The 44,887-nt window shown below is 72.2% G+C and carries 31 protein-coding genes, 2 tRNA genes and 4 pseudogenes; 6 read left to right on the top strand and 31 right to left on the bottom strand.

What is annotated here, in order from left to right; all coding sequences use genetic code 11:
* Positions 1-162: 162 nt before the first annotated feature.
* The 8 genes and pseudogenes from ABT381_RS16255 to ABT381_RS16225 all read right to left on the bottom strand — a co-directional run.
* A pseudogene (locus ABT381_RS16255) lies at positions 163-921 on the bottom strand (arylamine N-acetyltransferase family protein); the annotation flags it as partial.
* 122 nt (positions 922-1,043) lie between these two features.
* Positions 1,044-1,517: pseudogene (locus ABT381_RS35880) on the bottom strand (RrF2 family transcriptional regulator); the annotation flags it as partial.
* A 384-nt stretch (positions 1,518-1,901) separates the two neighbouring features.
* Positions 1,902-4,745 (bottom strand): annotated as a pseudogene (locus ABT381_RS16250) (ComEC/Rec2 family competence protein); the annotation flags it as partial.
* The gene (locus tag ABT381_RS16245) at positions 4,742-5,497 is read right to left on the bottom strand and encodes a ComEA family DNA-binding protein (RefSeq protein ID WP_351593801.1); all 756 of its coding nucleotides are present in this window, start codon (positions 5,495-5,497) and stop codon (positions 4,742-4,744) included. The pseudogene ABT381_RS16250 and the gene ABT381_RS16245, both read right to left, overlap by 4 nt.
* Positions 5,498-5,839: 342 nt before the next feature.
* Positions 5,840-6,685, bottom strand: a complete 846-nt coding sequence (locus tag ABT381_RS16240) for a DegV family protein (protein WP_351593798.1) — start codon at positions 6,683-6,685, stop codon at positions 5,840-5,842.
* 179 nt (positions 6,686-6,864) lie between these two features.
* Positions 6,865-7,605: a TraB/GumN family protein gene (locus ABT381_RS16235; protein ID WP_351593795.1), complete on the bottom strand. Its 741-nt coding sequence runs from the start codon at positions 7,603-7,605 to the stop codon at positions 6,865-6,867.
* A 162-nt stretch (positions 7,606-7,767) separates the two neighbouring features.
* Positions 7,768-10,647, bottom strand: coding sequence for a leucine--tRNA ligase (gene leuS / locus ABT381_RS16230; protein WP_351593792.1), 2,880 nt, complete (start codon positions 10,645-10,647; stop codon positions 7,768-7,770).
* A gap of 303 nt (positions 10,648-10,950) precedes the next feature.
* A complete protein-coding gene (locus ABT381_RS16225; RefSeq protein ID WP_351593789.1) occupies positions 10,951-12,903 on the bottom strand; it encodes a S53 family peptidase in 1,953 nt (650 codons plus the stop codon).
* Between the two features lie 342 nt (positions 12,904-13,245).
* On the opposite strand from ABT381_RS16225, the gene ABT381_RS16220 reads away from it, so the two are divergent.
* Both ABT381_RS16220 and ABT381_RS16215 read left to right on the top strand, forming a co-directional pair.
* Positions 13,246-14,385: a ferric reductase-like transmembrane domain-containing protein gene (locus tag ABT381_RS16220; protein WP_351593786.1), complete on the top strand. Its 1,140-nt coding sequence runs from the start codon at positions 13,246-13,248 to the stop codon at positions 14,383-14,385.
* Positions 14,382-15,953 (top strand): NADH-ubiquinone oxidoreductase-F iron-sulfur binding region domain-containing protein, encoded by a 1,572-nt coding sequence (locus ABT381_RS16215; protein ID WP_351593783.1) that lies wholly within the window; start codon positions 14,382-14,384, stop codon positions 15,951-15,953. The genes ABT381_RS16220 and ABT381_RS16215 overlap by 4 nt, the downstream gene beginning before the upstream one ends.
* Before the next feature lie 60 nt (positions 15,954-16,013).
* On the opposite strand, the gene ABT381_RS16210 is transcribed toward ABT381_RS16215, so the two are convergent.
* Positions 16,014-16,086 (bottom strand) — tRNA-Ala (locus ABT381_RS16210).
* A gap of 254 nt (positions 16,087-16,340) precedes the next feature.
* Between ABT381_RS16210 and ABT381_RS16205 the strand changes: the two genes are divergently transcribed.
* A complete protein-coding gene (locus ABT381_RS16205; protein ID WP_351593780.1) occupies positions 16,341-17,798 on the top strand; it encodes a glycosyltransferase 87 family protein in 1,458 nt (485 codons plus the stop codon).
* Here the strand turns inward: ABT381_RS16205 and phsA are convergent.
* From phsA to ABT381_RS16155, 10 genes and pseudogenes are all read right to left on the bottom strand, one after another.
* Positions 17,764-19,392: pseudogene (gene phsA, locus ABT381_RS16200) on the bottom strand (O-aminophenol oxidase PhsA); the annotation flags it as partial. The gene ABT381_RS16205 and the pseudogene phsA overlap by 35 nt on opposite strands.
* Positions 19,393-19,812: 420 nt before the next feature.
* Positions 19,813-20,046: a hypothetical protein gene (locus tag ABT381_RS16195; protein WP_351593777.1), complete on the bottom strand. Its 234-nt coding sequence runs from the start codon at positions 20,044-20,046 to the stop codon at positions 19,813-19,815.
* Between the two features lie 3 nt (positions 20,047-20,049).
* Positions 20,050-20,208: a hypothetical protein gene (locus ABT381_RS16190; protein ID WP_351593775.1), complete on the bottom strand. Its 159-nt coding sequence runs from the start codon at positions 20,206-20,208 to the stop codon at positions 20,050-20,052.
* Positions 20,209-20,465: 257 nt separating this feature from the next.
* Positions 20,466-20,538: transfer RNA gene (locus ABT381_RS16185), tRNA-Ala, on the bottom strand.
* 145 nt (positions 20,539-20,683) lie between these two features.
* Positions 20,684-21,337, bottom strand: coding sequence for a histidine phosphatase family protein (locus ABT381_RS16180; RefSeq protein ID WP_351593810.1), 654 nt, complete (start codon positions 21,335-21,337; stop codon positions 20,684-20,686).
* Positions 21,334-21,768, bottom strand: coding sequence for a ribosome silencing factor (gene rsfS / locus ABT381_RS16175; protein ID WP_351593772.1), 435 nt, complete (start codon positions 21,766-21,768; stop codon positions 21,334-21,336). The genes ABT381_RS16180 and rsfS overlap by 4 nt, the downstream gene beginning before the upstream one ends.
* 272 nt (positions 21,769-22,040) lie before the next feature.
* Entirely contained in the window at positions 22,041-23,825 is a 1,785-nt protein-coding gene (locus ABT381_RS16170) for an LCP family protein (protein ID WP_351593769.1), read from the bottom strand.
* 38 nt (positions 23,826-23,863) lie between these two features.
* Complete coding sequence (gene nadD, locus ABT381_RS16165) at positions 23,864-24,508, bottom strand: nicotinate-nucleotide adenylyltransferase (protein WP_351593766.1); 645 nt, start codon at positions 24,506-24,508, stop codon at positions 23,864-23,866.
* A gap of 52 nt (positions 24,509-24,560) precedes the next feature.
* The gene (locus ABT381_RS16160; protein ID WP_351593763.1) at positions 24,561-24,725 is read right to left on the bottom strand and encodes a hypothetical protein; all 165 of its coding nucleotides are present in this window, start codon (positions 24,723-24,725) and stop codon (positions 24,561-24,563) included.
* A 264-nt stretch (positions 24,726-24,989) separates the two neighbouring features.
* Entirely contained in the window at positions 24,990-25,139 is a 150-nt protein-coding gene (locus tag ABT381_RS16155; RefSeq protein WP_169749902.1) for a hypothetical protein, read from the bottom strand.
* A 239-nt stretch (positions 25,140-25,378) separates the two neighbouring features.
* On the opposite strand from ABT381_RS16155, the gene ABT381_RS16150 reads away from it, so the two are divergent.
* Complete coding sequence (locus ABT381_RS16150; protein ID WP_351593760.1) at positions 25,379-26,482, top strand: M48 family metallopeptidase; 1,104 nt, start codon at positions 25,379-25,381, stop codon at positions 26,480-26,482.
* A 40-nt stretch (positions 26,483-26,522) separates the two neighbouring features.
* On the opposite strand, the gene ABT381_RS16145 is transcribed toward ABT381_RS16150, so the two are convergent.
* The 5 genes from ABT381_RS16145 to proB all read right to left on the bottom strand — a co-directional run bounded on the left by ABT381_RS16145 (position 26,523) and on the right by proB (position 32,782).
* Positions 26,523-27,755 carry an SCO2583 family membrane protein gene (locus ABT381_RS16145; protein ID WP_351593757.1) on the bottom strand — a complete coding sequence of 411 codons (1,233 nt, stop codon included), beginning with the start codon at positions 27,753-27,755 and terminating at the stop codon, positions 26,523-26,525.
* 180 nt (positions 27,756-27,935) lie between these two features.
* Positions 27,936-28,643 (bottom strand): SCO2584 family spore wall biosynthesis protein, encoded by a 708-nt coding sequence (locus tag ABT381_RS16140; protein ID WP_351593754.1) that lies wholly within the window; start codon positions 28,641-28,643, stop codon positions 27,936-27,938.
* 187 nt (positions 28,644-28,830) lie between these two features.
* A complete protein-coding gene (locus tag ABT381_RS16135) occupies positions 28,831-30,135 on the bottom strand; it encodes a glutamate-5-semialdehyde dehydrogenase (RefSeq protein WP_351593751.1) in 1,305 nt (434 codons plus the stop codon).
* Positions 30,136-30,566: 431 nt separating this feature from the next.
* A complete protein-coding gene (locus tag ABT381_RS16130; protein ID WP_351593748.1) occupies positions 30,567-31,112 on the bottom strand; it encodes a DUF8830 family protein in 546 nt (181 codons plus the stop codon).
* Between the two features lie 554 nt (positions 31,113-31,666).
* Entirely contained in the window at positions 31,667-32,782 is a 1,116-nt protein-coding gene (gene proB / locus ABT381_RS16125) for a glutamate 5-kinase (protein WP_467754403.1), read from the bottom strand.
* Between the two features lie 929 nt (positions 32,783-33,711).
* Between proB and ABT381_RS16120 the strand changes: the two genes are divergently transcribed.
* Positions 33,712-35,907, top strand: coding sequence for a CDP-glycerol glycerophosphotransferase family protein (locus ABT381_RS16120; protein WP_351593745.1), 2,196 nt, complete (start codon positions 33,712-33,714; stop codon positions 35,905-35,907).
* Positions 35,908-36,025: 118 nt separating this feature from the next.
* Here the strand turns inward: ABT381_RS16120 and ABT381_RS16115 are convergent, their stop codons facing one another.
* The 3 genes from ABT381_RS16115 to ABT381_RS16105 form a co-directional block, all read right to left on the bottom strand.
* The gene (locus tag ABT381_RS16115) at positions 36,026-40,363 is read right to left on the bottom strand and encodes an nSTAND1 domain-containing NTPase (protein WP_351593742.1); all 4,338 of its coding nucleotides are present in this window, start codon (positions 40,361-40,363) and stop codon (positions 36,026-36,028) included.
* A 73-nt stretch (positions 40,364-40,436) separates the two neighbouring features.
* The gene (locus ABT381_RS16110) at positions 40,437-40,610 is read right to left on the bottom strand and encodes a DUF397 domain-containing protein (protein ID WP_351593739.1); all 174 of its coding nucleotides are present in this window, start codon (positions 40,608-40,610) and stop codon (positions 40,437-40,439) included.
* Positions 40,582-41,418 (bottom strand): helix-turn-helix domain-containing protein, encoded by an 837-nt coding sequence (locus tag ABT381_RS16105; RefSeq protein ID WP_351593736.1) that lies wholly within the window; start codon positions 41,416-41,418, stop codon positions 40,582-40,584. Before ABT381_RS16105 ends, ABT381_RS16110 begins: the two co-directional genes overlap by 29 nt.
* An 89-nt stretch (positions 41,419-41,507) precedes the next feature.
* Here ABT381_RS16105 and ABT381_RS16100 point away from each other — a divergent pair, with 89 nt between their 5' ends.
* Positions 41,508-41,960: an ATP-binding protein gene (locus ABT381_RS16100; protein ID WP_351593733.1), complete on the top strand. Its 453-nt coding sequence runs from the start codon at positions 41,508-41,510 to the stop codon at positions 41,958-41,960.
* 25 nt (positions 41,961-41,985) lie between these two features.
* Here the strand turns inward: ABT381_RS16100 and obgE are convergent, their stop codons facing one another.
* From obgE to ABT381_RS16080, 4 genes are all read right to left on the bottom strand, one after another.
* Entirely contained in the window at positions 41,986-43,425 is a 1,440-nt protein-coding gene (obgE, locus tag ABT381_RS16095; protein ID WP_351593730.1) for a GTPase ObgE, read from the bottom strand.
* A 173-nt stretch (positions 43,426-43,598) separates the two neighbouring features.
* Positions 43,599-43,853: a 50S ribosomal protein L27 gene (gene rpmA / locus ABT381_RS16090; protein ID WP_031062251.1), complete on the bottom strand. Its 255-nt coding sequence runs from the start codon at positions 43,851-43,853 to the stop codon at positions 43,599-43,601.
* A gap of 14 nt (positions 43,854-43,867) precedes the next feature.
* Positions 43,868-44,188, bottom strand: coding sequence for a 50S ribosomal protein L21 (gene rplU / locus ABT381_RS16085; RefSeq protein WP_031062249.1), 321 nt, complete (start codon positions 44,186-44,188; stop codon positions 43,868-43,870).
* Between the two features lie 253 nt (positions 44,189-44,441).
* The coding region (locus tag ABT381_RS16080; protein ID WP_351593726.1) for a histone H1-like repetitive region-containing protein at positions 44,442-44,887 on the bottom strand (446 nt) is incomplete at its 5' end.

The raw sequence follows: 44,887 nt of genomic DNA, 5'->3' as shown, positions 1-44,887 counted from the left end.
TTTTTGTACTTGCCCCCCGCGCCCCGGCCGGGGCGCCCCCGCCCCCGCCCCGGCCGCTGGCGGGCGCGGCGCCGCCGCGCCTTCCCCCCCCCCCCCCCCCGCCGCCCCGCCCCCCCCCCCCGCGGCCGGGGCGCTCGACGCGCTCGGGGCGGCGCTCGGGGCGCTCGGAGCGCGGTCGAGGGTGATGCCGAAGTGCGTACGGTAGGCCGCGAGCACCTCCGCCTCGGGGATCTCGCGCTCCGTCCGGCCCCCGTCGGGCGCGGTGATCACGAGCGTCCGGCCGGAGAGCGTGATCCGGCCGCCGTCATCGGTGAGCCGCGAACAGACCAGCGACTGCGTGAAGTGCGACTTCGGAGACGTGGTCTGCCACCAGCAGCCCGCCTCGAAGTCGGCGAGCACGCGCGGCCGCAGTTCGAGGCGGTACTGCGGTGCCCCGTCCCGCAGCACGTCGAGATCGCCCTCGGCCGTTTCCACGACCCGGAAGACCCCGCCCGGCTCGGCCTGCTCCTCGGCCGTGTCCAACCGCAGCGGATAGTGACTGTGCCGCCCGAACCCGACGTCGGCCAGCAACGGCCCATCGGGCGTACGAACACGCACGGCCGCGTGGTCGTACGGGATGCCCAGCCGCCCGTCCTCCCCGTAGACCCGCCCGGACAGCAGCTCGGCGTCGTACCCGAGCGCCGTCAGCAGGAACGCGAACGAGCCGTTGAGTTCATAGCAGAACCCGCCACGGCGGTCCCGTACGACCTTGTCCAGCAACGCCTGCTCGGTAAGGACGATCTCCTCCCCGAGATGGACGGAAAGGTTCTCGAACGGAACCGTACGCAGATGCTGAAGGTGCAACGTCCGCAACGCGGCGACATCGGACACGGCGGGCCGCCCAACACCGATCCGCCCGAGGTAGGCGTCAACGGCGTCAATTGCCCCGCCGTACGCACCACCGGAGCCACGATCACCACGCTCACAGCCCGTACGACCCTCGCGATCACTGCCCTCGGGCTCGCGGCCCTCGCGGTCACTGCCCGCGGAGTTCGCGGTGGCCATCAGCTCCCCGTCCTCTCCATCGCGAACCACCGGCGCGTACGGTCCGCCGACGTGGCCGGGGCCGCGGCGAGCACGTCGGCGAGGGTCTGCGCGGCCAGCTCGCGGCGCCAGGCCAGCTCGGCTCGGCGCATGGCCGTAGCGATGCCGCACGGCCCCCTGAAGTCGCGCCCCGCCCCCTCGGCGCCCGCGCCCTGCTGCCGGATCTCCATACAGCGGAACGCCTCCTCCGGCCCCTCGATCGCGGTGACCACGTCCATCAGCGTGATCGCCTCCGGCGGCCGGGCGAGCCGGAAACCACCGCGGGCACCCGGCGTCGAGCTGAGGATTCCGGCCCGTACGAGCGCCTGGAGCCGCTTGTTGAGGTACGCGGCCGGCAGGTCGAAGAAGGCGGCCAGCCTCGCCGTGGACACCGGCCGCTCGTCCCCGAGCCAGGCCAGCGTCACGCAACAGTGCAGCCCCCACTCGACGCCTTCACTCATCCTCATATTCTGGAGTTTACAGATCCGGGTTCCACCGGCCCTCCCCTCTCCTCCGTCTCCACAGGCTCCACCGCCCGGTACCGACGGCTGAACCTCTGCTGAAGGCTTGCCGAAGCGTGCTCGCCCACGACGACGGCTCCCTGGATTGCGGCCATCACCCCAAGAGCAAGCAGCGCATGCTGGTACTGCACAAACGCGTGCCCTGCGCCGACGACCGGAGCCTGTCGGCCTCCGTATGCCGTCCCTGACAGCTGCCCGCCTGCGCCCCGGACGCCTGCGAGCCGGGCTCCTGCCGCCCGGGTTTCTGCGGGCCGGGCTTCTGCGGACCGGCTGCCGTCGTCGGCCGTTGCTGGTGGCCGCTGCGAGCCCGGTGGTGGCGCTGCCCGTCACGGCGATCGCGCCATCGGTGTCCGTACGCAGCACCCTCGCCCCCTGTACGCGCAGCGCGGCGACCGTGCTGGGAGCGGGGTGTCCGTACGGATTCCCGGCACCGCAGCTGATCAGGGCGAGCCGCGGCGCCAGCGCGCGGAGGAGCGCCGGGTCCTGGTAGGCGGAGCCGTGGTGGGCGACCTTGAGGACGTCGATCGCCCGCAGGCCGGGGTGGGCGGCCAACAGTTCCTGCTGAGCGGGCGGTTCGAGGTCGCCGAGGAGGAGGACGGTCAGCCCTGCCGTATGTACGAGGAGGGTGACGCTGGCGTTGTTGGGGCCCTCGGGCATCGGTCCGGTGGAGGGAACAGGGGGCGACGGACCGATCGCCGTGCGTGCGGCCGGGCCGGAAGCCGGGAGCTGGGGCGGCCACGGTGTCGGTTGCGGGGGCCAGAGGACTTCCCAGGACACCGGACCCGTACGGCGTCGCTCGCCCGGCGCCGCCCGGACCACCGGTACCTCATGGGCGGCCGCCTCCTTGCGTACGAACGCCGCCTGGTCCGGCGGATCGTCGCGCGTCGTGGTCTCCAGCGCGCCGACGCTGCGGCCCCGGAGCGCGCCGGGAAGGCCGTCCACATGATCGGCGTGGAAATGGGTCAGGACGAGGAGCGGGATGCGGCGTACGCCCAGTTCCTGCAGGCAGCGGTCCATGGCACGCGGGTCGGGTCCGGTGTCCACGACCAGCGCGCTGCCGGGGCCGGTGGCCACTACGAGGCCGTCTCCCTGGCCGACGTCGCACACGGCCAGCCGCCAGCCGGGCGGCGGCCAGCCGGTGATGATCCGGGTCAGGGGCACGGGCCGGACGACGAGAACGACCAGCAACAGGGCGCAGACGACGCACAACCAGCGGTACCGCAGCACGGCCCGGGCGACCGGTACCAGGGCGGCGACGGCCGCGGCCAGCAGGAGACCCCCTGACCAGCCGCCGGGCCAGCCGAACTCGGCGCCGGGCAGCGCGGCTCCCGTCCGGGCGATGGCCGCGATCCACTCGGCCGGCCACCCCGCGCACCAGGCGAACGCGATGGCGAGCGGCGGGAGGAGAGGCGCGGTGGCCAGGGCCGCGAACCCGAGCACGGTCGCGGGGGCCACGGCCAGCTCCGCGAGCAGGTTGCAGGGGATGGCCACCAGGCCGACGCGGGCGGCGAGCACCGCGATGACCGGCGCACACACGGCCTGCGCGGCGGCGGCCGCGGCGATCACCTCGGCGAGCCGGGGCGGCACGCGCCGCCGCTGGAGGGCGGCGCTCCAGCGCGGGGTGAGCGTGAGCAGCGCCCCGGTGGCCAGTACGGAGAGCAGGAAGCCGTAACTACGGGCCAGCCAGGGGTCGTAGAGGACCAGCAGCAGAACGGCGGCGGCGAGCGCGGGGAGCAGCGTACGGCAGCGGCCCGAACCGATGGCCAGCAGCGTGATCAGGCCGCAGGCGGCGGCGCGCAGCACGCTGGGGTCGGGGCGGCACACGACGACGAAGGCGATCGCGACCGCGCCGCCGATCACCGCCGTGGTCCGCAGGGACAGGCCCAGGCGGGGCGCGATGCCCCGGCGTTCGGCACGTACGGCGAGGTGCGGTGGGCCGATGAGCAGGGCCAGCACGATGGTGAGGTTGCTGCCGGAGACGGCGAGCAGGTGCGTCAGGTCGGTGGCCCGGAAGGCGTCGTCGAGCTCGGGCGTCAGGCGGGAGGTGTCGCCGACGACGAGCCCGGGCAGCAGCGCGCGGGCGTCGGGCCGCAGCCCGTCGGACGCCTCGCGCAGCCCTTCCCGGAGGGAGCCCGCGAGCCGCTGGAGAGGGGTGGGGCCACCGACGCGCCGCGGCGACGCATCGGCCGCATCTGCCGCTACGCGCAGTACGGCGGCCATACGGCCGGTGGGCGGCAGCGGGGGTGCGAACCGCGCTTCGACCCGGATGCGCGTGGAAGGGAGCAGCGCCCGCCAGGGGCCGGTGGCGGCATTGTCGGAGGCTTGCGCGGTCGAGGGGGCGCGCTCTCGCTCGTCCTGCCCGTCTCCTGCACCGGGCGTGCGCTCCGGCTGCGGCCGGTACAGGCGCTGGTGCTGGTGCTGGTGCTGGTGCTGGTGCTGGTGTTGGTGCTGGGGAACGATGACCAGGACGGGGGTGCGGAGGGCGGTCACCGTACCGTCCGGCGCGGTGATGCGGCGTACATCGGCGGCGAACACGACGGCGGCCGGCATACGTTGTGCGCCGCGCACCCGCTGCCGGGCGACGTGCGGGTCCTCGGTCACCTCCAACTCGACGGTGGCCTGCGCGTACTGATGCGCCAGCCGGGGCACCGGTCCGCGCCGCAGGTCCGCTCCCTGGAGCGCCGCCGAGGCCGCACCGCCCACCGCGCACAGCAGCACAGCGGCCGCCGCGACGAGCGTCCCCGCCTCCCATGCCGTACGCCGTCGGCGCCACCCGCCGCGGGGAAGACCGATGCGGGGGTGCGGGCCAGGGTCAAGGTCAGGGTCAGCGGAGGCCGCTGGTCCGGCCGTGCGGCGGCGTACGGCCCGGAGGACAGCGAGGCCGGCCAGCACCAAGGCGGCGGCACAGGACAGGAGCAGCGGGCGTACGGGGGCGTCCAGGGCCAGCGCCGCGGCTCCCCAGGCGGCGAGCGCGGGCGCAACCAGCCGCAGATCGGCCGGTCCCTCTCCCTGCGGAGTCTGCGCCTGCTGGGCGCCAGGCCCTGCCGACGACTGTGATGCGCCAGGCATCGGCCGCGAGTCGGCCCGCCCTCCCTCGGCGTCGCTCGTCGACTGCACAACAGCCGAGCCGTACGAGGAGGCCGGAGCGTGTGGGGTGGTCATGGCTGCACCAGAGGGCGCAAGTCGGCGAAGCGGCGATCGCCGATTCCGTTCACTTGCTGCAACTGGTCGACCGAGGAAAAGCCGCCGTGCTGGGTGCGGAAGTCGATGATGTGCTGGGCGAGGACGGGCCCGACGCCCGGGAGGGTGTCGAGTTGGTCGGCGGTGGCGGAGTTCAGGCTGATCGGACCGGCCGGGGCGCCACCGGCCGCTGCGGAGCCTCCCGCGGTACCCCCGCCACCTGCGGTACCCGTCGCACCGGCAGCGGCGCCGCCTGATGCCGCAAGGGCGGCGGCCGGAGCGCCGACGACGACCTGCTCGCCGTCCGCCAGGAGGCGGGCGCGGTTCAGCGTGCGGGTGTTCGTCCCGGGCAGCACCCCGCCCGCGGCCCGCAGTGCATCGGCGACGCGGGCGCCCGGAGCGAGGCGGTGGATGCCGGGGTGGCGCACCTTGCCCGCGACGTCCACGACGATGCGGCGGTCCGAGGCGCCGGACATCGCACCGGCTGCGGCGCCACTCGGGCCGGAGAGTCCGGCCGGCCCCGTCCGCTCGGCCGCGGTGGGGCCGCTGCCCGCTGCGGCCGCAGAGGCGTGCTGTGCGGTCGGCGCCCGTACGGTCTGGGGCCGCGCGGTCCAGAAATGGTGGACCGCGAAGGCCACGGCGATCAGCAGCACGACGGCGAGCGCGCCGAGCGCCTTCGGGTCCGTGCCGCACCGCAGTTGGATCCACAACGGCAGTCGTTCCTGCAGCGCCACCCGCCAACGCGCCGACGACAACGGGCCGGTACCCCATGAAGCAGAAGAATCAGATGGACCTAATGGATCAGGTGGACCATGCGGATCAGGTGGATGCGACGGTGGCCGGCCGGTGTGGGAAGCAGAGGAAGAGGCAGCGGAATAGGCGGAGTTGCGAGATCGCGGAGTCATGTCGACGACGCTAGAGCGATTTCGCGAATCCCGCCGATCACCACCAAATTCCGTGGATAACCGCCGTGTTGTGGATATCCCGGCCACCCGGACGAGGGAATCAGCGCGGCGACAACGCCGTCACGGCGACCTCTGCACCACCGTCCCCACCACCCCCACCGCCCTACCGCCCTACCGCGGCGACAGCACAACCCCCAGCAGCCCCGGCCCCGTGTGCGCGCCGATCACCGCGCCCACCTCGCTGACGTGCAGGTCCATCAGGCCCGGCACGCGGGCGCGGAGGCGATCGGCCAGGGCGTCGGCGCGCTCCGTCGCCGCCAGGTGATGCACCGCGACATCGACCGGGTCCGTGCCCGCCCGCTCCGCGACGATCTCTTCCAGGCGCGCGATGGCCTTGGAGGCCGTACGGACCTTTTCCCGCAGTTCGATGCGTCCGTCGGCGAGTTGGAGCAGGGGCTTGACCGCGAGCGCGGAGCCCAGCAGGGCCTGTGCCGCGCCGATCCGGCCGCCGCGGCGCAGATACTCCAGGGTGTCGACGTAGAAGTACGCGGAGGTGCCCTCGGCGCGCTTCTCGGCCGCGGCCACCGCCTCGTCGACGTCCCCGCCGGCCTGTGCGACCTCCGCGGCCGCGAGGGCGCAGAAGCCCAGCGCCATCGCGACCATGCCGGTGTCCACCACCCGCACGGGGACCGGTGCCTCCTTGGCCGCCAGTACGGCCGCGTCGTACGTCCCGGAGAACTCCGAGGAGAGATGGAGCGAGACGATGCCGTCGGCGCCCGCGGCCGCGACCTCGCGGTAGGTCTCGGCGAACGCCTCGGGAGCGGGCCGGGAGGTGGTGACGTACTTGCGTTTCTGCAGCGCCTGGGCGACCGACCTGGCCGAGATCTCCGTTCCCTCTTCCAGGGCCTCGTCGCCGAGGACCACGGTCAGCGGCACCGCCGTGATGCCGTGGCGCTCCAGCGCCGCCCGCGGCAGGTAGGCCGTTGAATCGGTGACGATCGCGACATGGCGGGACATGACTGGGAGGTTATCCAGAGAACCCGGTGCCCGACAGTGCGGCCCCCGTCTCAAGATCTTCTCCGATTACCCGGCGATGCGCTACAGCCAACTTCGCGCGGTCGGCGAGCTCGCCCGCCGACGCTCCGGCAGGTCCCCGGCCGGCAGCCGGCCGTATCGAGCACCGCTCTCCGCCCACGTCAGCCCGCGCTCTCCGGACGGGCCGCCTTCTCCCACGGGTACGGCCTCCGCATGCGCGGGGCCGGGGCGTCGATCGCCTGCGGGCCCTCGGGAGCAGCGGCGGTACCGGGCTCCTCCGACGGCGGCGGCCAGCTGGCGAGCGGGTCCGGCGCGGCACCCGCACCCGGCCGGGACGTGGTGTCGCACTCGTCCGGCGCCGGCGTCCAGTGCCGCAGCGCGCCCGCCTCCACGTCGATCTGTCCGGCCAGCGCCGAGAGATCGTCCTCGGCGAACTTCTGGGCGCGGTCCTGGGCCGCCCAGCGCAGCGAGTCCGCGGAGTGCGTGATCCGCTCCAGGCGTTCTCGCAGCTCAGGGAGGCAGTCGGTGATCCGCGCCCGGTCCGGCTCGCGCTCCAGGCGCTTCAGGTCGGCGTCCAGCTCGTGGCCGTGCGCGCTGAGCCGTGCGAACAAGTTCAGCGCCTCGCTCAGCGACTGGTCCTCGGGGGCGGCCTCCTGCAGCGCTTCCTGGGTGGCGCGCATCGAGGCGCGCAGGGAGAGCCGCATCTGGGCCAGCTGACCGGCCGAGCCGGACTGGGTGTACTGCCGGGCGCGCAGGGTGGTGTCCTCGACCGTGCGGCGGGCCTGGGCAACCGTACGGTCCACGCCGCGCTTGGTCGCCGAGACGACTTTGACCGTCGCGATGACCCCGGCCGCGACGAACAGCACGAAGAGCAGGGCGAGGATCGCGATCACAGCGATCATGGGCTTACCTCATGTGGGCTCGGTCGGACCGACGGACGGAAGTACTTCCTTCTCCCACCGTAAACGCCTCGGGCAGGTCGGCGGTTCCCCGAGAACCCCCAACCTGCCCGTAATGGTCATCCCCCACGCGCGCCTGCCGGGCAGGCGCGCGGGGGAACCGGATCATGCCGGAACGATGTTGACCAGCTTCGGCGCCCGCACGATCACCTTGCGGATGCCCGCGCCGCCCAGCGCCGTCACGACCGCCGGCTCGGCCAGCGCCGCCGCCTCCAGGTCCGCGTCCGAGATGGCCGGCGAGACCTCCAGGCGGGCCTTGACCTTGCCCTTGATCTGCACGACGCAGGTCACGGTCTCGTCGACGACGTACGCCGGGTCGGCCACCGGGAAGTCCGCGTGCACCACGGAGTCGGTGTGGCCCAGCTTGCGCCACAGCTCCTCACCGATGTGCGGGGCCAGCGGCGCGACCAGCAGCACCAGCTGCTCGGCGACCGCGCGCGGCACGTTGCCGCCGGCCTTCGTCAGGTGGTTGTTCAGCTCCGTGACCTTGGCGATCGCGGTGTTGAAGCGCAGCCCGGCCATGTCCTGGCCGACGCCGTCGATGGCCTTGTGCAGGGCACGCAGGGTGTCCTCGTCCGGCTCCGCGTCCGTGACGGTGACCTCGCCGGTGGCCTCGTCCACGATGTTGCGCCACAGGCGCTGCAGCAGGCGGTACTGGCCGACGACGGCGCGGGTGTCCCACGGGCGCGAGACGTCCAGCGGGCCCATCGCCATCTCGTACAGCCGCAGCGTGTCCGCGCCGTACTCCTGGCAGATCTCGTCCGGCGTGACGGCGTTCTTCAGGGACTTGCCCATCTTGCCGAGGACGCGGCTGACCTTCTCGCCCTGGTAGAAGTACCCGCCGTCGCGCTCCTCGACCTCGGCCGCCGGGACGGCGATGCCGCGCTTGTCCCGGTAGACGAACGCCTGGATCATGCCCTGGTTGTACAGCTTGTGGAACGGCTCGGCCGAGGCGATGTGCCCCAGGTCGTGCAGCACCTTGGACCAGAAGCGGGCGTACAGCAGGTGCAGCACGGCGTGCTCGGCGCCGCCCACGTACAGGTCGACACCGCCGTGCGGCTGACCGTCGCGCGGGCCCATCCAGTACTGCTCGACGGCCGGGTCGACCAGCTTCTCGTCGTTGTTCGGGTCCAGGTAGCGCAGCTCGTACCAGCAGGAACCGGCCCAGTTGGGCATGGTGTTGGTCTCGCGGCGGTAGCGCCGCACGCCCCGGCCGTCGCCCAGGTCCAGCTCGACGTTGACCCAGTCCTCGTTGCGGGACAGCGGGGTCTCCGGGGAGGTGTCCGCGTCGTCCGCGTCGAAGGTGCGCGGCGAGTAGTCCTCGACCTCGGGCAGCTCCAGCGGCAGCATCGACTCGGGCAGCGCGTGCGCCACGCCGTCCTCGTCGTACACGATCGGGAAGGGCTCGCCCCAGTAGCGCTGCCGGCTGAACAGCCAGTCGCGCAGCCGGAAGTTCACGGTGCCCTCGCCGATCCCCTGCGCGGCCAGCCACTCGGTGATCTTCGCCTTGGCCTCGGTGACGCCCAGGCCGTCCAGCGAGATGGTGTCGTCCGAGGAGTTGACGATCTTCGCGTCGTACGAGGAGAAGGCCTCGTCCCAGGTGGACGGGTCGGTGCCGCGATCGTCCGAGGGCTCGACCACGCAGCGCATGGGCAGCTCGAAGGCGCGCGCGAAAGCGAAGTCACGGGAGTCGTGCGCCGGGACCGCCATGATCGCGCCGGTGCCGTAGCCCATCAGGACGTAGTCGGCGATGAAGACCGGGACGCGCTCGCCGCTGACCGGGTTGATCGCGTACGCGCCGGTGAAGACGCCGGTCTTGTCCTTGGCCTCGGCCTGGCGCTCGACCTCCGACTTGGCGGCGGCCTGCTTGCGGTAGGCAGCGACGGCCTCGGCCGGGGTGTCGTAGCCACCGGTCCACACGTCGTGCGTGCCCTCGGGCCAGGCGTCCGGGACGATCGAGTCCTCACCGGAGACCAGCTCGTGCTCCGGGGCCAGCACCATGTAGGTCGCGCCGAACAGGGTGTCCTGGCGGGTGGTGAAGACCGTGATGTGCTGGTCCCCTACGGGGAAGTCGACCCGCGCGCCCTCGGAGCGGCCGATCCAGTTGCGCTGCTGCAGCTTGATCGCCTCGGGCCAGTCCAGCCCGTCCAGGTCCTCCAGCAGGCGGTCCGCGTAGGCCGTGATGCGCATGTTCCACTGGCGCAGCTTGGCCTTGAAGACGGGGAAGTTCCCGCGCTCGGAGCGGCCGTCGGCGGTGACCTCTTCGTTGGCCAGTACGGTGCCCAGGCCCGGGCACCAGTTGACGGGCGCGTCCGAGGCGTACGCCAGGCGGTACTCGCCCAGGACGTTGGCGCGCTCGATGGCGCTCAGGTCGGCCCACGCGCGGCCGTCGGGCGTCTCGCGCTCCCCCGCCTCGAACTGGGCGACCAGCTCGTCGATCGGGCGCGCCTTGTTGGCGTCGGTGTCGTACCAGGAGTTGAAGATCTGCAGGAAGATCCACTGGGTCCACTTGTAGTACGCCGGGTCGATCGACTCGATCGAGCGGCGCTGGTCGTGGCCCAGGCCCAGGCGGCGCAGCTGCGCCTTCATGTTGACGATGTTGGCCTCGGTGGAGACCCGCGGGTGGGTGCCCGTCTGGACGGCGTACTGCTCGGCGGGCAGGCCGAAGGCGTCGAAGCCCAGGGTGTGCAGGACGTTGTGGCCCGTCATGCGCTGGAAGCGGGCGTAGACGTCGGTGGCGATGTAGCCCAGGGGGTGGCCGACGTGCAGACCCGCACCCGAGGGGTACGGGAACATGTCCATGATGAACTTCTTGGGCTTGGCCACCTGCTCCGGGTCGCCGGCCAGGTCACCGCTGGGGTTCGGCGCCTCGTAGGTGCCGTTCGCCTCCCAGAAGTCCTGCCAGCGTGCCTCGATGTCCGCGGCCAGCGCGGCCGTATAGCGGTGCGGGGCCGCCGCCTCGGCGGCCGTGGTCGTCTCGCTCATCGTCCTCAAAGCTCCATCGATCGTCTCTGCCTGCGGAAACGCACCCCTTGCGGGCACCTTCTTGCCGGCTGGCGCCTGAAACAAAAAGGCCCCTCGCACAGGAGGGGACGCCGCGCCGATGCCGACCTGGACCCGCAGTCCGTGATCCGGTCGGTACTGATCAGCGCGGCCCGCTAAGCAGAAGGCGTACGGCACGCATGGCGTCAGGGTACCGCAGGCCACCAGGGGCCCGCGCCGAGGATTCCCCCGCGCGGGCCCCGTCCCACATGCCGGGACGGGCGAGCGCCCCGGTATGCGCGGCGCTCAGCGCCGGTAGGAGTCCACGTAACCCCGGCCCGGTGTGCCCACGCCCGTGACGTCGTCGTAGCCGACGACCGCGTGCAGCGAGCTGTCCTTGCCCAGGCTGCGCAGCGAGGTGGTCGTGCCCTCACTGGCGTCGATGCCGTTCACGTAGTCCACCCGGACCACCCCGAGGTCCCGCCCGGCACCCAGGGGGTGATCGGTGACGTCGTGGTACGCGGCGGTGCCGTACCGCTGGTAGATCCCGGGGTTGGCGAAGCCGATCGGGACACCGTGCCGGGCCTCCTGGGCCAGCGCCTGCACGCCCGCGATCACCGGCGCCGCCAGGGAGGTGCCGCCGATGCGGTACTCGTCGTACGTGAGCGAGCCGTCCGGGAGGGACTGGGTCTGGCCTACGAGAAAGCCGGTGTTCGGGTCGGCGACCGCGGCGACGTCGGGGACGGTGCGCATCGCGGTACCGCCGTTCGCCTTCGAAAGCGCGTTCGGTACGACGCCGCGCTGATAGAAGGGCTGCGCGACGGTCCTACTGGTGCCGCCGCCGGCCCCGGAGGTGAAGGCGCCGGGGAAGTCCTGCCAGCTGCCGCCGTCGGCCGCCAGATTGGCCTTCTGGGTGCCCCAGCCGGTCTCCCACAGGTACTTGTCACCCTTGCCGACGGCCAGCGCGGTGCCGCCGACGGCGGTCACCCAGGCGGAGTTCGCCGGAGTGTCGACCTGCTTGGTGCCGGTGTTGGCGACCTCGTCACCGTTGTCGCCCGAGGAGAAGTAGAAGCCGATGCCCTCGACGGCGCCCCTCTGGAAGATCTGGTCGTACGCCGCTGCCACGTCCGGGGTCTCGTTGGCCTCGATGTCGCCCCAGCTGTTCGAGACGATGTCGGCGAGCCGGCCGTCGACGATCTTGCCCAGGGAGTCCAGGAGATCGTCGTCCATGCAGGACGCGCCACCCACGTAGACGATGTCGGACTCCGGAGCGACCGCGTGCACGGCCTCGACGTCGAGGGTCTCCTCCCCGTACCACCCGGCCGCGTCGCACTCCTTGATGTGCGTGTACTTCTTGGGCAGCACCTGGGAGAGCTGCCCCTTCGTGTACCCGGCGTCCCCGTTGCGGTCGGCGTACTTACGGGCGTCGGCGGCGATGGTCGGCGAGGCGTACGCATCGGTTATCGCCACCGTGACGCCCTTACCGGTGCGCTTGCCCGCTCCGTAGGCGGCGCGCAGCTGCTTGCCCGTGTAGCCCTTCACGGCGTACGGCTGCTTGGCCCCGTAAGCGGAGGGCAGGTCCTTGTTCGTCCTCGAGCCGTAGTAGCTGGAGAACGGGCCGGAGTTGCGGAAGATCTGACTGGGCGGCGGCAGCTGGGCATGGTGCTGCGCCATGTGCGGCGCGTTGTCCAGACCGGTGACCGTGAGGACCGCACCGTGCAGCGACTCCGGGGCGGAGGCGGTGCGCGACGGGGCGTGGTAAGTGTGTCCACCCTTGCGGTAGTTGTGCAGGTCCGTGGCGAACGCGCGCTCCACTTCCGAAGTGGTGCCGGCCACGGTGAGGGAACGGCGGTCGGTGGCGGTGACCTTCAGGCCGGCCCCCGTCAGCCAGTCGGTGACCGCGGATATCTGTTCACGGGTGGCGCCGAAACGTGCCTGCGCGCGGTCGGCGCTCAGGTACTTCCCGTACGAGGCGGAGGACGGGTCCGAGACGGCCCTGGCGTAGGCCGCGAGGCCCTCGGCGTCCCGTCCGGCCAGGAACACCCGGGCGGTGACCCGGTCGGCGTTCCTGGTGCTGCCGCGGTCGGCCTGCTGGGTGGCCCACTGCGGCTTCGTGCCGTGCAGCGTGTCCCGGCCGTCGTGGCCGGCGGCACCGGCGGCGGGCGTACCGAGCGCCAGCGCGCCGGCGACCAGCGGCAGCGTCGCCGCCGCGGCCAGCCCGGCGCGTCCCCGACGCGCTCTGGAGCGGCTTGATCTCATGAAACCCCCTGCGATGCGATGCGTCGCGTGCGGTGCACGCGGTCTCCGCGGTGGCGCACGGTGTACGCGGTGGCGGCCACACGCACGCGCTGCGTCACTCTTTCGATGATCTGTTCACGTCAGGGGCATGGGATGACCAAGAAGCACCCAAGGACGGACAAGAAATAGCCATGGAAAGTGCATCAAATGGCCTGTATGCACACGGCAATTCGCGTGTACAGAAGGGCGACCGAGCTGGTGTGCGGGGCGCGAACGGACCGACGTTAGCAGCGGGTCACGCCGGGCGGGCGGGATACGCGAAGGCCGCCGCGGGCCCTCGCGACGGCCCCTAGCTTGCCGGGCATGCAACCGCTCACGGGCCCGGCGGCGCGCCGAGCGGCCCGCACCCGCCGCCCCCGCCGCTTACGCCTCCCCCACCGTCTCCAGAGGCCACGCCCCGCGCTCACCACCGGGGCCGGCGCCGTACTGGTCCTCCCCCTCCTCGGCGCGGCCCCCGCCTTCCGCGCGTTCTTCGACTACACCGCCGGGGTCCTCACGCTCGTCTCGCTCACCGCCGCCGTGGTCTGGGGCCTGCTCGCGGCCGGCCGCACCGTACTGGCGCCGCGCAGCAGGCTCCTGGCGCAGGGCGTCCACCGGGCGCTCGCCACCGCCTCGCTCGGCTTCCTTGTGCTGCACATCGCGGTCAAGGTGGCCGAGACGCACGCCCTGTTCTCGGACGCGTTCCTGCCCTTCGCCTCCGTGGTGCTCGGCGGGCCCGTCGCGCCCGGCACCGCACCGCTCATCGGGTTCGGCACCCTGGCCGGGCTGCTGATGGTGCTGGCCGCCGCGACCGGGGCACTGCGCAGCGCGTTCGCGGGGCGCGGGCGCGTCTCCGGGCGCTGGCGCGCCCTGCACACCAGCGCGTACGCCGCGTGGTGCCTGGCCCTCCTGCACGGTCTCAAGTCCGGTCGCGCGCCTTCGGGGTGGGTCACCACCGGGTACGTGCTCTCCCTTGCGGCGGTCATGGGCGCGCTGCTGGCTCGTCTGTTGTTCACCCCGTGTGCGGAGTTCCCGTACTTCGTACTGCGGCGGGAGCTGCCGTTCCGGTCACGAAAGCGGGACCGGCAGCGGGCGGTGCGCAGGGGGGCGGGCCGTACGGACACGCGCTCCGCCTCCGAGGCACCGGGAGTGGCTGCCTCTGTTGGCGCCCATGCGGGCGACGGGCGACCTACGGGGGCGGCGACCACCCCACCAGGGGACGCGCGGGAAGCGCCTTCTTGGGCTGCGCTGGCCGACGCCCCTACAGAGACACTCCCCTACGTCACCGACGCACCACCCCTGGCCCTCGGAGCGGACGGGGCACCCACGGAACGCATTCCCTTCGCCGGCTTCGACGCCGCCCCCGAGTGGGGCGGTCCACCCACTCTGGTGCAGCCCCGGCCCTCCGACACTCACACCGAGGGCGCGCCTCTCCCCCACGCCCCGAACGGCCGGACCTCATGACCAGTACCGCGCTGGTCCCGTATACGGGCGGTGGGCCGCTGCCCGATGTGCCCGGCGTACGCGTACTCGGGCTGCCGCGGCTGTGCGCCGGATTCGACGAGGCCGAACGGCTGGACCGCAAGCGGCACCTGCTCCTCCACGGCTCACTGCCCGCGCTCTCCGGGGAGCGGCTGGCCGCCGTCGCCGAGGCCGTGGCGCTGCGAGGCCGGGGCGGCGCCGGATTCCCGCTCGCGCGCAAGCTGACGGCCGTCGCCGACGCCGCGGCCCGCCGCGGGGTGCGCCCCGTCGTCGTGGTCAACGGCTGCGAGGGCGAACCCGCCTGCCGCAAGGACACCGTGCTGCTGTGCCGTGCGCCACACCTCGTCCTGGACGGCGCGCTGCTGGCCGCCGCGGCGCTCGGCGCGCACCTCCTGGTCGTCGGCGTGACGAAGGCCACGACGAAGAACTCCGTACGGGAAGCCCTCGCCGAACGAGGGCTGGGGCGCAGGCGACGTGGGCGTGCGCTGCGCGCACAGGTCGTGCGCTCCCCCGAGCGCCTGGTGTCCGGGGAGGCGTCCGCGCTGATCCGGGCCGCCGAGGGCGGGCCGCCGGTACCGCCGGGCCGCCGGGCACGGGCCGCCGAATCGGGCCTGGGCGGCGCGCCCACGCTGCTCTCCAACGCCGAGACCTTCGCCCAACTCGCCGTCGCCGCCCGCCTCGGCCCCGACCGCTACGCCTCCACGGGTCTCCCCGGCGAGCCGGGCACGCTCCTGCTGACGGTCTCCGGCGCGGTCCCCGCCCCCGCCGTCGTCGAGGTCCCCTCCGGTGTGCCGCTGCCGTACGTACTGCAGGCGTGCGGCGCGGAACCGGCACCGTCCGGCGTCCTGGTCGGCGGCTATCACGGCGCCTGGCTGGACCCGGCCACCGCGTACGGGACGCCGCTGTCGCGCGAGGCGCTGGCGGCCCGCGGCGGGGCGCTGGGCGCCGGGGCGGTGCTGCCGCTGTCCACGCGGACGTGCCCGCTGGGCGAGGCGCTGCGGATCGCGCGGTGGCTGGCGGCGGAGTCGGCGGGGCAGTGCGGCCCGTGCCGGCTGGGGCTGCCGTCGCTCGCGGAGATGCTCGCGGACGCGCTGGGCGGCGGCGGGCAGCCGGCCCTGGAGGCGGTACAGGAAGCGGCGCGCGGCGTACGGGGGCGGGGCGCGTGCAAACACCCCGACGGTGCGGCGCGGTTCGTACTGTCGGCGCTCACCGCGTTCCCCGACGACCTGGCCGCGCACGTCCTGGGCGACGGCTGCGGGCGGCCCACGGTCGGGCTGCTGCCGCTGCCGCGCGAGGAGGGCGCTGGGGCGGCGACCGGCGCCGGAGAGGACGCCGGGGCCATCGGTGCCGCCGGGGAGCGGCTGGCGGTGGACTGGACGCTGTGCGAGGGGCACGGGCTGTGCGCGGGGCTGCTGCCCGAGGCCGTACGGCTCGACCGGGACGGCTTCCCCGTACTGTCCGACGACGTACTCCCGGGGGCGCTGCGCGCCCGCGCACAACGCGCCGTACGCCGCTGCCCAGCCCTCGCGCTCCGACTCGAGAAGCCGTGACGGCGGGCGGGGATACGACAAAGCGGCCCGTCCTCTTCGGACGGGCCGCTCTGATCACTGTGGAGCTAAGGAGAATTGAACTCCTGACCTCCTGCATGCCATGCAGGCGCTCTACCAACTGAGCTATAGCCCCGTGTTCTGTTGTCGTCTCCGGAAGTTTTCCTCGGGGGTTTCCCTCGCGGCGACATCGACTACATTACACGGCTGCCCCGGGCTTCTGCCAAATCGCTTTCCCGGGTCCCTGCGGCGGCGGTCTGCCGAAGATCTCCGAGGAGCCGGAGCGGCAGCCGGGACGCACCCGGCGAGGCACTCGGCGACGCACTCGGCGACGCACTCGGCAGCGGTACTGTCGACAATCCGTGCTCGAAGGAAACCGGGGGCCTGGACGTGACCGCGCCGAAGCTCGACCAATCCGTCGGACGCCGCGGCCCGTCCTCCCGTGAGGGCGTCCACCGCCGCCGCGTCCTGGCGGCCGCACTGGCCTGTGCCCTGTCCTTCACGGTCTTCTGGATCGCCCAGCGGCTGGCCGCCGTGACCATGCTCGACCTCATGGTCTACCGCGCCGAGGGCTGGACCGCCCGCACCGGCGGCGACCTCTACGACATGCTCGCCACCTCCGCGCGGCTGCCCAACACCTACCCGCCCTTCGCCTCCCTGCTGTTCCTGCCGCTGACCTTCCTCGGCGTACCGGAGATGCGCACGCTCGCCACGCTCGGCAACCTGCTGCTCCTGGTCGCCGTGGTGCACCTCACCCTGCGCCTGACCGGCCTGCCCTCGCTCGCGCGCGGAACCCGCGCCCCCCGGACACGGCAGGCCGCCGCGACGCTCGCCCTCTCCGCGCTGCTGGTCTGGTGCGAGCCCGTGTGGACCACGCTGCGCTACGGGCAGATCAACCTCCTCCTCACCGTCCTCGTGCTCTGGGACGTCACCCGCCGGGACACCAACCGCTGGGCCGGCATCGGCATCGGCATCGCCGCCGGGATCAAGCTCACGCCCGCCCTCTTCGCCGTGTGGCTCGCGCTGGCCGGGCTGCTGCGCGCCCGCCGGCTGTACGAGCCCGGGCAGGGGCTGCGCGGCACCTGGAACCCCTGGCTGCGCCAGGCATGCGTCGCGGTCCTGTCCTTCCTCGGCACCGTCCTCCTCTCCGCACTGGTCCTGCCCCGTGACTCGGCCCGCTTCTGGACCGAGATCGTCTTCGCCTCCGACCGGCCGGGCGACGTGGAGATCACCGCCAACCAGTCGCTGCGCGGCGTCCTCGCCCGGCTGCTGCACACCCCCGACACCGGACTGTGGTGGCCCGCCGCCGCGGCCGCGGCGGCGATCGCGGGGCTGGCCGTCGCCACCACCGCCCTGCTGCGCGGGGAGCGCGCCTGGGCGGCCGTGGTCTGCGCCACCACCGCGCTGCTGGTCAGCCCGGTCTCCTGGTCGCACCACTGGGTGTGGGCCGTACCGATGCTGATCCTGCTCGGCACCGAGGCGGTGCGCCGCGGCGGCCGGGCCACCCGGACGGGCCGCCGGCTGTGGACCGCCGCCGCAGCCCTCGGGCTGCTCTTCGCCTCCTTCGCTCTGTGGTGGGTGCCGCACCGCCCGCACAGCCACGCGGAACTGCACCAGAACGGCGGCCAGATGCTGCTCTCGGCCGGCTACCCGATCGCCGGTGTCGCGCTCCTGCTGCTGGCCGCCGCCCGCCTGCGCCGGACCGCCGCGCCCGGTGTCAGTGCGCCCCGTGGTCGTGACCACCACCCGGGTGCTGGTGATGGAACGCCAGCACCTCCGGAGGCATCACCACGAACGGACGCATCATGCCCATGTCTTCGTGTTCCAACAGATGGCAGTGGTACATGAAGCGGCCCTTGGCGCCGTGGAACCGGCCGATCACGTTCACCATCTGCCCCGGCAGCACCTGTATGACGTCCTTCCAGCCCTGATCACCCGGGGCTATCGGCGCCTGGCCCCCGTACTCCAGCGGGCTGCGGGTGCCCCCGAGCGCGTTGTCGTACGGGCTGTCCGGCACCGCTGGGTACCGGTCGCGGCTGCGCACCTGGAAGTCGATCAGGTGGATGTGCATCGGGTGCGTGCCGGCGCCGCCGAGGTTCAGGAAGCTCCACTGCTCCCAGTCGTCGTGCCGGACCATGAAGCCGAGGGCGTCGTCGAACATCCGGGCGCCGCGCTGGTACGTACGCGTCGTGCCGTTGGCCCCCTTGACCTGGATGATCCCTTCGGACGGGATGGTGACGTCCGCCGGGTCGACCTCGTGCAGCTCCCACATCTCCGGGTGGCCGTTGCCGATCGGGCCCGGCGGGGTGAGCGCTATCAGGCGGTGCTCGTGCTTCGGTGCGGTGTCGTGGGTGATCCGCTCGAACGTCGGCGAGATCACCGCGGGCAGCACGAAGGAATCAGCCACCTTCTTCGAACCGACCCGGAACTGCATCACCTGCGGATACGCCACGCCCGCCGCGGCGTTCACCAGGCGCAGCCGCCGCCCGCGCAGCCGGCCGAAGTCGACCAGCAGGTCCATCCGCTCGGCCGGGGCCACCGACAGGGTGCCGTCGACCGGCAGCGGGCGCGGCAGCAGGCCGCCGTCCGTCCCGATCTGATGCACCGCGCCGATGACAGGCTGCCCCGTCTCCTCGTCCACCAGCTGCAGGGCGTACGTCCGGGCGTTGGAGGCGTTGAGCAGGCGGAAGCGGTACCACCTGGCATCGACGTCCACGTGCGGCCAGACCGTGCCGTTCACGAGCGTGTACGGGCCCGAGAACGGGATGGTGATGTTCTTGCCGCCGTTGTCCTTGCCGACTATGAGGGTCTTGTGGAGCAGCTGACCGGTCAGCCGGCCTTCGGCGTCCGTGTCGAGGTTGCGGTCCTGGATGATGAGCGGCATCTCCCGCCCGCCCGAGGGGAGCCGGAGCGCGTCCTCCTCGTCGTCCCGCACCAGATACATGCCGGCCAGGCCCGAGAAGACGTTCCACCGGGTGATGTCCATGGCGTGGTCGTGGTACCACCAGGTCGTCGCGCGGTGGTCGTTGGGATACTCCGAGAGCTGCGCGTCGCCGGGCGAGACGGCGTTCTCCGACCAGCCGTCGTTGCCGCCGCCGGTCACCGCGCCGTGCAGGTGGGTGACCAGCCAGGGCGGGAGTGCGGCCACGCCGGCGGTGGGCTCGGCCCCGCCGCGCCCCGGTTCGTTCAGCGGCGCGGGCACCTCGGGCGTCGCCGCCACTTCCACCGCGGTCACCGGGAAGGTGCCCGTGATGCGGTTCGTCCAGGACACCCGGAGGCGCCGACCGCGGCGCACCTCGATGGTCGGGCCCGGGAAGTGCCCTTCGTACGCCCACACTTTGGTGGGCGGCAGCTCGGAGTGCAGCCGCACCCAACTGGTCTTCTGCTCGATGGTGATGCCACGCAGGGCTTCTGCGCGACCCGGCTTGACGACAGGCGGCACGCGCAACGCGTCGACGAACGGCGTGAGTCCGGCCGCCGTGGCCTGTCCGTCCCGCTCCGCGATGGTCTCTGCCTGCGGTGCGGCCCCCACAACTGTGTCTGTCACTTGCGACCCCCGTCGCTTCCCCCGTGCCGCCGACCGTTCCGCGGCGGCAGCTCTGAGTCCTACAACGCCTCACGGTACGACCGGAGTTCCACCCTCACCGTGAATTTTCCGGCCAATCGTCCGCAGTCCGCACATAGAGGAGCGGACCGGTCCGGTCCGGGGCGTCGGAACTGAAAGTAGCTCAGGGAGCGGAAAATGCGCCGAGGTTGTGGAGAAACGGTCATTCAGAGATCGGCGGTCGTTCTCGGGCGCGGTCGTGCGCCCTCACGAAACGGAGTGACGGGCCCTCAGCGGGCCGGGCGGCAGGGCCGGTTCTCAGGCGGTGGCGAAGGAGTAGAAACGCTTCAGCGTGCAGTGCTCGTCGAGCAGGCGGCCGTAGATGGGCTCGCCGTCCAGCTCACGGTAGGTCTCGATGGGGTCGCCTTTTATGATCAGCGCCCGGGCGCATTCCTCGCACCAGTACTGGAATTCGGGGTTCAGCGGCTCCATGTCGCGAACGATGGGCGTACCGCTGCCGCACCAGTCGCACTTCCGGCTGTGTGCCCCCATCAGTCAGCTCCAGCTGTGGCCGCAGGCCGTGCAGACGAACGAGACGCCACCGTCGTCACCCAGCATCTGCGCCACGTGAGGCGAGCCGCAGGAAGGGCACTGCAGCGCGGAGGTGGCCACGCCGAGCAGGTCGCGGACCTCCTCGATGATGCTCGTGGGCATCGCGTTCTCTCCTCCCCTGCCGGCGCCGTCCGATTCTGCCACGGACCGACGACCAGGTCAGGCCCGCAGCCCTACGAGTACGGACGGGCTGCCCGCTACCGCCGCGCAGCCGAGCACGAGGCGTTGCGCGGGCACTCACCCCGGCGCGCACAGCGACGCACGCGCCCCGAAAGCCCCGAAACAGCAGTGATCCCGCCTCCTGGTGAGGCGGAGAACAGTCTCTCCGTCTCCGCCAGAGGGCGGGATCATCCGGGTTGTGGAGCTAAGGAGAATTGAACTCCTGACCTCCTGCATGCCATGCAGGCGCTCTACCAACTGAGCTATAGCCCCGGGTCTTGTTCCGCCCCTCCGGGTTTCCCCCGGCGGCGCCGCGAACAAGAAGAACTTTAGCCTGCGACCTGCCCAGATGTGAAATCCGGGTCCGGCCGGCCGCCGGACGGCCCCCGGAGAGCCGCCGCCGGCCCGGCCCGCGGCGTCAGTCGTCGTCGCCCAGCACCGGCTCGGGAAGCGTGCCGGCGTTGTGCTCCAGCAGGCGCCAGCCCCGGGCGCCCTCCCCCAGGACGGACCAGCAGCAGTTCGACAGGCCGCCCAGGCCCTCCCAGTGGTGCGGCTCCAGGCCCAGCAGCCGCCCGATCGTCGTACGGATCGTGCCGCCGTGGCTGACCACGACCAGGGTGCCCCCGTCGGGCAGCTTGTCGGCGGCCAGCCCCACGACCGGCGCCGCACGGTCCGCGACCTCGGTCTCCAGCTCACCGCCGCCGCGGCGCACCGGCTCGCCGCGCTTCCAGGCGGCGTACTGCTCGGGGTACTGCGCCACGATCTCCTCGTGGGTCAGGCCCTGCCAGGCACCCGCGTACGTCTCGCGCAGCGCCTCGTCGTGCGTCACGTCCAGGCGTGTGACGGCGGACAGCTCGGCGGCCGTCCGCGCCGCCCGCTGCAGGTCCGAAGCGATGATCGCGTCCGGCTGCAGGGCGGCGAGCAGCCGCGCGGCGCGGCGGGCCTGCTCGACGCCCGCCTCGGTCAGCTCGATGTCCGTGGAGCCCTGGAAGCGGCGCTCCAGATTCCAGGCGGTCTGGCCGTGCCGCCACAGGACGATCCTGCGGCCACGGCCCCCCTTCGTGCCGTTCAGTGCAGCTCTCCGTCCTGCTCGGCGGTGGTCTCCTCGGCGTGCGCGGCCGCCTTGCCGCGGGTCGCCTTGGCGTCCTCGGGCAGCTCGATCTCGGGGCAGTCCTTCCACAGACGCTCCAGCGCGTAGAAGACGCGCTCCTCGCTGTGCTGGACGTGGACGACGATGTCGACGTAGTCCAGGAGCACCCAGCGGGCCTCGCGGTCGCCTTCGCGGCGCACCGGTTTGGCGCCCAGTTCCTTGCTCAGCCGCTCTTCGATCTCGTCGACGATCGACTTGACCTGGCGGTCGTTGGGCGCCGACGCCAGCAGGAAGGCGTCGGTGATCGAGAGGACGTCGCTGACGTCGTACGCGATGATGTCGTGCGCGAGCTTGTCGGCGGCCGCCTGCGCGGCGGCGGTGATGAGCTCGGTGGAGCGGTCCGTGGCGGTCACAAGCCAAACTTCCGGGTCGATGGCGACGCTGCCCGGCCCCGTCCGCGGGAAACCCCGTCGGCCGCGGCCGAGTCAGCGGTCAAGTACCCCTCAAGGGTCTCACGGACCGCTGACACCCCGGCGGGCTTGTGGACAACGGGGCATCCGAGCTGGTCAGAGGGGGGACGGGCCTGCGGCGGAAGCGGCGGGACGCGGGCGGTGGAGACGGCAGGATGCCGACGGCAGGCAGAGCCTTGGCCAAAGCTCCGCCGCCGCCCGCACCCACGGGCCGATCACCCCTTGTAGTCGTGCCCCAGCACCACCGTGATGTCCGCGTTCGAGGCGACCTTGCCCTTCCGCACGGCGCTCGATGGCAGGCCCAGCGTCTTCGCGACCTCCTCGGCACGCGGCTGGTGGGCCTCGTCCCCGTACGTCACCTGCGACGCCGACAGCGAGCCCGAGGCGGTGCCGCTGTCCACGAACGAGTACCCGCCGTTGACCAGCGCGGCCTGCGCCTGCCCGACCGCTTTCTGGCTGCCCGAGGCGTTCCGGACGCTGACCCGCGCGGTCGCGCTCGGGTCGGTCTTCTTGACCTTGCCGCCCAGGACGTCCTTGACCACCTCGGAGGCGGTCTGCGCGCTGAGCGTGCCGTCCTGTTGCACGGGCAGCACCGTCGTACGGTACGCACCGGTCTTCGCGAGCTCGGCGCGCTGCGCGAGCGAGCTGCCCAGCTGCCCCTCGGTGAGCGGCGGGTCCAGGACCTGGAACAGGGACTTCACCGTCGCGGTCGCCCCGCCCGCGTCACTGGACACCCGCTTCAGAGTCGCCTGCATCACCTGTCCGAAGCGCGCCAGCTGCTTGGTCTGCAGCTCGCCCGGGCCCCGGTAGGTGGCGTACGCGACGGCCGCCTGGCCGTTCAGTACGCGCCCCTTCCCCGCCTTGACCAGCGGGCCGTCGCCCTTCTTCGCGCCCGGCACGGTGGTGTCGGCGTCGACGGTGATGCCGCCGACCGTCTCGACGAGGTTCTCCAGGTACGGCGTGTCCAGCCGCCAGCTCGCCTTGATGTCGGCGCCGAGAAGCGTGTTGAGGGAGTCGCGGGTGGGCTCCGCGCCGGCGTCCTTGACGGACTTGCCCAAGGTGGTGGCCTGGCCGTCGTCCCCGGTGATGGCGAGGTTGTTTGGGAGGAGGACGGTGGTGCCCTTGTGGGTGGTCTCGTTGTCCACAAGCAGCGCCGTCGAGCTCTCGTCCGTACCGGTCCTGCGGAGGTGGACCAGCAGCACGTCGCGCTTCTGGCCCGCGGCGGCGGCCGCGTCCCCGGAGGCGGCCCCGCCCAGCCCCGGCAGCTTGCCGGCCCACCACAGGTAGCCGACGCCGCCCGCGACCAGGAGGACGAGGACCACCGTCAGCGCGATGACGCGGCTGCGGCCGCGGCGCTTGGCCTCCTCGCGCCGCTCGGTGCGGCTCTCGGTGAACTTCAGCCAGTCGATGACGTCTTCGGAGTCCTCGTCCGGCTCCTCGATGAACGAGAACTGTTCGGTGCGGTACTCCTCTCCGGAGGGGCGGTCATCCCCGTCGGCGGCTCCGTGAGGCGGCGCGGAGTCGTAGGAGGGCGCGGATCCGTACGGGGGCCGCGGCTCCTCGTACGGGGGCCGCGGCTCCTCGTACGGAGGCTGCGGCGGCGCATACGGAGGCTGCGGCGGCGCGTACTCCTGCTGCCCGTACTGCGCCTGCTGCGGAATCCACCCCTGCTGCTGCGTCTGCTGCGCAGCCTGGTGCTGCGCCGGCCGGCCGTACGGGTCGTGGCCCGGCGCATAGCCCTGCTGCCCGTACTCCTGGCCGTAGCCCTGTTCGGGTGCCTGCCCGCCGTAGCCCTGGCCGTACCCCTCGGGGTGCTGCGTGCCGTACGGGTCGTACTGCCGGCGCGGCGCTTCCTGGTACACCGGCTGCCCGTAGGCGTCGTAGACGTACCCCGGTCCACCGTGCTGCCCCTGGCCCCCTTCGTAGGGCTGCGGGCCCCCCTCGTAGGGGTCCTGGGCATACGGGTCCCGTGGCGGGTACGGATCCTGTCGGTCGTTCACCGGTGCCCTCTTTCCGTCGGCCCCGTCGGCGGTCGTCGTCAGCGGTCGTCGTCGTGGTCGTGGCGATGGCTGTGGCGGTCGTCCCGGTAGAGGCGGCGCTTGTCGATGTAGCGCACCACACCGTCGGGCACCAGGTACCAGACCGGTTCCCCCTGGGCGACGCGCGACCGGCAGTCGGTCGAGGAGATGGCCAACGCCGGCACCTCCACCAGGGAGACCCCGCCCTCGGGGAGACCGGGGTCGGCCAGTACGTGACCGGGCCTGGTCACCCCGATGAAGTGGGCGAGCGAGAACAGCTCCTCCGCGTCCCGCCAGGTCAGGATCTGGCCCAGCGCGTCGGCGCCGGTGATGAAGAAGAGATCCGCGTCCGTGTGCTCGGCGCGCAGGTCCCGAAGGGTGTCGATGGTGTACGTCTTGCCGCCGCGGTCGATGTCGATGCGGCTGACGGAGAACTGGGGATTGGACGCGGTCGCGATGACCGTCATCAAATACCGGTCCTCGGCCGGGGACACCGCCTTGTGGCTCTTCTGCCACGGCTGCCCCGTCGGTACGAAGATGACCTCATCGAGGTGGAACTGGCTGGCCACCTCGCTGGCGGCGACCAGGTGACCATGGTGGATCGGGTCGAACGTCCCGCCCATCACTCCGAGCCGCCGCTTCACAGGCCCTGTCTGCTCTCCCATGCGTGCAGACCCTACTGGGCGCCGCGCATCGAGGGGATAGCGGTGCCCCGCCTCAGCGGTCCCGGTTGAAGCGGGTGGTGATCCACAGCAGGAGCAGCAGCACGATGAAGGCGCCGCCGCCGGTGATGGCGGGATTGAGGCTGTTGTGGTTGCCGCCGTGCTCGCCGCCCTCGGCGAGGGCGACCAGGACGGAATGTGCGGAGGTGTGCAGGCTCATCGTCGGCAGGACCAATCCGGGCTGATGCGGGCAGGGACTTGCCCACATCGTAAGCGCGGGCCCGTCCGGAGCTCACGCCGACTCCGCCGGAACGGGCCACCAGGGGATCTTTCCGGTGGATTCCGCCGCCGTACGCGTGCCCCTCGGAGGCCGTACGCGTACACCTCGAAGCCCGTTCGCGTGCCCCGAAGGCCGTACGCGTGCCCCTCTATGAAGGCCCGCCGTGTGCGTGCCCTCCCCGGGCGCTGCGCCCGGGGGGCCGCTTCAGTCCTGGTCGCCGCCGTAGCCGCGCAGCAGGAACCACGCCATGAAGATCGCACCCAGCACGCCGACGATGATCACGGCACGCAGGATCCAGCCCGGGCCGTCGGCGTTGGAGGTCTGCAGAGCGAGCAGCGTGCTCGGGTCCACCATGAGGGGTCGGCTCCTTTGTGGGGGGTCTGTGCGGCTGTGGGGGTTCTGTGCGGCCCGTTCGCACCACGCGCCACGGGCCTCGGGCGGCCCGGCCGTGACCGGTGCCCCCGCCGCGAGCGGCTGTCCTTGCGGGCATCTGCGGCGATTCGTTCCTTCGCCAGCGTACGCCGAGCATCCAAAGCGCTGTCAGTGGCGTCCTCTACTCTGAATTCACGCAGTCGAATCAGGGGGAGGCTCCAATGACGGATGGCCCGAACGGCAGCGAACGCGTACCGAGCAGGGACCGCAGGCGGTTCCCGGGGATCTCTTCCCGGGCGTACGAGCACCCCGCGGACCGGTCCGCTCTGGTTGCCCTGCGCAAGCTGAGCGGGTTCGACACCGTCTTCAAGGCGCTGAGCGGCCTGCTGCCCGAGCGCAGCCTGCGGCTGATGTACCTCTCGGATTCGGTGCGCGTCAGCGACCAGCAGTTCTCGCACCTCAACGACATGCTGCGGGACGCCTGTTACATCCTGGACCTGAAGAAGGTCCCGCCGATGTACGTCAATCAGGACCCGCAGCCCAACGCCATGTGCATCGGCCTGGACGAGCCGGTGATCGTGCTGACCACAGGACTCGTCGAGCTGCTCGACGAGGAGGAGATGCGCGCGGTCGTCGGCCACGAGGTCGGACACGCCCTCTCCGGGCACGCGGTGTACCGGACGATACTGCTGTTCCTGACGAACCTCGCCCTGAAGGTCGCGTGGATCCCGCTGGGCAATGTGGCGATCATGGCCATAGTGACCGGGCTGCGCGAGTGGTTCCGCAAGTCCGAGCTGTCGGCGGACCGTGCGGGCCTGCTGACCGGCCAGGACCTGCAGGCTTCGATGCGCGGCCTCATGAAGCTCGCGGGCGGCAACCACCTCCACGAGATGAACGTCGACGCGTTCCTCGCCCAGGCGGACGAGTACGAGCGCGGCGGCGACCTGCGCGACTCCGTCCTGAAGATCCTCAACGTGCTGCCGCGCAGCCACCCGTTCACGACCGTGCGCGCCGCCGAGCTCAAGAAGTGGGCCGCCTCGCGCGACTACCAGCGCATCATGGACGGCCACTACCCGCGCCGCGAGGAGGACAAGGACACCTCCGTGTCCGACTCCTTCAAGGAGTCCGCGACGCACTACGCCGACTCGGTGCGCAACAGCAAGGACCCGCTGATGGGTCTCGTGCGCGACATCGCGGGCGGCGCCGGTGACCTGGGCGGCAAGCTGCGCGACACGGTGTTCGGCAGCGGCCGCGCGGGCGGCGCGGGCCGGCAGGACCCGGGACAGCAGGGCTCGGAGGGCCCCGAGTCGTCGCCGGGCCAGTAACCACTTGCCAGTAACCACTTGGCGGAGGTGTCCGGCCGGCCTAGCGCAGCGGGCTCGGTTCCGCCGACGGGGCCATGACGCCGCAGAGCGAGGCGTTCGTACTGCCGTGGGCGTACGGGTCGGTGCCCTGCGGGCGGCCGTTACCGGCCCGCTCGCCCGCCAGCAGCGGCCGCAGCGCGCTCTCCGGCCCGGAGCTGCACGACATCGGTCCCGCCTGGAGATAGCTCGACTGCAGCTCCAAGCGGCGGTCGCGCAGGTCGTCCCGGTCGAAGCGGAAGTGCAGTTCACGGCGCACGGTGAACAGTGACGCGCCGTCGGCACGCTGCTGCGCCGCCGCCTGCACCTTGCCGCCGGCCTCGGGTGACGTACTGCCGGCCGGGCTGCCGGCCGCCTTACTGGCTGCGCGGCCTGCCGCGCTCCCGGTCGGCCTCTCGGCGGCGGCCGGTGCGGTGTTCCCGGAGCCGCCGGCGGTGGGCCTGTCGTCGGGCGGCCGTACCGCGTACACGAAGGTGTAGTCCGCGGTGACCTCCAGGGCGTTGCCGGCCGCGGCAGACTCCACCGCCAGGGTGCCGTCGACCCGTACGCGCGGATCGGCGAGCCGGGCCTGCGAGGGGTCGAGGCGGACGAGCCAGCCGGTCGCGGCGTGCCGCCCGTCGTCGGACGGCCGCCGCAGGCTCCGGTCGAACTGGTCGAGCTGCGAGGTGTCCAGCAGCAGCCGCACGCCCCGCGCGGGCCCGCCGGACAGCGTGTCCGGGTCCAGCGAGGAGCGCACGACGTACTCCTTCGCCGTGGTCAGGGCGGTCATGACCTGGCTCTCGGAGAACTGGCCGGTGCGCCGCACGACGGGGAGGTTGACGCCCGCGGCACCGATCCGGAAACCGGCCGCCGGACTGCGGTCGAAGAGGTCACCGGGGCGCCCGCCGGGCACCGTGCCCACCGGGGCGAGCGGGATGACCGTACTGCGCAGCGGCGGCGCGGGGGTGGGCTCCGGGGCGCGATACGGATGGCGCACGCCCATGTAGATCGCGGTACCGAAGGCCAGCGCTATCAGGAGGACCAGGATCAGGGCCTGGCGGGAGCCGCCGAAGCGGGACCAGGCATGCCGACTGCGCACGGCACGTGCGTGGTCCCCCATGCGCTCCTGAGCGGAGAACTCCTGCAAACGCGCAGCGCGTACAAACGATTCGTCGAACACGACGGATCGGTATTCATCCTCCCCACCACCCGGGGCGCCCTCTGGGGTCCCTTCGGGAGGGTCACCTGGCCCGGTCATACAACAAGAGTAGGTCGGCGGCGGCCGAGGTAAACGCCCAGGTGTGCGCCAACTTCCCCGTGCAGGTCAGGCACGGCGCACAGATGGCTCAAGCGGGCGCGGACCGCTCCGGCGCACGCGGCAGGACCCTCGCCCTCACGGACCTCATGGAGCGAGCGCGCGTCCGCGACAGCCGGTGGATCACGGCGTGCGCGGCACGGCGGGTGCCGAGGGCGGGCCGGAGTCGGCGGAGGCCGAGGGCGGTACGACCGGCGGGGCCGGATTGCCGCGCTCGGCGCTGGAGGCGGGCGCCTGCCCGATGCGCGCGGTGGGCGGCCTGCCGTCGACGCCCGTGGTGGCGGGCGGCGGGGCCGGGCTCTGAGTACGGCCCGAAGCGCCTCGGTAGACCGCCGTGAAGGCCAGCACGACCATGCCGATGCCCATGAGGACGGCGAGCACCCAGGCGATGGGCCGGTGCCAGCGGGCCGCGCCGCGGTACGGGCGCAGGGCGCCGCCGTACGGTCCGTACGGGCCGTAGGCCGAGATGTCCGGGACATCGTCCAAGTAACGGCTGTTCGGCGCTCCTGGGGGCCCTCCAGGCCCTTCTCGGCCGTCCCGGCCCTGTCGGCCGCCGCCCAAATCTCCGTCGCGGTCCGCGGCCGGCAGCGAGTGGCCGCGGCCGGCTTCCGACTCGGCGCGGGCCTGCGCGGCGGCGACCATCCGCTCGACGGCGGTCGGCTCGTGCACGAGGGCGGACCGGACGAATTCCTCGTCGAAGACCACGGCGGCGAACTCGTCACCCTCGCCCTCGTAGGGCGAGTGCGCGTCCGCCTCTCCGTGGTTCCCGTTGTGGTGCTCGTCGGGCTCGCCGCCGTCCGGGAACGGCCCGGCCCCCACGTCGTCCGGCACCCGTCCAGATTAGCCGGAAGCGGCCAATCTGGGCAGTGTGAAAGGGAATTCGGCCATGGGGGCTGAGCTTGGCTCAAGCCGACACGGGGGCTGGCTCCTCAAGGAGCACGGGCCTTGGGGTTGGGGCAGGCCGGCCCCGAGGGCGGCCCGCCCCGGCCCCAAGGCCCCTGGAGTGAAACCGACTTCGTCAGTCGCGAATGTGGCCGTCGCCCGTGACGATGTACTTCGTGGAGGTCAGCTCCGGCAGGCCCATCGGGCCGCGGGCGTGCAGCTTCTGTGTGGAGATGCCGATCTCGGCGCCGAAACCGAACTGGCTGCCGTCCGTGAAGCGCGTCGATGCGTTGACGGCGACCGTAGTGGCGTCCACCAGCTGGGTGAAGCGGCGGGCGGCGGCCTGCGAGGTGGTGACGATGGCCTCCGTGTGACCGGAGGACCAGCGCCGGATGTGCGCGACGGCGGCGTCCAGGTCGGGCACCACGGCGGCGGCGATGTCGTACGAGAGGTACTCCGTCGCCCAGTCCTCGTCCGCGGCGGGCGCGACCATACCGGGCCCGGCCTTCTGCCAGGTCTCGTCGCCGTGCACCATCACGCCCGCCTCCGTGAGCGCGGCCAGCGCGCGCGGCAGGAAGGCGTCCGCGATGCCGGCGTGCACGAGGACGGTCTCGGCGGCGTTGCACACACTGGGGCGCTGCGCCTTGGAGTTGATGAGGATCTTGAGCGCCGTCTCGATGTCGGCGTCCTTGTCGACGTACACGTGGCAGTTGCCGGTGCCGGTCTCGATGACCGGGACGGTGGACTCCTCCACGACCGTACGGATGAGCGAGGCGCCGCCGCGCGGGATCAGCACGTCGACCAGGCCGCGGGCGCGCATCAGCTCCTTCACCGACTCCCGGCTCTGGCCCGGCACCAGCTGGACCGCGTCGGCGGGCAGCCCGGCCTCCGCCACCGCGTCGCGCAGGACGGCGACCAGCGCGGTGTTCGAGGCGTACGCGGAGGACGAGCCGCGCAGCAGGACGGCGTTGCCGGACTTCAGGCAGAGCGCGGCGGCGTCGACCGTGACGTTCGGGCGGGCCTCGTAGATGATCCCGACGACGCCGAGCGGGACCCGGACCTGGCGCAGGTCCAGGCCGTTGGGGAGGGTCGAGCCGCGGACGACCTCGCCGACCGGGTCGGGCAGCGCCACGACGTGCCGCACGTCGGCGGCGATGGCGGCGATCCGCTCGGGGGTGAGGGTGAGCCGGTCCACGATGGCGTCGCTCGTGCCGGCCGCGCGCGCCTTGGCGATGTCCTCGGCGTTGGCGGCGACGATCTCGTCGGTCCTGGCCACCAGCGCGTCGGCGACCGCCAGCAGCGCGCCGTCCCGGGCCGTGCGCGGCAGCGGGGCGAGCGCGGCGGCCGCCTCCCTGGCGCGACGGGCGGTGTCGAGGACGGGCGAGCTCTGGGCAGTCTGCGTGCTCGGGGCAGTCTGCGGGGCGTCGGATGCGCTGGTCATGGCCCGCAGCCTAGCCGGGCCGGGCTGGGCGCCCGGCCCGCATTTCACAGTGCGGGACGCGGTGGGGGCGGGGGTGGACACCGGGGGGGTGGACATCGGGGGCGGGGGATGCGGCGGGCGCGGGGTGGGCGCCGGGGACCTGGGAATGGACACCGGGGGTCGGGGGTCGGGGGGTGGAAACACCCGGGGCGCGGTGGGTGGTGGACCTCGTGTCGCGGCCCCGGGGCCCGGGCTCACCGCCCCCTCCCATCGGGTCAGGCCTCCCCTTCCCATCGGGGCCTCCCCCCATCGGGGCGGGCCCCATCGGGGCGGGTCGTCCGGCTTGTCGTCGCCGGCGCCTCCTCGTTCTTACTCCGGCAACGATTACGGAGAGTGGTTCGTTTCTTGTTTTTGTCGCCTGATGTGATGAGTTTCGAGGGGGACGGGGGCGGTCAGTAGGGGTGGACGCCGACTGGGGAGGCGGGGGGTGGGCCGTAGCCTTCGGCGATGCGTTGGTGGTAGGTCTCGCGGTCGATGACTTCCAGTCCGACGATCTCCCAGGGGGGCAGCTTCGCCGAGGAGCGGTGTTCGCCCCACAGGCGCAGGGCCACCGCCGCCGCGTCGTGCAGGTCCCTGGCCTCCTCCCAGTAGCGGATCTCCGCGTGGTCGTTGGCGTACCTGCTGGTCAGCAGAAAGGGATGGTCGTGGGCCAGCTGCTCCAGGGCCCGCCGGACCTCCTTCAGCGGCGCCTCCTTGCCGGAGACGCTGAGGGTGACGTGCCAGAGCCGGGACACCTCCCGCTCGCGCGGGAGCGGTGCCTCTTTGAGCCGCCCGCCCTGCTGCGCACCTTCGCCCGGCGGTGTCCGGCCGCCCGGCTGTGCCCGTTCGTCGTGCTCCGTCCCGGTGGTCTCCTCACCGGTCTGGATGCTGGTCCCCACGCTGGTCAGCGTCCGCTCCGCCGTCCCTCGGGGCAGCGCCCCTCGGCGCCCTCGTCTCACCGGCGGCCTCCTGTTATGCGTATCGCTCCGCTCGCGCGTGGCGGAGCCGATCGGTGCTGTCTCACGTCGGCACAGCGCGCTCGTACTGCGCCGGGAGCGCCGCTCCCCTACAGCGCCCCTGCAACAAAGTTGACCAGCCCGCGGGCCTTCGCGGGGGCGTTTTCGAGAAGGTCTCCGTTGAAAGGCTGGTCTTTCGGCCGTGCTGCCGGGCTCCGTACGGGGTTCCCACCGGCCGCCTCGTCAAAAGTTCTGTCGGCCGCCGCACGGACTCCCGACAGCCGCCGCCCAAGTTCCCGCCGGCCGCCGCACCGGGCACGCACTCCCGACGGCCGCCGCACCGGGCCCGGACTCCCGACAGCCGCTGGCCACCACAGCCGGCCGCCGCACCGGACCCGAGTTCCCGTCGGCCGCCGCACCAGGCCCGAGTTCCCACCGGCCGCCGCGCCAAGCCCCCGCCGACCACGACACCGGTCCCCCGCCGACCGCGACACCAGTCCCCCGCCGGCGAGGCCGGTCAGCGCTCCCGGGGCCCGGTCAGCGCTCCCGGGTCCCGGTCAGCGTCCCAGCACCACCAAGTCGTCCCGGTGCACCACTTCGCGCTCGTACGCCGGGCCCAGTTCGCGGGCGAGGTCGTGGGTGGTGCGGCCGATCAGGCGGGGGATCTCGCGGGCGTCGAAGTTGACGAGGCCGCGGGCGACGGGGTCGCCGGCGGTGTTGCGCAGCTCGACCGGTTCGCCCGCGCTGAAGCTGCCCTCGACCGCGGCGATGCCGGCGGGGAGCAGGGAGGAGTGCCGTTCGACGATCGCCTCGACGGCGCCGTCGTCCAGGATGAGCGCGCCGCGCGGGGTGGAGGCGTGCGCGAGCCAGAGCAGCCGGTCGGCGGAGCGCCGTCCGGTGCGCAGGAAGTGGGTGCCCGTGGGGCCGCCGGCGAGTGCTTCGGAGGCGTGTACGGCGGAGGTGAGGACGACGGGGATGCCGGCGGCCGCGGCGATGCGGGCGGCCTCGACCTTGGTGACCATGCCGCCGGTGCCGACGCCGGCCTTGCCCGCGCTGCCGATGGAGATGCCTTCGAGATCGGCGGGGCCGCTGACCTCGGCTATGCGCGACGTTCCCGGGGTGGCGGGGTCGCCGTCGTACAGGCCGTCGACGTCGGAGAGGAGAACCAGCAGGTCCGCGCGGACCAGGTGGGCCACCAGGGCCGCCAGGCGGTCGTTGTCGCCGAAACGGATTTCGTCGGTGGCGACCGTGTCGTTCTCGTTGACGATCGGTACGGCGCCCATGGCGAGCAGCTGGTCGAGGGTGCGGTACGCGTTGCGGTAGTGGGTGCGGCGGCTGGTGTCGTCGGAGGTGAGGAGGACCTGGCCGACGCGGCGGCCGTAGCGGGCGAAGGAGGCGGTGTAGCGGGCGACGAGGAGGCCCTGGCCGACGCTGGCGGCGGCCTGCTGGCGGGCCAGGTCGCGGGGGCGCTTCTCCAGGCCGAGGGGGGCGAGGCCGGCGGCGATGGCGCCGGAGGAGACCAGCACGATCTCCTTGTCCTGGTGCTTGGCCAGGACGTCGACGAGTGCGTCCACGCGGTCGGCGTCCAGTCCGCCGGCGGCGGTGGTCAGCGACGAGGACCCGACCTTCACCACGATCCGCCGGGCGTCCGTCACGTCCTGCCGGGCGTTCATCACATTCGGACGGCCATCCGTCACACCCGAACGCGCATCCGTCAGACCCGGCCGGGTGTTCGCCACATCCGGACGGGCGTCCGTCAGGCCCTGCCGGGCGTTCGTCACATCCGGACCCGCATCCGTCGCTTCCGGTCGGACATCCGTCACACCTTGACGACCATCCGTCGCTTCCGCAGGGGCGTCCGCCACACCCTGCCGGCCATCCGTCGCTTCCGGACGGTCACCCGTCGCTCCCGCAGGGACATCCGTCACACCCCGCCGGGCACCCGTCACGTCCCCACGGCCATCCCCGCGGCCATCCCCGCGGACATCCGCACGGCCATCCGCCACCCCTCGACGGCCGTCCCTCACGTCCCGCCGCCCCTCTGCCGCCTGACCTGCGCTTGTCACCATTACCCCTGTACTCGCTGCTCGCCCGTACGCGTCTTGTACTCGCCCGTACGCGGCTGTGTACTCGCCCGTACGCCCCTGCACTCGCCCGTACGCGCCGTGTCCGTGCCGTATGGACCAGTGGATGCTGCCGTACGGCCTACGGATATGGATGCCGTACGGCGTACCGACATGAACGCCCGTACGGGCGAAATCTACGGCAGACGGACCATCGGCCGCCTGTGCATATCGCCTGCCGGACAGGCGGTGCGTACGCCTCCGGGCCCTGTGATCATGCTTATGGGCAACCTACGCAAGACGGAAAAGGGCAGCATTTGGTTCCGAGCGAATCGTCCTGATTCGCGGTGATGCGAGCCACAGCAGATTGTCACCGGGGCAGCCAAAGTCATACGGTCGGTTGTCGACCTGTCCCTCTCTGCCGCCCCGACGGCCCGCAGGGAGTGTTCAGGGAGTGTCGTCCGGGTCACACGGTGGCCCGGCACTCGGCCGCCCCACCGGCCCCCCACCTGACCGACTTGCCGCCAGGAGCCCCGCCCGTGCCTTCCGCCGGATTCGCCAACCGACGAGCCCTCAAGCTCGTGGCCCTGCTCGCGATGCTCATCGCGTTCGTGGCCCAGCTCGTCGGTGCCCTGCTGCCCGTCGTGCCGTTGTTCATCGCCGCGTCCGTGGTGAACCTCGGCCTCGACCTCTATCTGCAGCACAAGCAGCCCGGGCTGCTCTCCCTGCTGGGAAAGATCCGGCTGGACATCACGGTCCGCCAGCTCATCCGCGACATGCTGATCCTGGTCGGACTGCTGCACATCCCGGGCATCAACCCGCTCAAGGAGCAGGCCCCCCTCACCATCGGGCTGCTCGTCTTCTATGTGGCGCACTTCGCGTGCCAGGCGGCGGCCGTACTGGTCCGCCGCACCCGTACGCTGCCGTTCCTCACCCGGAACATCGATTCCTCCGCGCTGCGCCTGACCAAGGCCCCGCCGCGGCTGCTGGCCCGCCAGACCGGCCGTCGCCTGCTGCGTTTCTCCGTGCCGACCACGCTCGGCATGATGGCCACCGCGATCACCCGGGACGCCCTGTGGGGCGGCATCGGCCTGGCCGTGGCCCTGGTTCTCGCGGTCGGCGGCACGGTCTACCTCGCAACGTGGCTGCTCCCGAAGAAGCGCGCCGTGAACGAGGCGCAGGCCCTGGAGTGGCTGGAGAACTGGCTCGCCGAGTACCAGCCGTCGGTCGGCATGTACTTCTCCGGCGGCACGACCTCCGCGTACCAGGCCAACATGTGGCTGAGCACGCTCGCCGAGCTGGACGGCAAGCCGATCATCGTGCTGCGTGAGCGCTTCATGGTGCAGAAGATCGACGCGACGGACATCCCGATCGTCTGCATTCCGAAGGTCGCGAACCTGATGCGGCTGGAGCACTCGGCGCTGAAGGTGCTGCTGCACCCGGCGAACTCCGGCAAGACCTCGCAGATCCTGCGGATCCCGTCCATCAAGCACGCGTTCATCAACCACGGCGAGAGCGACAAGCTCTCCTCCTGCAACCCGTACGCCAAGGCGTACGACGAGGTGTGGGTGGCCGGTCCGGCGGCGCGCGACCGCTACCAGCTCGCCGACATCGGCGTGGAGGACAAGGACGTCGTCGAGGTGGGCCGCCCGCAGCTGTCGCCCATCAAGGCGTACGAGGGCGCGCCCAAGGGCGAGTACACGACCGTGCTGTACGCGCCGACGTGGGAGGGCTGGGACGGCAATCCCGGCAACACCTCGGTGATCCTGGCGGGCGAGAACATCGTGCGCGAGCTGCTGGCCGATCCGAAGGTGCGGCTGCTGTACAAGCCGCACCCGATGACCGGTTCGGTGGACCCGGAGGCGGGTGCCGCGAACAGCCGTATCCAGGCGATGATCGCCGAGGCGAACACGCAGCGTGATGGTGCCCGCCCGGGCGCGGAGGCCGCTGCCGAGCTGGAGGCCCGCGCCGCCGATCTGGCCGCGCTGACCACCTCGGGCTTCCGCCGCAGCGCGGACGAGCTGGAGCGGATGCTGGTCCAGGGCGCTCCGGACGAGGGCCGTGCCGCGGCCGTGGCGGCCGCGACCGCCGCCTGGGAGGAGGCGTACTGGGCGTCGTTCCCGGAGTGGGAGCACCGCATCATCACCACCTCCCGCCCGGCGATCTTCGCGTGCTTCAACCAGGCGGACGTCCTGATCAGCGATGTCTCCAGCGTGGTCTCGGACTACCTGAGCAGCGAGAAGCCGTACGCGGTGGCCAACACCTCCGGGATGAGCGAGGAGGAGTTCCGTACGAACTTCCCGACGGTGCGGGCTGCGACGATCCTCACGCCGGAGGCGGACGGTGTCGCCGGGATGCTGGAGACGGTGCGGAATCCGGAGCGGGACACGCTGGTGCAGGCCCGTACGGAGCTGAAGGAGCACCTGCTCGGCCCGTCGGACCCGCCGTCGCTGGCCCGCTTCAACGCGGCCGCGCTGGCGCTGCACGCGGCGGCCGAGGAGCGGCAGGTCCGGATGGAGGCCCGGCTGGCGGGTGTCCCGGGCCAGCGCGAGGAGGGCACGGAGGCCAACGAGGCCCAGGAGGCGGCCGAGGAGATGGAGCTGGACCCGTCGGAGTCCACCGACCCGGCCCGCCCGGCCACGGAGCCCGCGGAGGCCGCCGAGGCGGCGGACGCGGCGGAGACGGGCGAGGAGCCGGTCCCGGCGGACGGCTCGGAGGCCCGCGCGATCGTCTGACGACGCGACGCCCCCGTAGGGGAAGCACGACACCGGAAGGCCCCGCGAGGTTGATCCTCGCGGGGCCTTCCCGTTGCTCGAGTTGCCCGAAAGACGCAAGTTGCCCGAAAGACGCTCCCTAGCCCTTGCACACCTTCCCCGTCGGCAGCTCCGCCGGTACTCCGCCGCGCTCCGCCGCGGTGAAGTTCCGCTGTCCCGTGAGCCGGCACAGCGTGTTCCGCCAGACGGCCGGGTCGAGCCGGATCAGGTTCACGCCGTCCGCCGAGTCGTTCCGCCTGAGCAGCGCCTTGCCGTCGTCCGTGACGTCGTAGAAGTCCTGCCGGCCGCCGAAGTCGTACGACTCGATGTCGCCGTGTCCGCCCGCCCGGTAGATGCGGGCCCAGTTCCCCTCGGCGAGGAAGAACCGCGGGCTGTCGCCGAGGAAGTCGACGGTGAATCCGCCGCCCGTCTCCCCCACCGGGCCGATCGGGCCCATGATCCGCTTCGATGTCCCGCCGGGGCGTACGGACCACAGCTCGACCAGCGAGCCGCGGGTGAGGACGGCCGCATAGGCGCCGCTGTGGTCCAGAAAGGCCGTCGCGGTGTCCTTGCCCAGCCGGAACCCGAGCTTCTTGTCCTCGCGGCCGGTGCGCAGGTCGACGACGTGGAAGGCGGGGCCGGAGCCGACCTTGACCAGGACGCGGTCCGCCTTCGAGCGATCCGCCTTCACGCGGTCCGCCTTCGAGTGGTCCGCCTTCACCTCGTACGGATTCAGCCGGAAGTCCGACTCCGGCACTGACTCCGCCGGGTCGAAGGGCCTCGCCTCGGGACCGGGCAGCTTCAGTTCGCGCAGGTCGAGCCGCGACAGCCGGCGGCCTGTCCTGGCGTCCCAGTACTCCACCTGCCCGTCGACCTGGGTCACCAGCCCGTCGTCGCCGAGGAAGAAGTACTTCGGGGGTTCGCGTTCGTCCCAGTTGTTCGCGCGGGGCATGGGGACGGTGATCTCCGCCACCGGGTGCAGCGAGGGCAGCGCGTGGACGAGGATCTTGTTGTACGTCGCGAGGTCGGCGACCAGCGTCTGGCCGCGGTTGACCCGCGGTGCCGTCTGGTAGGCGGAATCGTCCTCCGCCAGGGGCCTGCCGATCCCCTGCGCCGTGTACCGGGGGCTGCGGGCGAGCGTCTTGCGCCGCTCGTCCGTCCCGACCACCTTGAGGCGGCGCTGTGCGCCCTTTCCCGAGCGCGCGACCATGCGGCTGCCGTCCTTGAGCAGCGTCGGCATACGGAGGTACTCCCGCGGCCGGGTGTCCAGCGCCTGTCCGGTGATGCCGGAGCCGGTCATCATGACGCCGACCGGCGCTTCGGGTCCGCCGAGCAGCCGTCGACCGAGCTGCCCTCGGTTTTCCCGCGCCTTGGTTTCCGCGAGCTTCTTGCCGTGGGCCACATCGAACAGCCGCCACTGGCCCGAACCGCCGGCGGCGAGCCGGGCGCCCGTGCGGTCCACGGCGAGGTCCTCGCAGCCGAGGGAGTCGTCGGCGTACTGGCCCAGCTTCCGGCCGTCCGCGACCCGTATCGAGCGATACGTGGCGTCTTCGAGCCCGTCGGTACCGTCCGAGCAGGTCATGGCCACCGTGCCGGCGCCGGACAGTGCGGCCCCGGCGACCTGATCGGCGAGCTGCCGCGCCGTGCCCGTGCGGGTGTCCACGGCCACCAGCCGGAAGTTCTCTTCGAGCAGGTGGAACTTGTCCCGCCGGCCGACCGCGGCCACCACCGTGTGGTCGTCGGGCCCGAACCACACCTTGATGACGCCGTCCGGCGCGGCGGCGGGCAGCCTGCGCCGCTCGCCCGCTGCCAGGTCCCACAGCGTCACGCGCTGGTTGTCGGCGACCGTCACGACGCGGCGGCCGTCCTGGGAGATGTCGGCGATGTCCTCGGGGTTCGACAGCACGGCCTTGTAGTCGGACTGGTCCTCCCTGCCCTCGATCGTGTGGGCCGGTCCCACCAGCTCCTTGGTGTCCCGCCGTACCTCGCGCCAGATCAGTGAGCCGTCGGCGTCCGTGTAGGCGAGGCGCGTGCCGTCCGCGCTGACGAGCGGGAAGACGATGTTCTCCGTGACGGGGAGCTGGCGGTGCCGGGTCGGCTTCCCGTCGCCCCGTACGAAGAGCGTCGCGCGCCCCAGCTCGGTGGTGACCAGCGCGACTTCCCCGTCGGCGCTCATCGCCAGCGCGTCGATGCTGCCCTGCGCGCCGGACAGTTGCCACTGCACGCCGCGCATGGCGTCGTACCGCCGCAGCAGTTCGTTGCGGGCCTCGCGGGTCGGCGAGGTGTCGTACGCGGCCATCGCGACCATCGCGGCCAGGCCCGGGTCCTGTTCCACCAGCTGCGCCGAGAGGCCCGCCAGCTCGCGGGAGCGGGACTGCCGGTCCGACTCCGCCTTGGCCCGCGACTCCACGGCGAGAAATGTCCCCAGCGTCGCGATCAGCAGGAGTACCAGCCCGCCCGCCGTCCACCCGGTGCGTCTTCGGAGCCTGCGCGTCCTGCGGTACCGCAGCCCGCGCTCCAGGTAGTCCAGCTCCGCCGCGCTCAGCTCCGCCCGCCGGCCCGTCAGCCACGGCCGTGCCGCGCGCAGGGCGTCCGCGTCCGGCAGCCGGTCGGTGCGCTCGCCGCCGGCCCGCCAGCGTTCCATGCCGCCGCGGAGCTCCGTACGCCAGAGCAGGAACTCCCGGTCGTCCCGCACCCGTTCCGCGAGCCGCCGCCATGCGCCGATCAGTGCCTCGTGCGCGAGTTCGACGGTCTCCCGGCGCTCGGGGTCGCTGCCCAGGACCAGCAGCCGGCGCTGCGCGAGCGCGCGGGCCACCTGCCACTGGTCCTCGCCCGCCTCCGCCCGCGTCAGGACGTTGCGCAGCGGAGCCTCGCCACCGGGCCGTACGCGTACCAGCCCGGTCAGCAGCCGCAGCGCCACGTCCTCGTCCGCCGCCGGTACGCACTCGCCCCAGATGTTCTCGGCCTGCCGCCCCAGCGCGCCCCGTACGCCGCCCAGTGCGTGGTACGCGTCGAAGCGCAGCTGCCCGCGTTCCTGCTCCCGCCAGAGCCGGTCCAGGACGAAGCCCAGCAGCGGCAGCGCGCCCGGCTCACCGCCCGCGTCGTCGAGCATGGTCTCCACGAGCCCCGGGTCGTAGGCGACGGCGGCGGTGGCCTCGACCGGCCGGACGATCACCGCGCGCAGCTGCTCGCGGGTCATGGGGGTCAGCGCGTAGACCGTACGCCGCAGGGCGGGGCCGGTGCCCGGGTGGGCGAGCGCCGCGTCCAGGAAGTCCGCGCGCAGGGTGACCAGGACGCGTAACTCCGCGGGCGGCTCGGCCGGGAAGAGCACCGCGGCCGCGGCGTCGGCCTCCTGGCCCGTGCCCGCGAACAGCTCCTCCCCCTGGTCGACGACGACCAGCAGCCGCCGCGCGCCGGCCTCGGCCAGGGCGAGCCGTACGGTCTCCGGCAGCCCGCCGTCGGCCAGCAGCGGCGCCAGCTCCCGTGCCTGCGCGAGCCGCTCGGCGCCGCGGAGTTCCGGGCGGAGCAGGGCGGCCAGTTCGGAGGCGAGGGTGGTGAGCAGGGACCGCCCGGCGGCCGGGCGCACCACGACGGCCGCGAAGCCCGCCGCCCGCAGCCGCGGCAGGACGCCGGCCAGGGCCAGCGAGGACTTGCCGCTGCCGGACGGGCCGACCACGGTCACGTACGGCTGCGCACCGACCAGCCCCGCCACCTCCCGGGCCTCCTCCTCCCGCCCGAAGAACACCTCCGCGTCCGCCTCCTGGAAGGCCGCGAGCCCCCGGAAGGGCGATGCGGGGCGGAGTACGGGGGCCAGCGCGGGGAAGGCATCGGCCAGCGCGCCGGTCGGAATGAGGAAACTCTGCCGCGGCCCGGAGAGCTGCGACCTGGCCACCATGCCGACGACGGCGCCCAGTTGCTCGTCCCATACCGGCGCGCCGCTGAAACCCCGCTCTATCGGGGTGCCGTGGGCGTCCCCTTGCGAGAACTGCACCCACCCCTCGGCGGTACCGGCCCGCAGCCGCCCCGCGTGCCAGATCCCTCCGGGGGAGGTGGCGGGAAAACCGGGGACGCGTGCGGCGTGCTCCCATACGCTGCCGGCCTCCGCCATCCGCAGCGGCCGGGCCCCCGGTATCGCCTGCCGCAGCCGCAGTACGGCGATGTCGCCGCTCCCGTCGTCCGCGTACGGCAGCCAGTGCGCGACCTCGGCGTCCGCACTGCCGCCGCCGCCCAGCGGCAGGTCGACGCGTACCCGCGCCCCGTCCGGCAGCGGCTCTTGATGGGGTGTCCGCAACGCGTCGGACACGACATGCGCGCAGGTCACGGCGAGCTCGGGCGCGACGAGAAAGCCCGCCCCCGCGATCTCACCGCCGTCACCGGCCGCCCGTACCCGCAGTACGGCCGCCCCCAGCATGTCCTCCGGACTCCGCAGCCCCGCCATACCCACCACCCCCGTGAGCGAACTCGGGTAGGAGTATGGCCAATTGAGCGCCGGAGGGATATCCCTCCGTCCCTCAGCGCACGTACGCGATGAATGCCGCGAACGCGGCGGGCGTGACGGCGATAGCGGGCCCGTCGGGATCCTTGGAGTCCCGGATGGCGATGAGATGGGGAGTCTCAGCTACTTCGACACACTCTGTCTCGGCACTGTGGCTGGACTTACGCCAGATGTACTGGATGGTGCTCATAGCGCTCCTCCATGACTCGGGCGATCAACTCCGCAGAGTCCGCCGGGGACAGTGCGGAGGCCCGCAAGAGATCGTAACGGAGCGAACGGGCCCTGATTTCCGCCGGATTCAGCGTTGCCCAGTCGTCGACGTACCCCTCCGTGTACGCCACGTCCGGGTGGTCGACGAAGGAGAAGAGGGTGAACGAGCCCGACAGTCCCGTGTGCGCTCCTACCGAGAACGGCAGCACCTGAATCTGCACTTCGTCCGTCTCACGGAAGGTCAGCAGGTGCGCCAGCTGTCGCCTCATGGTCGCACGGCCGCCGATTTCCCGGTACAGCACGGACTCGTCGAGTACGACCCACAGCAGTGGCGGCGCCTCACGGGCCAGGACCTTCTGCCGCTCCAGCCGCATCTCCAGCCTGGCGGCGAGTTCGTCCTGCCGCATGACGCCGAGTACGGCACGCGCGTAGTCCGGTGTCTGCAACAGGCCGTGCACCAACTGCGCCTGATACGTGCGGATTTCGGTGGCGGTCGCTTCGAAGTGCACGATCCGCCGGAGCCACGCGGGCAGTCGGTACTGCTTGACCATCTCCCACAAGCGCACCAGCGCGCCGTCGGCTCCCAGAGCCGTGTCGATGCGAGGCACGTGCTCGTCCTTCGGGACCTTCGCCGCCGTTTCGATCTGGCCGATCATCGAGCCGGTCAGGTAGACGATGTCTCCCAGCTGTGCCAGCGTCAGCCCGGCGCGCTCCCGCAGCCGTCTCACCTCCGCCCCGAAGAAATGGAGCGGGGATGCCCCTGGATCAAGACACTTGACGTGGGCCATGGGAGCTCCTTCGCTCAACCTGTGCCACCCGGCGGAGAGTTGCATTCACGCAGTAGCAGAGCGTAATCGACGCAGCGCACGATTGCCTCGTGAATGACACTTCCGACACCCATACCGACCCCTACGTCTTCCCGACCCGCGAGTACCGGATCTCGCTCCGCGTCGGTACGCACAGCCCCCGGCACGTGCGGCGGGTCGTGCGGGCGCTTGTGCGGCTGTGGGGGCTGGCGCAGCTCGCCGACGCCGCCGAGCTCGCCGTGACGGAGCTGCTGGTCAACGTGTACCGGCACGTACCGGACCGGCGCTGCACCGTGACCGTACGGCGGCACGAGGACGGCGGGGACGGGGTGGTGATCGGCGTCCACGACGACCATCCCGTACTGCCCGCCGTACGGGACACCGGCCCGTGGGAGGAGTGCGGGCGCGGCCTCGCGCTGGTCGCGGCGGTGACGGACAAGTGGGGCGTGGCGCCGGACGGCGAAAACGGCGAAGGCCCGCAGCTCGCCAACGGCAAAACCGTGTGGTGCGAGCTGCGGGCCTGACGGAGAAACAGGCGGCGGAGCCGTCTCAGCCCAGCGGGTTGAAGCCGTCGTACTCCGCTTCCGCCTCGTCCCGCTCCGCGTCGCGGTCGCGGCGGCGCTGCGCGGCCGGGCGGGGCGCCTCCAGGCGGTGGTCCTCGCCGCGGCGGCCGAGCATCTCCGCGCCGGCCATCATCGTCGGCTCCCAGTCGAAGACGACCGCGTTGTCCTCGGGGCCGATGGCGACGCCGTCACCGGCGCGCGCACCGGCCTTGAGCAGCGCGTCCTCGACGCCGAGGCGGTGGAGGCGGTCGGCGAGGTAGCCGACGGCCTCGTCGTTGTTGAAGTCGGTCTGGCGGATCCAGCGCTCCGGCTTGTCGCCGCGGACGCGGAAGAGGTTCTCGCCCTCGGCGGTGACGGTGAAGCCGGTGTCGTTCACGGCCTGCGGGCGGATGACGACGCGGGTCGCCTCCTGGACCGGCCGGGCGGCGCGGGCCTGCGCGACGATCTCGGCGAGGGCGTAGGAGAGGTCCTTGAGGCCCATGTGGGCCACCGCCGAGACCTCGAAGACGCGGTAGCCGCGGGCCTCCAGGTCGGGGCGGATCATGTCCGCGAGGTCCTGGCCGTCCGGGATGTCGATCTTGTTGAGGACGACCACGCGGGGCCGGTTCTCCAGGCCGCCGTACTGCGCCAGCTCCTCCTCGATGGTGTCGAGGTCGGAGAGCGGGTCGCGGTCCGATTCGAGGGTGGCGGTGTCCAGTACGTGCACGAGGACCTCGCAGCGCTCGACGTGGCGCAGGAACTCCAGGCCGAGGCCCTTGCCCTGGCTGGCGCCGGGGATGAGGCCCGGGACGTCCGCGATCGTGTAGACCGTCGAACCGGCCGTCACCACACCGAGGTTGGGGACCAGGGTGGTGAAGGGGTAGTCGGCGATCTTCGGCTTGGCGGCGGAGAGCACCGAGATCAGGGAGGACTTGCCGGCGCTGGGGTAGCCGACGAGGGCCACGTCCGCGACGGTCTTGAGCTCCAGGACGATGTCGCGGGCCTCGCCCGGCTCGCCGAGCAGCGCGAAGCCGGGGGCCTTGCGGCGGGCGGAGGCCAGCGCCGCGTTGCCGAGGCCGCCGCGGCCGCCCTGGCCCGCGATGAAGGTGGTGCCCTGGCCGACCAGGTCCGCGAGGACGTTGCCCTTGCGGTCCAGGACGACCGTGCCGTCCGGGACCGGCAGGACCAGGTCCTGGCCGTTCTTGCCGGAGCGGTGGTCGCCCGCGCCGGGCGCGCCGTTGGTGGCCTTGCGGTGGGGGTGGTGGTGGTAGTCCAGCAGTGTGGTGACGTCCTGGTCGACGACCAGGATCACGTCGCCGCCGCGGCCGCCGTTGCCGCCGTCGGGGCCGCCGAGCGGCTTGAACTTCTCCCGCATCACGGAGGCCACGCCGTGGCCTCCGTTACCCGCGGCGACGTGCAGCTCGACGCGGTCCACGAAGGTGGTCATGGGGGTGCCTCCAGTAACTACGGGGTCGTACGCGGGGGTGTGCGGGACCGCGTACGGGATTGTCTCTTCTGTAACACGCGAAGGGCGGACCCGCTTCCGTACGGGAATCCCGTACGGAAGTCGAGGTCCGCCCTCGCGAAAAACCGTTCTACGGCTGCTGATCCCTAGGGGATTCAGACGGCAGGAACGATGTTCACGACCTTGCGGCCGCGGTGGGTACCGAACTCCACCGCACCGGCCTGCAGCGCGAACAGCGTGTCGTCGCCGCCCCGGCCGACGCCGGTGCCCGGGTGGAAGTGGGTGCCGCGCTGGCGGACGATGATCTCACCGGCGAGGACGGCCTGACCGCCGAAGCGCTTCACGCCGAGCCGCTGGGCATTGGAATCGCGACCGTTCCGGGTGGACGATGCGCCCTTCTTGTGTGCCATGTCTCCTCAGTCCCTTACTTCGCCGGGGCGTCGATGCCGGTGATCTTCAGCGCGGTGTGCAGCTGACGGTGGCCGATCCGCTTCTTGTAACCGGTCTTGTTCTTGTACTTCTGGATGCGAATCTTGTCGCCCTTGTGGTGGTCCACGACCTCGGCCTGGACCTTCACGCCGGCGAGCACCCACGGGTCGCTCGTGACGGACTCGCCGTCGACGACCAGCAGCGTCGAGAGCTCGACGGTCTCGCCGACCTTGCTGGTGGAAATGCGGTCAACCTCGATGACGTCGCCGACAGCAACCTTCTGCTGACGGCCGCCGGTGCGCACGATCGCGTACACGCGGAACTCTCTCTCGCTAGAAACGGGGACCACTGATGCCAGCCGCCCGGGAACCCTTGCGGGCCCGGTCTTCCGACGCGATCCGCGCATGACGCGATCCGCAGTGGACGAGCGGCCTCCCCCGGCGAGCCGGGAGGTGTTTGCTCAGGTGGTTGGCGTACACAGACGCCGACGGTCAAGGTTACGGGGCCTTGACCAGGGGGTCAAACCGGGCCCCGGGCCGTGACGTACGGCCCGGGGCGCCGGGTGCTGCTCAGTCCTCCGCCGGGGCGGAGACCGACGAAGAGGACTGTTCGGCGGCCGCCGTCTTCTTGGTGGTGGCCTTCGTCGTCTTCTTCGCCGCGGTCTTCTTGGCCGTCGCCTTCTTGGCCGGGGCCTTCTTCGCCGCCGCCTTCTTGGCGGTGGTCTTCTCGGCGGTCGCCTTCTCGGCCGGGGCCTCGTCGGCGGTGGCTTCGTCGGCGGTGGCCTTCTCGGCCGTCGCCTTCTTCGCCGCATTCTTCTTGGCCGGGGCCTTCTTCGCGGCGGCCTTCTTGGTCGTCGCCTTCTTGGCCGCGGCCTTCTTCGCGGTGCTCTTCTTGGCCGCCTTCTTGGCGGGGGCCGCCTCCTCGGCGGTCTCCGCGGCCTCGGCTCCGGTCTCCGCGGCCTCGGGGGCCTGCGGCTCCACGGGGGCCTCGTGCGGGGCGCCGGTGGCCACCTCGG

This window comes from Streptomyces sp. NPDC000151 (genome assembly GCF_040301705.1).
Classification (GTDB): domain Bacteria; phylum Actinomycetota; class Actinomycetes; order Streptomycetales; family Streptomycetaceae; genus Streptomyces.
The sequence above is the reverse complement of the archived record's forward strand: the minus strand, read 5'-3'. Positions and strand labels throughout refer to the sequence as shown.

Coding starts and splice junctions, on each gene's coding strand:
- ABT381_RS16240 (WP_351593798.1), bottom strand. CDS start 6,685: ATGTCCCGCCATGTCGCGATCGTCACCGATTCAACGGCCTACCTGCCG.
- ABT381_RS16235 (WP_351593795.1), bottom strand. CDS start 7,605: ATGATCGCTGTGATCGCGATCCTCGCCCTGCTCTTCGTGCTGTTCGTC.
- leuS (WP_351593792.1), bottom strand. CDS start 10,647: ATGAGCGAGACGACCACGGCCGCCGAGGCGGCGGCCCCGCACCGCTAT.
- ABT381_RS16225 (WP_351593789.1), bottom strand. CDS start 12,903: ATGAGATCAAGCCGCTCCAGAGCGCGTCGGGGACGCGCCGGGCTGGCC.
- ABT381_RS16220 (WP_351593786.1), top strand. CDS start 13,246: ATGCAACCGCTCACGGGCCCGGCGGCGCGCCGAGCGGCCCGCACCCGC.
- ABT381_RS16215 (WP_351593783.1), top strand. CDS start 14,382: ATGACCAGTACCGCGCTGGTCCCGTATACGGGCGGTGGGCCGCTGCCC.
- ABT381_RS16195 (WP_351593777.1), bottom strand. CDS start 20,046: ATGGGGGCACACAGCCGGAAGTGCGACTGGTGCGGCAGCGGTACGCCC.
- ABT381_RS16190 (WP_351593775.1), bottom strand. CDS start 20,208: ATGCCCACGAGCATCATCGAGGAGGTCCGCGACCTGCTCGGCGTGGCC.
- nadD (WP_351593766.1), bottom strand. CDS start 24,508: ATGGGAGAGCAGACAGGGCCTGTGAAGCGGCGGCTCGGAGTGATGGGC.
- ABT381_RS16160 (WP_351593763.1), bottom strand. CDS start 24,725: ATGAGCCTGCACACCTCCGCACATTCCGTCCTGGTCGCCCTCGCCGAG.
- ABT381_RS16155 (WP_169749902.1), bottom strand. CDS start 25,139: ATGGTGGACCCGAGCACGCTGCTCGCTCTGCAGACCTCCAACGCCGAC.
- ABT381_RS16150 (WP_351593760.1), top strand. CDS start 25,379: ATGACGGATGGCCCGAACGGCAGCGAACGCGTACCGAGCAGGGACCGC.
- ABT381_RS16145 (WP_351593757.1), bottom strand. CDS start 27,755: ATGACCGGGCCAGGTGACCCTCCCGAAGGGACCCCAGAGGGCGCCCCG.
- ABT381_RS16135 (WP_351593751.1), bottom strand. CDS start 30,135: ATGACCAGCGCATCCGACGCCCCGCAGACTGCCCCGAGCACGCAGACT.
- proB (WP_467754403.1), bottom strand. CDS start 32,782: ATGAACGCCCGGCAGGACGTGACGGACGCCCGGCGGATCGTGGTGAAG.
- ABT381_RS16115 (WP_351593742.1), bottom strand. CDS start 40,363: ATGGCGGGGCTGCGGAGTCCGGAGGACATGCTGGGGGCGGCCGTACTG.
- ABT381_RS16110 (WP_351593739.1), bottom strand. CDS start 40,610: ATGAGCACCATCCAGTACATCTGGCGTAAGTCCAGCCACAGTGCCGAG.
- ABT381_RS16105 (WP_351593736.1), bottom strand. CDS start 41,418: ATGGCCCACGTCAAGTGTCTTGATCCAGGGGCATCCCCGCTCCATTTC.
- obgE (WP_351593730.1), bottom strand. CDS start 43,425: ATGACCACCTTCGTGGACCGCGTCGAGCTGCACGTCGCCGCGGGTAAC.
- rpmA (WP_031062251.1), bottom strand. CDS start 43,853: ATGGCACACAAGAAGGGCGCATCGTCCACCCGGAACGGTCGCGATTCC.